The following is a 54,678-nucleotide window of genomic DNA, read 5'->3' as shown; positions in this document are numbered from 1 at the left end:
TTAGAGGACCCCCGCTTCGTTCTTCAGCTTGGCGACCAGGTCGGCCGCGGTTTCCACCTTGATCCCGCCGCCGCGCTTCGGCGGCTCGGTGACCTTGAGCACCTTCAGGCGCGGCGCGGCGTCGACGCCCAGAGCCGACAGCTCCTTCACGTCGAGCGGCTTCTTCTTCGCCTTCATGATGTTGGGCAGCGAGGCGTAGCGCGGCTCGTTGAGGCGCAGGTCGGCGGTGATCACCGCCGGCAGGTCGACCTCGATGGTCTGCAGGCCGCCGTCGACCTCGCGGGTCACCTTGGCCTTGGAGCCGGAGACCTCGACGGCCGAGGCGAAGGTCGCCTGGGGCCAGTCGAGCAGGGCCGAGAGCATCTGGCCGGTGGCGTTGTTGTCGCCGTCGATGGCCTGCTTGCCCATGACCACCAGGTCCGGGCTCTCCTCGCCGACCACCGCCTTCAGGGCCTTGGCCACGGCCAGCGGCTCGAGGTCCTGGTCGGTCTGGACGAGGATGGCGCGGTCCGCGCCCATGGCCAGCGCCGTGCGCAGGGTTTCCTGCGCCTGGGCCGGGCCGATGGAGACGGCGACCACCTCGGTGGCCACGCCCTTTTCCTTCAGGCGGACGGCCTCTTCGACCGCGATCTCGCAGAAGGGGTTCATCGACATCTTCACATTGGCGAGGTCGACGCCCGACTGGTCGGGCTTCACCCGGGCCTTCACGTTGTAATCGATCACCCGCTTGACCGGGACCAACACCTTCATGGGTTGCCTAGCGCCTCAAATTGCATTGCGGAAAAATGGATCGCAGGGGGCAATAACGGTTCCGGCGCGCATTGCAAGCCGCGCGCGTTCGCAGGCGCCGCAATTTGGTCGGACGGCGTGGCTAGCAGGCCACCCTCCCTATCCGCTAGAACGCGCCCATGAACCCGGTCATTCGCCGCCTCGGATTTATCTTCGTCGGCATCTTCTTCGTCATCAACCTCGGCCTGCTGATCTGGCATTTCGGCTGGGAGGTCCCGCGCCAGAAGTGCGAGGCGGGGCACAAGTGGTGGGATGCGGGCCAGCGGGTCTGCGCCACCCCGATCCTGACCTCCGACATCACCGGCCGCCTGATCGACAACCCTCAGGCCCGTGAAGAAGCGCTGCGCGCCATCGGCCGCCTGCCGCCCAAGGCCGCGCCGGCGCCGGCCGCCGCCGCCAAGCCTGCGACAAAGTAGCCTAAGCCGCTCGCGTCCTGAGCGCCTCTCCCCGACGCGCAGCCCGAGGGAGAGGTTCGCCCGATCAGGGATCTAGCGCGTGGCGCCGGACTGCCAGAAGACTTCGGTCGCGCCGCGGTCGTTGGCGAAGCGGGCCGCCACGAACAGCCAGTCGGACAGCCGGTTGAGGTAGCGCAGGGCCGGCGGGCTGACCGGCTCGCCCGCCTGCATCAGCCGCACGGCCGCCCGTTCGGCCCGCCGGCAGACGGTGCGCGCCAGGTGCAGGTGCGCCGCCGCCGGCGTTCCGGCCGGCAGGACGAAGGACTTCAGCTCCGGCAGGAGGCCGTTGAGCGCGTCGATCTCCTCCTCGAGACGCGTGGTCTGGGCCTCGCTCATCCGCAGCACGGAGCCTTCCGTCTCGCCCCGCCTGGGTGGCGTGGAGAGGTCGGCGCCGAGGTCGAAGAGTTCGTTCTGGATTCGCGCCAGCCGGGCGTCGAGGTCGGCCGCCCCGGCGGTGTGCAGCCGCACCAGCCCCAGGCAGGCGTTGGTCTCGTCGACCGCGCCATAGGCGTCCACCCGCAGGTCCGCCTTGGAGACCGTCTGGCCGGTGGCCAGCCGCGTCTCGCCCTGGTCGCCGGTGCGCGTGTAGATGCGGTTGAGGGTGACCAAGGCCGGCCTCAGGCCCGCGTCCGCCACCAGAAGGCGGCCACCAGGATCACCACGGCGATGAACTGCATCAGCACGCGCAGCCGCATCAGCTTGTTGGAGTAGGAGCGTCCGAAGTCGCCGCCGCGGAAGAGGGCGTAGATGCCGAACGCCAGGACGATCGTCACGGCGGCCAGGGCGGCGGGGATCAGGAAGCTGAAGATATCCATCCGACAAGCTTAAGACCCATTCCGGGCGGCCGCTACCGCCCGTGGGGATATCGGCGCTTGACGGACAGGTCGTTGATCATGTTCAACAACCGCCATTCGACGGGTTGTGCCGAACTTCGGCCCTACTCGCCTTCCATACGACCATAGACACCGCCTGAAGCGCGAGATCGCAGGGTGAACTCCCCTGCGAGGCCGCCGATGGCAGGCCCGCCCCGAATCGCGTAACGGGGTATTTGAACGTGTTCAACCAACTCCGCTCGGTCGCGCCGCAGCGGGTCAGAGGACGGCTCCCCCCGTCGAAGTCATGAAGCATATCTCTCCGAACCAAGTCGCCGGCGAGACGGCGGTGAAGATGCCGACCCGCCGGGCGCTCGCCAAGCAGCAGACCCGGGCCAAGGTGCTGTCGGCCGCGCGCCGCCTGTTTTCCGAGCACGGCTACGAAGGCGCCACCATCCGCGACATCGCCGCAGCCGCCGGCATGTCCACCGGCGCGGTGTTCGCCAACTTCAACGACAAGTCCGACCTGTTCCTCGAGATCATGGCCCAGGACCTGACCGCCCTGATCGAGGCGATGCGCGAGGCCGCCGCCAAGGGCCGCGGCGTCGAGGACATCCTGCTCAAGATGTTCGCGGCGGGCTACGCCTTCTACAAGAGCCAGCTGCCGCTCGCCCGCGCCGCCTTCAGCGTCTCCTGGGCGCCCCAGGACGGTCCGGTGCTGCGCAACGCCCCGCAGTCCCACGCCATGCACGAGCTGTTCACCGAGCAGCTGACCCTCGCGGTGGAGCGCGGCGAGCTCGGCCAGGAGGCTGAGATCAAGCTGCGCAGCCAGATGCTGTTCGACGCCTATCTGTCGAACTACCCGCAGGCGATCTTCGAGGGCTGGAGCCTGGACGCCCTGCAGGCCCGGGCCCGCGACCAGATCCGCATCCTGCTGGCGGGCGCGCGGCGCGGCTGAGCCACGGCATGAGCGGCGACCTCGACCTTCCCCCTCGGCGCCCCGCGCGCAATCCCCGCCGCCCCGCGGCGGCGGGGCCGCGCGCCTCGGGCGGCCGCCAGGGGCAGAAGGAAGCGACGCGCAAGCGCGTCATCGAGGCGGCGCGCGAGCTGTTCGACACCCAGGGCTACCAGGGCACGACGATCCGCGAGATCGCCCGCCACGCCGGGGTCTCGGTCGGCAGCGTCTTCACCACCTTCGCCTCCAAGGGCGAGGTGCTGAGCCAGGTGATGGAGGAGCGCCTCGACGGCCTCTACGCCGAGCTCGACCGCGTCGTGCCGCACCTGCGCGGTTCGACGGCGGACAAGCTGCGCACGCTCTACGCCATGCTCTTCGCCTTCGAGGAGCCGCGGACGAAGCTGTTCCTGTCGCACATCGCCGCCGCCTACGACTGGACCCTGCCGCCCGGCGCGCGGCCCTACGGCGCCAACCAGCGTCTGCGCGACCTGCTGCACGAGATCGTCTGCAAGGGCATGGCGTGCGGCGACGTCGATCCGCAGACCGACGTGCTCGCGGTCGTCGACCTGCTGGTCGGAACCTATGCCTGGACCTATCACCTGGTGGTCACCGAGGGCGCCGACGCCAGGCGCCTGACCGAGGTGATGGACCAGCGGATCGGCCTGATCGCCGACGGCTTCCGCCCCCGCTGACGCGAGCGGCTAGTTGCCGCCCTCCAGCAGGCGGCGCGCGATCACCTGGGCCTGGATCTCCCCGGCCCCTTCGAAGATGTTGAGGATCCGCGCGTCGGCGAGGATGCGGCTGACCGGCTGCTCCACGGCGAAGCCCGTGCCGCCGTGGATCTGCACGGCGTTGTCGGCCGCCGCCCAGGCGATCCGCGCGGCGACAAGCTTGGCCATGCCGGCCTCCAGGTCGCAGCGCCGGCCCTCGTCCTTGGCGCGGGCGGCGAACCAGGCGAGGCGCCTCGCGCCCAGGATCTCGGCGGCCATCATCGCCAGCTTGTTGGCGACACGCGGGAAGTCGGCGATCGGCCCGCCGAACTGGCGGCGCGCCAGGGCGTAGTCCAGCGCCACGTCGAGGGCGTTCTGCGCCACGCCGATGGCCCGGGCGGCGGTCTGGATGCGGGCGCTCTCGAAGGTCGCCATGAGCTGGACGAAGCCCTGGCCCGGCTGTCCGCCCAGCAGGTTCTCGTCCGCCACCTCGAAGCCGTCGAAGGCGAGCTCGTACTCGCGCATGCCGCGGTAGCCGATGACCGGGATCTCGCCGCCGCTCATGCCGGCCGCGGGGAAGGGATCGGCCTCGGTCCCCCGCGGCTTCTCGGCCAGGAACATCGACAGCCCGCGGTGGTCCCTGGACGCCGGGTCGGTGCGAACCAGGAGGGTCATGAGGTCGGCGCGGGCGGCGTGGGTGATCCAAGTCTTGGCGCCATAGACCTTCCAGTTCGCGCCGTCCTTGACCGCCCGGGTGCGCAGGGAGGCGAGGTCGGACCCGGCCTCCGGCTCGGTGAAGACCGCCGTCGGGATGATCTCGCCGGAGGTGATCTTCGGCAGGAAGCGCTGCTTCTGCTCCGCTGTGCCGTGCGCCAGGATCAGCTCGCCGGCGATCTCCGAGCGCGTGCCGAGCGAGCCCGTGCCGATCCAGCCGCGCGACAGGGCCTCTGAGACCACGCACATGGCCACCTTGCCGAGCCCGGAGCCGCCCCATTCCTCCGGCGCGGTCAGGCCGAAGACACCGAGCGCCCCCAGCTCCTCCAGGAGCGGCAGGGGAATGAGGTCGTTGGCGAGGTGCCAGGCTTGCGCGAACGGCGCGATCTTCTCGGCGGCGAAGTCGGTGAACTGGATGCGCACCGCCTCGAGCGTCTCGTCGAGGCCGCTGGCTTCGAGCGAGGGGCGGCCCCGCGCCTGGTCGAGCAGCTCGACGATGCGGTCCTTCACGGCCTGGCCGGCGCCGGGCCGAAGGGCGGCGATCATCGGCGTCAGGCGCTCGACGGCGACCTCCAGGTCCGCCGGCCGGAAGACCTCGCCCTGGTTCATGGCGACGCCGCCGGCGAGCTGGCCCAGGTACTCGAAGGCGAGCAGTTGGGCGGGCAGGGCCTCGGCCTCGCCGAGTTGGCCGGCGGCCGCGAGGTCGCGGGCCCAGACGGCGGTCTGACGCAGGGTCTCGGCATAGGCGGCGCACCAGGCCAGGCCGTGGGCGGCGTGCTGCTCGCGGTCGAGCGCGGCCCTGTCCAGCCGTCCGCCCGGCGCGACCCGCTCGGCCACCTTGGCGCGCAGCTCGCCGACGAGCGCCTCGGCGGCGTCGGCGGAACGGGCGAGGAGGGAAGGCAGGTCGGAGAGGATCAGGCTCATGGCGCCCTTATAGCGCCAGCCTTGCATTGCGCTGGGTAAGGGCGCTTGCATGACCGGCGTTTTTTGAAAAGGAGCGCCCGATGATCGTCGTCCACCACCTCAACGACTCCCGCTCCCAGCGCGTGCTGTGGCTCCTCGAGGAGCTGAGCGCGCCCTACGAGATCAAGCGCTACGACCGCGATGCGACCACCCGGCTCGCCCCGCCGGAGCTGAAGGCCGTCCACCCGCTCGGCAAGAGCCCGGTGATCACCGACGCCGGGCGGGCGGTCCACGAGTCCGGCGCGATCATCGACTACCTGATCCGCCGCCACGGCGGTGGGCGCCTGGCCCCGGCGCTCGGCTCGGACGCCTACGAGATCTACAACCAGTGGCTCCACTACGCGGAGGGCTCGGCCATGCTGCCGCTGATGCTCTTCATGTACGTCGGCCGGTTGGGCGAGGCGGGCGCGCCGCTGCACCCGCGCATCGAGAGCGAGATCGCCAACCACATGGGCTATGTCGATGCCGCCCTGGCGGGGCGCGACTGGCTGCTCGGCGAGTTCTCCGGCGCCGACGTGCAGATGAGCTTCGTGGGCGAGGTGCTGGGCGCCTTCGGCCGGCTCGACGCCTATCCCAACATCAAGGCCTGGGTGGACCGCTTCCAGGCGCGGCCCGCCTACAAGACCGCCCTCGAGAAGGGCGGCGCCTACTCCTTCGCGCGGGGCTAGGCCGGTCCCTGGGCGGGACTTGGCGCGGCGGCCTGGTCGCGGCGCAGGGCCGCCCGGCGCAGGCGCTTCAGCGAGCCGATGACGCGGGCCGTCGCCTGGGTCACCGCGCCCACCGGGGTCAGCGGCTCGTCGAGCTCGGAGTAGTGCACGCCGAGCGCGCCCTTGTGCCCCTCCTTGCCGTAGATGCTGTACTCGAACGCCAGGTCGCGGTGGGCGTCGACGCGCCGGTGCGGATGGCGCGCCAGCAGCGGATGGATGGCGAGGGTGTAGGCGATCGGCCCGGTGACCCGCAGCACGCCGAGCTGACCGACCCCGTGGAGCCCCGGGTTGTAGGTCCGCAGGTTGCGCAGCACGCGTTCGATCACCGCGCGCAGGAACGGATGGCCGGGGCTGGCGGCGATGTACCACTGCTGGAACTCCCCGCCCGGCACCCGCGCCAGCTCGGCGTGCAGGCCCCAGTCGCAGAAGGCCTCGCCCGGGCCGTTGCGCCACTGCGAGATCAGATAGCGGTCGTCGGGCCGGATCACCTCGCTCAGCGGCCGGGTCGGCAGGCTCTTGATGTCCAGATAGACCCCGCCCGAACGGTAGACGACGAGGTAGCGGAAGAGGTCGGCGCGGGCGGCGCGGTACTTGGGGTTGATCGCGTCGTAGTAGGCGAGGATTGCGGGACCGTAGCTGTCGGCGATGAAGTCGCGCGCCGTGACGTCGTCATAGAAGCGGTGCTCCCAGTCGGGATTGCCGCGCTGGATCGCGCCCATCGCCTCGCCCAGTTCGACGGGCAGGGCGCGCGTGTGGAAGGTCTGATGGATGATCTTCGGCAGCCCCTCGGCCGCCGCGAACAGCGGCGCCGCCACGCGCGGTTTGCGGGCGGCAGGGCGCGGGGCGCAGGCGTCGTCGCGGGTGAGGTGCACGTCCGGCAGCCTCCGGCGTTCGGGCTTTTGAGATTATCCCCGGCTGCGGGGCGCGTTTTGGCGCAACAAGTTCGGCCGCGTACCGAATGTTCCGACAATTCTCATAGGTGAAGCTCGCCGCCCGTCCGCGGCGCGGGCCTAGAACCGCTCTGGGAACGGATCGTCCAGCAGGCCGTCCAGGAAGTCGAACACCGCGGCCTTGGTCAGGCCGTGCGGGATGGCCGAGAAGTGGTCGCAGCCCACCACCGTCACGCCGTGGCCGTTGGGAAAGACGCGGGCCAGGTCCTCCGGATCGCCCGCGCCCGTATCGCGCTGGCCGGCCACCACCAGCACCGGCATCGGCAGCATGCGCATGGCGTCCTGATCGAGCGGCGGGTTCTGCGCCTGGACGAAGGCGGCCAGCGCCTTGCGGTCCTCGCCCTGCTCGTCGGCGAAGTGGCGGAACGAGCGCAGCATCGGTTCGGCGATGGTCTCCGGATCGTCGGCCAGCATGGCCTGCGCCATCGGCGAGGCGTCGCGCCGCTCGGACGGCTCCAGCAGCTTGCCGCCGATGCCCCCGAGGATGAGGTTCGAGAACCGGTTCGGGTGGTCGATCGCGGCCTGCAGGGCGGTGCGCGTGCCCATCGAATAGCCGAACAGGTCCACCCGCTCGAGGCCCAGGTGGTCCATCAGGGCGATGACGTCCGCGGCCAGCCTGGCCCGCTCGTAGGCGGCCGGCTCGTAGAGCTTCTCGCTCTCGCCGTGGCCGCGTTGGTCGAGGGCGATCACCCGCATACCGCGGCGCTCGAAGGCCGCGTACCAGCCGGTCCGCTTCCAGCCCTCGTTGCGGTTCGAGGTGAAGCCGTGCAGCAGCAGGATCGTGCGCTCGGGCCCGCCCTGGGGGGTGATGTCATCGTAGGCGAGGGTGACGCCGTCGGGGGTGGTGAAGCTGGCCATGACGGCGGAGCCTAGTGGGGCTGACGCGGGCTCCGCAAGGCCGTGTGGTGTCAGGGCGGCTCGCCGGTCCACTCCCAGTGCCACGGCTCGAACGGATAGTTGAGGAAGCCGTAGCGGTCGGCATGGGTGACGAGCCAACGGTAGGCGGGCGTCGCGACGATCGCCTTCCGGTTCGCCTCGTCGGTCGACACCGGGTCCGAACCGGCCGCCCGGCCGAGGAAGATGTCGGCGGCCAGGCCCGTGCGGTGGGCCGAGCAGCTCGCCTTGGAGACCGTGTTGCAGCCACCGTCGGCGCAGCGGGCGGCTTCCTCCTCGGGGCCGCGGTAGCCGGAGATCAGCTTGAAGTCGTCGGCGCCCGCCACGGCCCCGTCGGCCCGGGCGTCGGCGACCATTCGGCGATATGCGGCCAGGGCGCCGCGCCTGAGGCTCACGACCTTGCCGCCATAGCCCTCGGCCGCCGTGGCGGCCTCCAGCGCCTGGGGCGGCGGCGGGCCGGGGCACAGTCCCTTCGAGGTGAACTGGACGAAGGGCCGCTCCAGCGCCATGCGGTTCTTCATCCGCTCGAACTCCTCCGGCTTGAAGACGCCGTCCGGAGCCAGGGTCTGGCCTTGCTGCCAGCGGCCGTAGGCGGCGGCGAAGCCGGCGGTGTCGGGCGGGCACGTCGAGCCGATCAGCCGGCCGACCGCGGCGGCGTAGATGCGCCAGCCGCTCTCCGCCCGGCCGAACGGCGACCAGGCGAGGGTCGCCAGCGACCGGGCGTTGGCCTGGGCGGCGGCGCGCCAGGCGGGCGGGTCGCAGGCCTGCGGGGCGCTCGCGCTCGCCACGGACGGCGGCTGCGCGGGCGAGGCCGGGGGACGGGCCGCCGGGCGATGGGTCACGCGGACAACGACCACCAGGCCGATCGCCGCCACGGCGAGGAGGGCGAGGAGGAACCGCCCGACATCTGAAGGTTTCAGGCTCACGCCGCGTACGAACGCGCGGCCCACTGCGAAGGTCCCGATGTCCCCCTGCAAGGCGCTTCTGCTCTCCGCCACGGCCGCCGTCGCTCTGGGCGCCTGCTCCGACCCGGCGCCGCAGCAGACCGCCCAGGCGAGCCCGCCGCCGGCGCAGCCGGCCCCGGATCAGCCCGCGCCGGCCCAGCCCGCGCCGGTCCAGCCCGCGCCACTCCCGAGTTCGCCTGCCGAAGCCCCCCCGACGCCGCTGCAGGTCGCCAACCCGGCGCCCCTCGCCGTGCCGGCGGCGCCCGAAGGCGGCGCGTCCGACGCGCCCGCGGCCAAGGCGATCAACGCGGCGACACCCGCGGCGACGAGCCAAAAGTCGCGCCGCGACGCCCTGGTACGCGCCGAGGTGCTGCTCGCCCGCGCCCACTTCTCGCCCGGCGTCATCGACGGCCAGGACGGCGGCAACCTCAAGGCCGCCGTCGCCGCCTTCCAGCTGGCGCACGGCATGCCTGCCACCGGCCAGCTCGACGCGGCGACCTGGAAGGCGCTCGCCCGGGGCGACACCGCCCCGGCGGTCGTCGCTTACACCATCACCGCCCAGGATGTCGCCGGCCCGTTCCTTGCCCGCATCCCCACCGAATATCCGCAGATGGCCAAGCTCGACCATCTGGGGTTCACCAGCCCGCTGGAGGCGCTGGCCGAGAAGTTCCACATGGACGAGGCGCTGCTCAAGGCGCTGAACCCCCGCGTCGACCTCGGGAAGGCCGGGACCTCGATCCTCGTGGCCGCGCCCGGCCCCGAGACCCTGCCGGCCATGGTCAGCGCCATCGAGGTCGACAAGAGCCAGCGCCAGGTGCGCGCCTACGGGCCGGACGGGGCGATCCTGGCCGTCTATCCGGCGACGGTGGGGTCGACCGAGCGCCCTGCGCCCACCGGCCGCTTCGAGGTCACCGGCCGGGCGCCCAACCCGACCTACACCTACGATCCGAAGCGCCTGACCTTCGGCGACCGCAAGATGGGCAAGCTGACCATCAAGCCGGGACCCAACAATCCGGTCGGCGCGGAGTGGATCGACCTCTCGATCCCGACCTACGGCATCCACGGCGCGCCGGAGCCGCGGCTGGTCGGGAAGGTGGCGAGCCACGGCTGCGTGCGTCTGACCAACTGGGACGTCCGCCAGCTCGCGTCCGCGGTGAAGAAGGGCGTGCCGGTGCTGTTCGTCGGGACCGAGCGGCCCACGCACCCGAAGCCGAAGCTCAGCTCCGCCAGCGCAGGGTCCCCGCCTCGACGGGGTTGACGAAGGCCCGCTTCTCGCGCCGGGCGGCCGCCCATTCGCGCTTGAGCTGGTGGTACCACTTGGCCTGCTTGTCGGCGTCGTCGATCCAGATCAGCGGCGGGTCGTACTTCAGCCCCTCGTTCTGCAGGTTCACCATGTCCCCGTCCTGGCGCAGGAACGCGCGGGCGCCGGCGGCGATGAACGGCTTCAGGACCAGGAAGGCCGGGTGGTCGGACCAGACGATCTGGGTGATCCGCGTCTTCTTCTCGCTGATCGGCGTCAGGCAGGTCAGCGACAGCACCTGGCGCTTGCCGACCGTCACATGCTCCCAGCGCAGGCCGGGCAGGCGGAAGGTGATCTCGGTCAGCGGCTCCCCGCCGAGGATGGCGTAGGCGCGGCTGTTCTTGGACGGCTCGTGGCGGACCATGGAGAAGCCGGCCTCGCGCGGCTCGAACCGCTTGGCCTTCTCGTGCTGGCTCTTGGCCGAACGCCACCACCACTGCTGGTGCACATAGGGCCCGTGGGCCGGGTCCATCAGCCCGACGACCGCGTGGTCGATGTGGGCGTCGAAGTCCATGCGGTCGACGAGCTTGGGCCCGCCGCCGACCACGCCCGGGAACACCGGCGGCGGCTGGTCGGGCTCGGCGTCCTTGCGCGCGTCCGAGGCGATCCAGACGAAGATCAGCCCCTGGCTCTCCTGCACCGGATAGCGGCGAACGCGGATGCGCGAGACGTCCAGCGGCTGGTCAGCGACCAGGGAGGGGATCGCCGCGCAGGCCCCGTCGGCGGCGAAGCGCCAGCCGTGATACGGGCACTCCACCGTCTCGGCCCCCGAGGCTTCCTTGACGAAGCGGCCGGCCGACAGGGGCGCGGCCCGGTGCGGGCAGATGTCCTTCAGGCCGAACAGCTGGCCGGCCTTCGAGCGGCCGAGCAGCACGGGCTCGCCGAGGATCTCGTAGCGGGTGAGCTGGCCGGGCTTCAGGTCCGAGGAGAGGGCGGCGAAGTACCAGATGTCCGTCAGGAAGCCCTCGCCGAAGCGGGTCTCCGTCTTCTCGGAGGTCTTCTGGGGTTTGCTGTCGCCCTCGGCCATGTCCTGGCTTTAACCGCGTCAGGCGGCGGGCGGAAGTACGCGCTATTGCGTAGCCGCCCCTAAGGCAGGCGCACGAACACCGCTGCATGGGGCGACAGGCCCAGCGAGCCGCCGCGCAGCTCGGCGTCCCCGGCTCGGGTGGCGATCAGCTCGCCGCCCTCCAGCTCCGGCAGGGTCGGGAAGGCCGGATTGTCCGAGAAGTTGAAGATGCAGGCGATGCGCTCGGCCCCGTCCTCGCGCACGAATGCCAGCACCGGATCGGGGGCCTCGAGGAAGGCGAGCTCGCCACGGCTCAGCGCGCTCGAGCCCTTGCGCAGGGCGATCATCTGGCGGGCGAAGGCGAGGGGGGAGTCCGGATCGGCCTCCTGGGCTGCGACCGACAGGCCCTGGTGCTCGCGGGCCATGGGCAGCCAGGACTCGCCGGCGGTGAAGCCCAGGTTCGGCTCGGCGGAGTCCCACGGCATGGGCGTGCGGCAGCCGTCACGCCCACCCGAATAGGGCCAGTAGAGGTCGCCCACCGGATCGCGCAGCTGGTCCCGCGTCAGGGCCGCCTGCGGCAGGCCGAGCTCCTCGCCCTGGTAGATGATCGTCGTGCCCTTCAGCGCCAGCAGCAGCGCGAAGAGCTGTTTGGCGAGTTCCGGCGTCGCCTCCGAGCCGCCGAACCGGCTGACGGTGCGGACCACGTCGTGATTGGCGAACGAGATCGTCGGCCAGTGGGCCGGATAGCGGCCGAGCGTCTCGTAGTGCGCCTTGACGAAGGCCGGCGTCAGCTTGCGCTGCAGCAGCAGCACGAAGGTGTAGCCCGAGTGCAGGCCGACGTCGGGGGCCAGGTAGCCCCCGCAGCGGTCCTCCTCCTCGGAGAACTCGCCGAACACGAAGCGGTCCCCGTGCTGCTCGACCCGCCGGCGGATGACCTCGAGCACCTGCTCGTTCTCCGGCAGGTTGGAGTCGTGGAAGTGGCGCTGCAGGTTGCCGGCGTGGCTCCAGTCGTGGCGGGTGCGCTCGGCCACCGGAACCGGCGGGTTGTCGGTCAGCGTCTCGTCGTGGAGGTAGGTGCCGGCGACGTCGAGCCGGAAGCCGTCGATCCCCTTCTCCAGCCAGTAGTCCAGGACCGAGAGCGCCGCCTCGGCGGCCTGCGGGTTTCGCCAGTTCAGCTTCGGCTGCTGGCGCAGGAACTTGTGGTGGTAGTGCTGGCGCCGCGCCGGCTGGTAGGCCCAGGCCGGACCGCCGAACACCGACAGCCAGTTGTTGGGCGCCGTGCCGTCCTCCTTGGGATCGGCCCAGACGTACCAGTCGGCCTTCTCGCCGTCCTTGCCGCCGGTCAGGCTCTCGACGAACCAGGCGTGCTCGTCCGAGGTGTGCGACAGCACCTCGTCGATGAGCACCTTCAGCCCCTTGGCGTGGGCGGCGTTGAGGAAGGAGTTGAATGCGTCCATGCCGCCGTAGTCGCGGTGCACGCCTTCGAAGTCGGCGACGTCATAGCCCCAGTCGCGGTCGGGCGAGGGGTGGATCGGCGACAGCCAGACCGCGTCCACCCCCAGGCTCTTGATGTAGTCGAGCTTGGCCTCGACGCCGGGAAGATCGCCGTAGCCGTCCCCGTCGGTGTCGAGGAACGAGCGGATATAGACGTGGTAGAGGACGGCGCCTTTCCACCAGGGCGCCGCCATCGTCGGATCAGGCCTCGCCGATGTGGTGGATGATCTTCGAGACGATGCCGTACTCGACGGCCTGCTCGGCGCTCATCCAGAAGTTCCGTTGGGTGTCCTTCTCGATCTTCTCGTAGGTCTGGCCGGTCTCGCGCGCGATGATGCGGTTCACCCGCTCGCGCATCTTGATGATCTCCTCGGCCTCGATCTCGATGTCCGAGGCCTGGCCGCGCACCCCGCCGGTGGGCTGGTGCAGCAGGAAGCGGGTGTTCGGCAGGCAGAGGCGGTTTTCCTTGTCCGCCCCCAGGAAGATGTGCGCGCCGGAGCTCGCCACCCACCCCGTGCCGATCACCTTCACCGGGGCGCCGCAGAACTTGATCATGTCGTGGACGGTGTCGCCGCTCTCCACGTGACCGCCCGGGGAGTTGATGATGATCCGGATCGGCGCGTCGCTTTCGGAAGCCAGCGCGGTGATCTGGGCCGTGACCCGCTCGGCCAGGCGCATGTCGATCTCGCCGAAGATCAGCACGGTGCGCGACTTGAAGAGCGCGTTCTGGACGGGCCCCGCCGTCATCGGCATGTCGGGCAGGCGGCCCTTCTCGTCCTCGTCCGGCTCTTGATCGTCCAGCCAGACTTTCCATTGCGTCATGAGGAGCTCCTTGGGCCTTCCGTGGGGAGGCGCGCCCGTTCACCGCAGCGCACGCCTCGCCAAGTTTGTTCCTTTTGCAGTTATTGGCCTTGGCGTGTTCCCGCAAGGCCCGTCAGCGCCTGCGCCTGCCGCAAGCCGCCCGAGGCCGCTGATCGTGCAGAGCGGCTTGACCTAACGGAGCCCCCCGTCGCAAATGACCGCCAACTCAAACAATCGTTTTAAGGGATAGGCGCCATGAGCGAGGTGATGGAACGGACCCAGGTCGGCAAGCTGTTCGATCTGGCGGGCAAGGTGGCGATCATCACCGGCTCCTCGCGCGGCATCGGCAAGGCGATCGCCGAGCAGATGGCGGCCCACGGCGCCAAGGTGGTGATCTCCTCGCGCAAGGCCGGTCCCTGCGAGGAAGTGGCCGCCGAGATCAACGCCCGCAGCCCGGGCCACGCCATCGCCGTGCCGGCGAACATCTCCTCAAAAGACGACCTGACCCGCCTGGTGGAGGAGACCCGCAAGGCGTTCGGCAAGATCGACATCGTGGTCTGCAACGCCGCCTCGAATCCGTTCTACGGCAGCCAGCTCGACATCTCCGACGACGCCTTCCGCAAGATCCTCGAGAACAACATCATCGCCAACAACTGGCTGGTGCAGCTCACCGCGCCGGAGATGAAGGAGCGCAAGGACGGGGCGGTGATCATCGTCTCGTCGATCGGCGGCCTGCGCGGCTCGACCGTGATCGGCGCCTACTGCATCTCCAAGGCCGCCGACATGCAGCTGGCCCGCAACCTCGCCCAGGAGCTGGGCCCCCACAACATCCGGGTGAACTGCATCGCGCCCGGCCTGGTGAAGACCGACTTCGCCCGCGCCCTGTGGGACACGCCCGAGGGCGAGAAGCGCGCCTCCTCGGGCACCCCGCTGCGCCGCCTGGGCGATCCGGACGACATCGCCGGCGCGGCGGTGTTCCTGGCCTCCAAGGCCGGCTCCTGGATGACCGGTCAGACCGTGGTCATCGACGGCGGCTCCACCTGCTGATCAGGACCTGCTGATCAGACGCTGATCGGGGCGCGGGCGAGGTCCCGCGCCTTGGCCAGCCGCTCGATTCCCGCGTCCAGGGTCTCGTCGCGCTTGGAGAAGCAGAGCCGCAGGATCGAGGTCACCGGCTCCTCCTCGTAGAGCGCCGACACCGGGATCGAGGCGACGCCGGCGGTCTTCACCGCGTGCAGGGCGAAGTCGCGGTCGGCCATGTCGACGCCGGAGGCCTTGAGGTCGACGTTCAGGAAGTAGGTGCCCTGGGTCGGCAGGACCGAAAAGCCTTCGCGCCTCAGCCCCTCGCCCAGCCGGTCGCGCGAGCGCTCCAGCGCCCGCGGCATGTCGCGGAACCAGGCCTCCGAATTCGCCAACCCCCAGGCCACCGCCGCCTGCAGGTTCGGCGGGGTGGTGAAGGTCAGGAACTGGTGGGCGCGGGCCAGGGCGTGGCTCAGCTTCGGCGCCGCCATCAGGAACCCGACCTTCCAGCCGGTCAGGCCGAACATCTTGCCGGCCGAGCCGACCTTCACCGTCCGCTCGCGCATGCCGGGAAAGGCCATCAGCGGCCGGTGCCGCGCCTGGCCGAACACCACCTGCTCCCAGACCTCGTCGCAGATCGCCACCACGTCGTGGGCGACGCAGAACTCGGCCAGCAGGGCGAGGTCCTCCTCCGGCAGGACGACGCCGGCGGGATTGATCGGATTGTTCAGCACCACGTAGCGGGTGCGCGGCGTGAAGGCCGCTTCCAGCATCGCCCGGGTGAAGCGCCAGTGCGGCGGCTCCAGCCGCACGAGCCTGGGCGCGCCCCCGGCCCGGCGGATCAGCGGCAGGTAGGCGTCGTAGACCGGCTGGAAGACGATCACCTCGTCGCCCGGCTCGATCAAGGCGAAGAAGGCCGAGGCCAGGGCTTCGGTGGCGCCGGAGGTGACGGTCACCTCGCTCCCCCAGTCGAGCTCCAGGCCCTGGGTGCGGGCATAGTGGCCGGCGACCGCCTGGCGAAGCTCGGGCAGGCCGACCATCGGCGGGTACTGGTTGTAGCCGTTGAGCACGGCGTCGGCCGCCTTCTGCCGGATCGCCTCGGGGCCCGGATCGTCGGGAAAGCCCTGGCCGAGGTTCACCGCGCCCAGTTCACGGGCAAGGCCGCTCATCTCCTCGAAGATGGTGGTCGGAAGGTTCGCGAAAATCGGATTGGCCATGGGCGTGATCTGGGCGCGCTGAAATCGGATGCTTAAATCTGCTCCCTGAAGACCATTCTTTCGGGGGCTGCGTCCATGGAGATCGTCGCGTTCCGGCCCGAACACGCCGAGGCGTTCAGAACCCTCAACGAGGCGTGGATCGCCAAGCACTTCGCCATCGAGCCGAAGGACCGCGAGGTGCTGGAGGATCCGGAAGGCAGGATCATCGCCAGGGGCGGGAAGATCTTCATGGCGCTGGAGGGCGGCCGCCCGGTCGGCTGCGTGGCCCTGATCCGCATGGACGACGGCGGCTACGAGGTCGCCAAGATGACCGTGAGCGAAGAGATGCGCGGAACCGGCCTCGGTCGCGCGCTCATGCAGGCCTGCATCGACGAGGGCGTCAGGCTCGGCGCTCGCCGACTCTATCTGGAGACCAATTCCGCCCTGGGGCCCGCGCTCGGCCTCTACCGCGCCATGGGGTTCACGCACCTGCCGCCGGCGCCCACGCCCTACGCCCGCGCGGACGTCTTCATGGAACGACCCTACTGAGGGGCCGCCCCCTGCGTCACCTTGCGGCGCGGGTCCTCAATATGCATCTTGAATACATCTTTGTAGCCGGGGAACGCGAGGACGCTCCGTGCAGGACCAACTGCGATTGATGGAGACCGGCCTGGAACGCGCCGCCGAGTCGATCGGCGACATCACCGGCCCGGTGATGGCCCGCTTCTACGCCGCCCATCCGGCGGCCCGCGCCGCCTTCGAGCACCATGGCGTCGGCGACCCCGCCGCGCTGGAGGCCCAGATGGTCGAGAACGCCCTGATGGCCGCCATGACCTGGCTCGAGCGCCCGGCCGAGGTCAGGATCCTGTTCGGCGGCTCGGTGCCGCACCACCAGGACACCCTGGCCGTGCCGCCCGGCTGGTACCGTGGCCTGATGGAGGCGACCATCGACGTCATCGCCGGCTCGATCCCGCCGCAGAACAGGGCCGAGCTCGAGCTGTGGGACGCCATCCGCCGCAGCCTCGTCCAGGAGATCGAGGCCGCCTGACGGAGCGGCCGCCTACTCTTCCTTCATCCGCTTCTTGCGGAAGGACGGGTTCAGCACCTTCTTGCGCAGGCGGATCGACTTCGGCGTCACCTCCACCAGCTCGTCCTCCTCGATGTAGGCGATGGCCTGCTCGAGGGTCGGGCGGCGCGGCGGGGTGAGGCGCACGGCCTCGTCCTTGCCCGAGGCGCGGACGTTGGTCAGCTGCTTGGCCTTCATCGGATTGACGTCGAGGTCGTCGGCCCGCGAGTTCTCGCCGATGATCATGCCCTGGTAGGTCTTCTCGCCGGCGCCGACGAACATCACGCCGCGCTCCTCGAGGTTCCACAGGGCGTAGGCCGCCGTCTCGCCGTCGGAGTTGGAGACCAGCACGCCCTTGCGGCCGGCGTCGATGGCGCCCTTGTAGGGCTCGTAGTGGCTGAACACCCGGTTCAGCACGCCCGAGCCGCGGGTGTCGGTCAGGAACTCGCCCTGGTAGCCGATCAGCGAGCGCGACGGCGACATCAGGGTGATGCGGGTCTTGCCGGCGCCCGACGGGCCCATGTCCTTCAGCTCGGCCTTCCGGGCCGACAGCTTCTCGATGACGATGCCGGTGAACTCGTCGTCCACGTCGATCATCACGTCCTCGATCGGCTCGAGGCGTTCGCCGGTCTCCGGATCGATCTGGAAGACCACGCGCGGGCGGCTGATGGAGAGCTCGAAGCCCTCCCGGCGCATGCTCTCGATCAGCACGCCGAGCTGCAGTTCGCCGCGGCCGGCGACCTCGTAGGCGTCCTTTTCCGAGGTCTCGGTGACCCGGATGGCGACGTTGGACTCCGCTTCCTTGAGCAGGCGCGCGGCGATCACGCGGCTCTGCACCTTGTCGCCTTCGCGACCGGCCAGCGGGCTGTCGTTGACCGAGACGGTCATGGAGATGGTCGGCGGGTCGATCGGCTGGGCCGGCAGGGCCTCGGTGACCTCCATGGCGCACAGCGTGTCGGCCACGGTGGCCTTGGAGAGGCCCGCGATGGCGACGATGTCGCCGGCCTCGGCCTCGTCGATCGGCTGCCGCTTCAGGCCGCGGAAGGCCAGCACCTTTGTGATCCGGCCGCGCTCGATCTCCTTGCCGTCGCGCGACAGAGCGTGGATGGCCAGACCCGGCACCGCCTTGCCGCTCTCGATCCGGCCGGTCAGCAGGCGGCCGAGGAACGGATCGCTCTCGATCAGCACCGACAGCATCTGGAAGGGCTCGTCCTTGCGCTGCTCGGCCTTCGGGGCCGGCACGTGCTGGACGATCAGGTCGAACAGCGGGGCGAGGTTATCGTTCGGCTTGGCCAGGTCCATCGTCGCCCAGCCGTTCTTGCCCGAGGCGTAGATGTGCGGGAAGTCGAGCTGCTCGTCGGTGGCGCCCATGGCGGCGAACAGGTCGAAGGCCTCGTTCAGCACCCGGTCCGGATCGGCGTGCGGCCGGTCGACCTTGTTGAGGCAGAGGATCGGCCGCAGGCCCATCTTCAGCGCCTTGCCGAGCACGAACTTGGTCTGCGGCATGACGCCTTCCTCGGCGTCGACCAGCAGGACGCAGCCGTCCACCATGCCGAGGATCCGCTCCACCTCGCCGCCGAAGTCGGCGTGGCCGGGCGTGTCGATGATGTTGATCCGCGTCTCGCCCGCGGCGCCGTGCCACAGCACGCTGGTGCACTTGGCGAGGATGGTGATGCCGCGCTCGCGCTCCTGGTCGTTGGAGTCCATGGCGCGTTCGACCGTCGCCTCGTTGGCGCGGAACACGCCCGACTGGGCGAGGAGCTGGTCGACGAGGGTCGTCTTGCCGTGGTCGACGTGGGCGATGATGGCGATGTTTCGGAGGGACATAGGTCTTTTAAGGGGAATTGCGTCTCGGCGCAGGGAAGGGCGTGGCGGATGCGCCGGCGAAGGCGCGCTTTTAGGCGACGCGCAGCCGAAGGGCCAGCGTCAGTTGCGCCGCAGGCCTATTCGCGGGTGCAAAAATGGCCGAGCTCATGGTGCATCGCAACATATCGGGGTGGATTTCCCCCGCGGCAAGGTGGCGTGACGATGTGACATTTCGGTGTCCGCCTTACGTCGCGGCATGAATTTTGCGCCAAACGCCGCTTGCGTTTTTGTGCGCTGCACAGTATATCCAACCTCGTGAGGCGTCGCTGACGTCTCTGCCCTTCCTGGGCGTTTCCTCCCTAATGAACTGCCGCGGCTCCGGCCGCGGCTTTTTTTTGGCCTGAAGGCCCGGCTCAGGGCCGCTTCGGGAGGGTCAGGCCGCCGCCAGGCTCGACCAGTCTGCGCGGGCGAGGGTGGCGATCAGCCGCTCGAGGTCGGCCTTCAGGGTCTCGAAGCCGGCGGTGGGCGTCAGCCGCGCCTCGTCGAGATAGAGCGCCCGGTTGATCTCGATCTGCAGGGCGTGGGTGCGCCGGGCTGGCCGGCCGTAGTGCTCGGTGGTGTAGCCGCCGGCGTAGGGCGCGTTGCGCGCCACCCGGTAGCCCAGGCCCTCGAGCTCGCGCTCCACCCGGGTCGGCAGGACCCCGGCGCAGGCGGCGCCGAAGCGGTCGCCGAGCACCATGTCGCAGGCCCGGTCGCGGCCGCCGGTCCGCGCCGCGGCGGCGGGCATGGAGTGCCAGTCGATCAGGATGGCGAAGCCGTGCGCCGCATGCGCCTCGGCGAGCAGCTGGGCGAGGGTGGCGTGATAGGGCCGGTGGGCCGTCTCGATGCGGCCGCGCGCCTCGGCGAAGGTCAGCTTGCGGGCGTAGATCTCCTGCCCTTCGGAGACCACGCGGGCGATGGCGCCGAGCCCGGCCGCGACGCGCGCGGTGCGGGCCCTCGCGAACTCCGGCAGCTCGTCGGCGAACATCGCCGGGTCGAGCTCGAAGGCCTCGCGGTTGAGATCGATGTAGGCGCGGGCGTAGCGGGCGGCGATGGTCGCCGCGCCGAGTTCGGGCGCGCGGGCGATCAGGTCGTCGACGAAGGCGTCCTCCGAGCGGCGGATGCTCTGCGCGTCGAGCGCCGCGGCCGCCATCATGTCGTCGGGATAGAGCCGGCCGGAGTGCGGCGAGGCGAACACCAGGGGCGTGGGCGGCGCCTGGCCCGCGGGCGCGGCGCGGCGCACCTCGAAGGCGTCGGCGGTTTCGACGTCCCCCGCAGGTCGTTGAGAGGCGACGATCGGCTCCCAGGCGTTCATGCCGTCCATAGAACGCTCAGCGTCGTTTGGGGTCAAAGGGTTCATCGCGCCTTTACGCTTGGCGCTGTAGAGTGCCCCTTCGGCTTAACCCTAACGACCGCGACATGCCCCGAATCCTCCTCGCCGAAGACGACGACTCCCTGCGCGGCTTTCTGGCCCGCGCCCTGGAGCGCGCCGGCTATGACGTGGTGGCCTGTCCGGACGGCGACGACGCGGCCCTGCGCCTCGACGAGGCCTGGGACCTGCTGCTCACCGACATCGTCATGCCCGGCCTCGACGGCATCGAGCTGGCCCGCCAGGCGGCGGCCCGCCATCCGGGGCTGCGGATCATGTTCATTACCGGCTTCGCCGCGGTGGCGCTCGCGGCCGGCGAGAGCGCGCCGGCGGGCGCCAAGGTGCTGTCCAAGCCGATCCATCTCCGCGAGATCGTTTCGGAGGTCGAGCGGATGATCGCCGCTTAAGATCTCTGCTCGCTTGCGCGCGCCAAAGCGCGCCGTTATACCCCCGCCTTCCCGCTCCCGGGCGCGCCGCCAAGGCGTGGTTCGGGAGACCTCGGATTGGACGCGTAGCTCAGCGGGAGAGCACTACGTTGACATCGTAGGGGTCGCTGGTTCGATCCCAGCCGCGTCCACCATCCCTCCTCACTTCCTGGCCGTCGCCCGCCTCGGGCTGGCCGCAACCCTGGCGGGTCGCCGCGGTTCGCGCCGCTGAACTTCCGCAGCATCGTGAAGATAATAGCGGGTCGCATTCGCAACCGGGCGTCGCAAGGCGCAGCTTTGCGCGGTGGAATGACGGCCTGAGACCGCCCGTTACATTTCAAAACTGTTGCAAGGCGGACGCACCGTAAACCTTTCAGGGGCCGCTGCTCCTGAAGCCTCTTCCGTCGCCCAAGGTCGGGCGCGCATTACCAGAGGTGCAAAGGTGCCACGGCCAAAAGAGACCGTGAGCTCCACTACGGGAGGTAATTTTGAAGCTAGCCTATTTCCAAGGCGGCTCCGCGCTCGCGGTGGCTGTCGCTCTTTCTTTCGGCGGGCAAGCCGCCGCCCAGGCCACCAACGCTCCGGCCGCCTCGGCCCCGCACTCCATCGACGAACTGGTCGTCACCGCGCAGAAGCGCGAGCAGAGCCTGCAGGACGTGCCGATCGTGGTCACGTCGGTCAACGCGCAGCAGCTGCAGGACGCCGGCGTCCGTGACATCAAGGACCTGACCGTCGTCACGCCGGGCCTGACCGTCACCACCACCTCCTCCTCCGCCATCACCACCGCCCGCATCCGCGGCATCGGCACGGTCGGCGACAACGTCGGCCTGGAAAGCTCGGTCGGCGTGGTCATCGACGAGGTCTACCGCCCGCGTAACGGCGTCGCCTTCTCCGACCTCGGCGAACTGGACCGCGTGGAAGTGCTGAAGGGCCCGCAGGGCACCCTGTTCGGCAAGAACACCACCGCCGGCGTGATCAACGTGATCACCAAGCGTCCGGAGTTCACCTTCGGCGCCAACAGCGAGGCGACCTTCGGCAACCTCAACACCTTCGGCTTCTCGACCTCGGTCACCGGGCCGCTGATCGAAGACAAGCTCGCCGGCCGCCTGTTCGTCGCCGGCCGTCACCGCGACGGCTACTACGAGCGCGTCGGCCGCGACACCAACGACCAGAACTACTACACCGGCCGCGGCCAGCTGCTGTGGCGGCCGAGCGCCGACGTCGATGTGAACTTCGCCGCCGACTACACCAAGCGGCACGAAGCCTGCTGCGGCGCGGTCCAGCTGATCAACGGCCCGACGGCTCCGCTCGTCCTGGCGCTCGCGCCCGGGGGCATCGCCAATCCGCCGGACATCCATAACCTTCGCGACTACGGCAACCGCAACGACGTGAAGGACATCGAGGACAAGGGCGCTCAGGCGATCGTCAACTGGGACACCCACGCCCTCGGCAACGCCAAGCTGACCTCGGTCACCGCCTACCGCGACTGGCTGCAGAAGGGCGGCGGCGACGTCGACTGGACCGGCGCCGACATCCTCTACTCGCCGAAGCTCGGCTCCGGCGACGTCGGCTTCACCGAGTTCAAGACCTTCACCCAGGAGTTCCGCCTGGCTGGCTCGACCGACAAGCTGAACTGGCTGGTCGGCGCCTTCTACTCCGACGAGAAGCTGAAGCTGCATGTCCGCACCGTGACGTACGGCAACCAGTTCGAGTCGTACCTGTCCGGCCTGCTGGCGGCGGCCGGCGGCCTGCCCACGTTCGAGGGTCACCCGAACAACGGCACCGCCTATGCGCCGGGCGCGGGCCAGAATGACACCTATGACCAGCACGAGCGGGGCTTCGCCCTCTTCACCAACGAGAACTACAAGATCACCGACGCGCTCGAGCTGACGGTGGGCCTGCGGTACACGTGGGAGAAGAAGGACCTCGCGACCTTCTGGAACAACACCGACAACGCCATCGGCTGCGCCACCGCCATCGCCCGCTTCGGCGCGATCGGCCGCACCCTGGGCGGCGCCTATCCGGCGCTGTGCGCCACCTCGTCGAACCCGCTGTTCGGCCAGATCGCGCACAACAACCAGCACAAGAAGGAGAACGAGCTCACCGGCACGGCCAAGCTCTCGTACCGGTTCTCGCCTGAAGTGCTGGCCTATGCGTCCTACGCCCACGGCTACAAGGCGGGCGGCTTCAACCTCGACCGTATCGCCCCGGGCGCTCAGTCGGTGGCCGGCCAGGCGGCGACGCCGGTGCTCGACACCAGCTTCGCCCAGGAGCTGGTCGACAGCTACGAGGTGGGCGTGAAGAACACCCTCCTCGACCGCACCCTGCTGCTGAACGCGACGGTGTTCTATCAGGAATACAAGGACTTCCAGCTCAACGCCTTCAACGGCCTGGTCTTCACCGTGGCCTCTGTGCCGAAGGTGATCTCCAAGGGTGTGGACGCCGACTTCCTGTGGTTCACGCCGGTGGAAGGCCTGTCGCTGAACGGCGGCGCCACCTACGCCGAGACCTACTATCCGACCAGCACGCCGGCCGTCCTCGGCGCCCGCCTGCCGGGCTCGCGCCTGTCGCTGGCTCCGCTCTGGTCGATCTCGGGCGCGGGCACCTACGAGCATCCGATCGGCGAAAACCTGGTCGGCCGCTTCGCCCTGAACGCCAAGTACGTGTCGTCCTACAACACCGGTTCGGACCTGAACCCGGTGAAGACCCAGAAGGGCTTCACCCTGGTCAACGCCCGCATCGGCATCGGCCCGCAGGACAAGAAGTGGCAGGCCGAGCTGTGGGCGCAGAACCTGTTCGACAAGCGCTACAAGCAGGTGGCCTTCGACTCGGTCTTCCAGACCGGTTCGTATGACGCCTTCATGGGCCTGCCGCGGACCTACGGCGTGACCGTGCGCTACACCTACTGATCCACTGAAGTCAGCGCCCTTCGGGGTCGCTGGGGCGCCGCCGGTCCGCCGGCGGCGCCTTTTTCATGCCCGCGCCGGGGCGGGACACGAAATCGCGTCTGCGATGCCTATTCGCCACACCTCGCGGCGCTCGAAACTCCGGTATCGCACGCGACCCTCATGTTGCGGGTTTATTTCAAAACAGCGGTATCCGAACCGAACGGCCGCTACGGTCAAGCTTGCAGACCGGCGATATGGAACGTCGTTATGTTTCGGGCATGCAACCATCTTGGCGTGGCCGGCGGCGCGCGCTGATCATCCCTCCACCAGCCGAAGATCCGCACAGACGGGCGAGGGGCTGGAGGAGGAAAAACCATATGACGAAGGGTGCATATTTCTGCGGCGGCTCGATCCTGGCCGTCGCCCTGGCGCTGGTGGGGGGCGAGGCGGCCTACGCCCAGGCCGGCCCATCCAGCGCAAACGAGGTACGGGAGGTGGTGGTCACCGGCTCCTTCATCCGCGGCACGCCGGAGGACGCGGCCCTGCCTGTGAAGGTGATCGGCGCTGAGGAGCTCGAGAAGCAGGGCTCCCCCTCGACCGTCGACCTGATCAAGTCCCTGTCCGTCTCGAGCGGCGTGCTCGGCGACACCAACCAGTTCGACACCCGCGCCCAGGGCTCGGAGGGGTCCGGCTCGATCAACCTGCGGGGTCTGGGCGCCCAGCGCACCCTGGTCCTGATGAACGGGCGGCGCATGGCGGCCAACCCGTTCGGTCAGGCCGCCGCCGGCATCGTCGACACCAACACCCTGCCGGTCGCCGCCTTCGGCCGCATCGAGGTGCTGAAGGAAGGCGCGGCGGCCACCTACGGCTCGGACGCCATCGGCGGGGTTGTCAACTTCATCACCCGCCGGAACCTCAACGGCTTCGAGGTCTCCGGCAGCTACAAGTACGTCGACGGCTCGAACGGGGACTGGGACGGGGCGCTCAACTGGGGCCACGTCTTCGAGAACGGCAACATCCTGCTCAGCCTCGGCTACCAGCACCGCTCGGAGCTGAAGGTCACCGACCGCAGCTGGGCGGACCAGCCCTACCTCAACGATCCGGAGGGCGGCTGGTCGGCGGGCAACGCGGTGACCACCTTCCTGCCGCTGATCCGCACGCCAACCGGCGGCTACACCGCCGCCGCCGGCTTCCAGCTGGACCAGGGCTGCGCGCCGCTCGGCGGCGTGCCGCAGGCGGGCGCGCTGCCGGCCTGCAACTTCCACTACACCGAGTACGACAACCTCGTTGAGGAGGAGAACCGCTTCCAGGTCTACGGCGAGGCCAACGCCGACCTCAACGCTCAGAACCACCTCCACGTCGAGGCCCTCTACGCCAAGACGGACGTGCCGAACTGGAAGACTTCGCCGTCCTACCTCGCCCTGCAGACGCCGACGGCGACCACCAATCCGACGGTGGGCTCGCTCTCCGCCGCCTTCCTCTCGGGCTTCTTCGTCCCGTCGGACAACCCGGGCTTCATCGCCTACCAGGCCGCCCATCCGACCCAGATCCCGGCCAGCGCGATCGGCGTCCATATCCCGGGCGTGCGCTATCGCCCCCTGGCCGAGGGCGGCAACCCGATCTTCGACGACCAGGGCTCCTCGGAGGGCCTTCGCCAGTACGAGGCGTTCCGCGTCTCGGCGGGGGTCAACGGCGACCTGCCCTGGCACGGCGTCGGCTACGACGTGGCCGTGACCTACGGCCAGGAGCAGGGGCGGCGGACCGGCTATGACACCGTCGTCTCGCGCCTGCAGCTCGCCTTGCGTGGCTACGGCAGCCTGGCCTCGGGGGCCCAGGGCGGTTGTACGGCCGCCGAGACGGGCGGGTTCACCACCAACGCCGGCAATTCCGCCCTCGGCTGCTACTACTTCAACCCGTTCTCCACCTCGACCGCGTCCAGCGCCGTCACCGGCCAGACCAACCCCGGCTTCGTGGCCTCCACGGCCAACAACCCGGACCTGATCCGCTGGCTGTTCCCGCAGGTCTCGACCCGCCAGACGGTGCGCCTGCTGGTCACCGACGCCGTGCTCAACGGCAAGACCGGCTTCCACCTGCCGGGCGGCGAGGTGGCCTGGGCGGCGGGCATGCAGTACCGGCGCGAGTCCTTCGACTCCAAGTACGACAACCTCAGCAACATCAACGCCAATCCGTGCATCGACACCCCGGTCACCGGCTCGACCACCTGCACGGTGCGCAACGGACCGCTGGTGTTCCTGGGGACCGGTGAGGAGCAGGAGCTGCACAACGACGTCTGGGCCGGCTTCGGCGAGCTCAGCCTGCCGGTCACCGACAAGATCGAGGCGCAGTTCGCGATCCGCCACGAGGAGTACGGCCGCGGCGTCGGCTCGACCACCAATCCGAAGCTGTCGGCCAAGTGGCAGCTGACCGATTGGCTGGCCCTGCGCGCCACGGTGGGCACCACCTTCCGCGGCCCGCCGCTGACCTCGCTGACCAACTCCAGCGTCACCGGCCTGTCGTTCATCGCCGGCTCGTTCCGGGCGATCGACTTCTTCGGCAACCCGGCCCTGCGACCGGAGAAGGCCAAGCAGTACAGCGTCGGCGCACTCTTCAAGCTGGGCGGCCTGCGCGCGGCGGTCGACTACTGGCGCTTCGACTTCGACAACCCGATCGTCGCCGAGCCCTCGGGGGCGATCGTCTCGGCCATGTTCCCCGGCAACGCCAACGTGAACTGCGGCCAGTCCGCCTACGCCGCCCTGCAGGCCCGCTTCAGCTTCCAGGGCGCCTGCTCGCTGGCCACCATCGCCCGCGTGCGGACCCTGGTGGTGAACGGCCCCTCGGTGACCACCTCCGGCATCGACCTGATCGCCGACTACGACGTCGGCGAGGTGCTCGGCGGGACGGTCGCGGTCGGCGGCTCGGCCACCTACACGATCGACTACAAGATCGATCCGTTCACGGTGGAGGGTGTGGTCGTTCAGCCCGGCTTCGACGCCGTCGGCTTCCTGAACTACCAGCTCTCGGCGACCTCCCTGCCGCAGATCAAGGGCCAGGCCTATGCGGAATACACCCGCGGGCCGCACAACCTGCGGATCACTGAGACCTACATCGACTCCTACAAGGACCAGCGGACCTCGATCCTGGCGCCGAACCCGGTCAACGGGGCCGTGCTCACCAAGGGCCAGAAGATCGACGCCACCTGGCTGACGAACCTCACCTACCGGCTGCAACTGCCCTGGGATTCGACCTTCACCCTGTCGGTCGACAACCTGTTCGACCAGGAGCCGTCGTTCGCCCGGCTCGACCTCAACTACGATCCCTTCACCGGCAATCCGCTCGGCCGGACCTGGAAGGTGGCCTTCAAGAAGAAGTTCTGAGCGACTCGTTGGGCGGCGGCGCCGACGGATTCCTCGGCGCCGCCGCTTCGATTTCTTCCGACGTGAACCACTGCGCGCCGCCGGGCTCCGGGCCCGGCGGCGTTCTACATTGGGGCCAAGCTCTACTGTGGCGGAAAGGTGGCCGCCGCCGGCGGCGGGGAGTCGGAATGCGCCCTTGCAATTTCGGCGCCTAGTCAGTTCTGACTACAGAAAAATCAATAAAATCCGTGATTTGTGTCATTTTCGCAAAAAAGTCTGGCGTGCATGGCGGAGCTGTCGGATGATCTTTCCGCACGCAAGCAACGGCCCCGGTTACGAGGGCTGAGCTACGTCGGGAGGATATTTGAAATGAACAAACGCAGTTATTTCTGCGGCGGCTCCCTGCTGGCAGTCGCTCTTGGATCCATTGCCTTCAACGCCTCGGCCCAGACCACGCCGGCCGGCCAGCCGGCGGCGGTCAGCGAAGTGGTCGTCACCGGCTCCTACATCGCCGGAACCCCCGAAAACGCCGCCCTGCCGGTGGACGTCATCAACACCAAGGAGCTCGAGCAGCGCGGCTCGCCCTCCATGGTCCAGTTCATCAAGACGATCCCCGCCTCGGGCGCGGTGGTCGGCGAGAACAACCGCTTCGGCGGGGGCAACGGCACGGCCACCGTCAACCTGCGCAACCTCAACGCCTCGATCGGCTCGGTCACCGGCACCCGCACGCTCGTCCTGTTCAACGGCCGCCGGGTCGAGGTGAGCTCGCGTTCGGGCTACGCCGTCGACATCAACAGCTTTCCGACAGCGGCCATCGGCCGGGTCGAGGTGCTGAAGGACGGTGCGGCCGCGACCTACGGCTCCGACGCCATCGCCGGGGTGGTGAACTTCATCACCCGCAAGAACCTCGACGGTTTCGAGGTCAGCGGCCAGTACCAGGGCATCCAGGGCTCGGACGGCGACTGGGAAGCCAACGGCGCGTGGGGCAAGGTGGGCGACTGGGGCAACGTCCTCTTCACCCTCGGCTATCGCCGCCGCTCGGAGCTGCCCGTGCAAGAGCGCAGCTGGGCGCTGCGGACCGGCCCGGCCGGCTATCTGCAGAACCCGCTCGGCGGCTGGGCCGCCACCGGCAACCCCGGCGCCTACCTCTATTCGACGACCGCGCCGGCCGGCTCGCCCAACACCGGCTTCACCACCGCGCCCTTCACCAACAGCGTCGAGGACATCGGCTGCGCGGCCAACGGCGGCGCGCCCTTCACCCTGGGCTCGGGCGTGGTCTCGCCGACCACCGCCTGTAACTTCCAGTACACGACCTTCGACAACCTGGTGGAGAACGAGAACCACTACTCGGTCTATGGCGAGCTGAACTTCAAGCTCACCGACGACGTGACCTTCCACGGCGAAGCCATGTGGAACCGCAACCAGACGCCGCAGCAGAGCTGGGCGATGACCGGGCCCAACCAGTACCCGGCGCCGATCCTGGCCTCGGGCGGCTCGACCGGCGGCGGCGTCTCGCCGATCCCGGCCGCCGGCACCTCCGAGCAATCGCGGTTCTACATCCCGGCCACCAACCCGGGCCTGCTCGCCTTCGCCCAGCAGGCGGCGGCGGCGACCTGCGGCGGCTCGACCCTGCCCTATGGCGTCGACGCGGCCTCCTGCGCCACCGGCCTCGCGGCCGCGCAGCGGGCGGCGGGTTTCGCGACGCTCTACGGCCTCGTGGCCTCGCCGACCAGCTGGCGGCCCGTCGGCTTCGCCGGCAACCCCTACACCTCGGATCGCCACAGCCACTACAGCTACAACACCGACACCTGGCGGATCGAAGGCGGCTTCCAGGGTAAGCTGCCGCTGGGGATCAGCTACGACGTCTCGGCGACCTATCAGGAGATCGACTACAAATATAACCTGCAGGACGTCTCGGTGAACCGGCTGCAGCTGGGCCTTCGCGGCTACGGCAGCCGGGCCGGGGCCTCGGACCAGTGCACGGCGGCGGAGACCAACAACTTCACCACCGGGGCCGGCAACGCCGCGATCGGCTGCTACTATTTCAACCCCTTCGCCAGCGCGATCCAGCAGAGCACCTCGAACGTCCCGGCGAACCCGTTCTACGTCGCCAGCTCCACCATCCCCGGCTACAACGAGGCCGCCGCCGCCCGGGCCGAGGTGGTCAACTGGATGGAGGAGGAGCAGTACAACAGCTTCACCACCCGGATGTTCGTGGCCGACGCGGTGTTCAGCGGCCAGACGCCCCTGAAGCTGTGGGCCGAGGACCCGATCTCCTGGGCCGCCGGCGCCCAGTTCCGCTACGACCGCTTCATCCAGGATCCGGACGCGCTCTACTCGGCCGCGGCCACGCCCTGCGTGGACTCGCCGCCGTTCGGCGACGCCTCGCCGGCCTGCCCCACCACCGGCAACGGTCCGTTCCTGTTCAACGCCAACCTTCGGCCGTTCGACCTCGACCGGCAGATCGCGGCGGTGTTCACCGAGTGGCGCGTGCCGGTGCTCGACACCCTCGAGGTGACGCTCGCCGCCCGCTACGAGAAGTACAAGGACCTTGGCGACACCTTCAATCCGAAGATCGCCGCCCGCTGGCAGGCGACCGACTGGCTGGCCTTCCGCGGCTCGGCCAGCACCACCTACCGCGCGCCCCTGCCCACCTGGGCCTCGGGCAGCTACTTCCAGCGCAACCTGACCAACGCCACCGGCACCTACCGGGCGACCGACCTGCATGGCAATGCGGACCTGCAGCCGGAGACGGCCGACACCTACAGCGTCGGCGTGATCTTCGACATGGGCCGGGTCAACGCGACGCTCGACTACTGGAAGTTCAAGTTCAAGGACCAGATCACCACCGAATCCACCACCGACATCCTCAACCTGATGTTCCCGGTGGTCGGCGGGGTCCGCTCGACGGCCCGCTGCGCCAACCCGGCCTACGACGCGGTGCGCGCGCGGTTCACCTTCACCGGCACCAACAGCGTCGCCGACTGCCAGGGCGGGGCGGCCAACGTCCTCTCCTTCGTGCAGAACTACATCAACGGCGGCAGCATCGACACCGACGGCATCGACTTCCAGATCAACGCCACGATCGCCGAGGACCTGTTCGGCGGCCGGCTGCAGGCCGGCGCCGACGGCTCCTACCTGCTGCACTACACCGAGGCGCCCTACACCATCGAAGGCTTCGCGGTGGGCGAGACGGTGGAGCGGGCCGGCTCCTACCGGCCGTCGCTGTTCATCGGCTACAACCGCATCCGGGCCAATGGCTTCGTCAACTGGTCGCGTGGGCCGCACAACCTGCGTTGGCAGACCCGCTGGGTCTCCTCGACGGTGATCGCCAACACCGAGACGACGGCCCTGGCCATCGCCCGGGCGGTGGGCGGCTCGACCAAGGTGCCGGAGTACTGGCAGCACGACCTGACCTACACGGTGCAGCTGCCCTGGGACACGACGGCGACGATCGCCGTGCAGAACGTGTTCGACAAGGACCCGCCGTTCGCCTTCGCCACCCAGTACAACTACGACCCCTTCAGCGGGAACCCGCTGGGCCGGGTCTGGGTGGTCGGCCTCAAGAAGCGCTTCTAGGCAAGACCCCGGCGCACGATTGCGTCACTTCGGAGGGCGTCCTCGCGGCGCCCTCTCTTCTTTTGTCGGCTCGGTCTCTTGCGTCCTCAGGGCTGGGCGCGCTTGGGCAGGGCCGTCACCTCGTCCGGGGTCAGCTTGCGGATGCTGCGCACCGGACACCGCTGACGGCCGATGGCGGTGCGGGTCACCACGTCGGCGTCCATTCCGTCGCAGATCCAGGACGAGGTCCGCGAGACGAGCGCCAGGCGCTGGTTCCAGTCGATGTCCGGGCAGTGGCCGAACATGTCGAACTGATAGACGTCCTTCACCCCGACCCGGACATAGAGGGTCTTGTCGTCGGCGGCGGCGAAGTTGGTCACGTTGGACGCCAGGAAGCACTGGCGCCTGTCGGTCGGCGGCTTGGCCGCGCCCTTGCCGGAAGGCGCCTCGCCGGCCGCTGCGCCGCTGATCAGCAGGGTGGCGGCGGCCAAGGTGAGCGTCATCCCAGTGAGCGTCATCCCAGTGAGCGTCATCCTCATGATGGTGGTCCTCGACCTCAGGATGTCCCCTGGCGCTCTTTTACACCCCTTCGGCGGCGCCCCTAAGCGCGTTCCCGCCGGGCGGCGCGCCGGGCGAAGCGTTCGGGGGCGACCAGCTCGGCCAGGTCGCGGGGGAGCGGCGAGGGCGCGCCGAGCGCCTCGGCCGCCACGTGCTCGGCCAGCAGCGGGGCCAGCGAGAAGCCGCGCGACCCGAAGCCGGTGAGCAGGAAGACGCCGTCGGCCGGACCGCGCCCGGCCACGGGCAGGCGGTCCGGCGTCGTGGCGCGGATCGAGGCGCGGCCGTCCAGCCTATGGCCGGCCAGGCGCGTGGCGAGGCCGGGCAGAGCGGCGGCCAGGGTCTCAAGATTGCGCGCATGGTCGGCCTCGCGCACCTCCGTCCCCTCGTCCTCGCGGTCGTGGGTGGCGCCGAACAGCACGCCGCCCGGCGTCGGCAGCACGTAGCCGCCCCAGGCCGCCGCGGCCGGGGCCTCGACGCCTTCGGCCCAGCTCGCCTGGCCACGCACGGCGGCGAGCGGCAGGCCGGGCGCGAGCCGCGCCGTCGCCAGCCCCGCCGCCAGGATCACCGCGTCGGCCCGCGCCAGCTCCGCGCCCGAGGCGTCGAGCAGCGCCCAGCCTTCGCCCGCGGGGCGCAGGGCGGCGACCTCGCCGCCGATCGTCGGCCCGGTCCAGGCCTGAAGGATCCGCGCCGGGGCGACCGCCAGGGCGGTCTCCTGCGCCAGGGCCGCCGGCGCGGCCTCGCCCAGCCGTTCGGCGGCGCCGGCCCCGTCCAGCAAGGCCAGGGCGCCAGGTTCGAACAGGTCCGAGGCCGCGATCTTGGCGAAGCGGGCTTCGTCGCGCGGGCTTTGGACGAGCTGCAGGACGCCACGGGCGACCACCGCCCCGGGCGCGGCCTCGAACAGCTCCACGGCGCGCCCGAAGGCGCGGGCGAAGAGCTCGGCCGGCGCGCCGAGGCCGGCGTCCAGTCTCGGCGTCACCAGGCCCGCCGGGTTGCCCGAGCCGCCCGCCCCCGGCCCCACGGCCTCGACCACCACCGCCTCGGCGCCCAGGGCCCGGACGGCCCGCGCGGCGGCCGCCCCGGCGATCCCAGCCCCGACGATGGCGACGCGGCGGACCGGTGAGGCCGGCGCCGGCTCGCCCGGCAGCCGCGCTTCCAGCCGCTCGCGCTTGCGCCCGAAGCCGGGCCGCTTGTCCACCGCGAAGCCGGCGCCGGCCAGGCCGCGGCGGACCGCCCCGGCCACCGTGAAGGTGGCGGCCCGCGCCCCCGGCGCCGAGCGCGCCGCCACCAGCCGGAGGATCTCCTCGCTCCACATCGCCGGGTTGAGCGCCGGCGAGAAGCCGTCGAGGAACCAGGCGTCGGCGGCGCCGTCCCAGCGGGCGAGCGCCTGGCCGACGTCCATCACCGCCAGGTCGAGGATGGCGCCGAGCTCGGGCAGCTCCACCCGGTGGAAGCCGCGCGCCCGCCCGGCCCAGTTGGCCACCAGCGGGCCGGCCGCCTCGGCGATCTCGGGCCAGCGGCCGAGCGCCCGCGCCGCCTCCTCGGCGGCGATCGGATGGGCCTCGATGGAGAAGATGTGCAGCTGGCCGCCCGCCGGCCGGGCGCGCCGCCACAGGTCGAGCAGGGCGGCGATGTTCAGGCCTGTGCCGAAGCCCAGCTCGCCGACCACGAAGCGCCGGCGGCCGGCCCAGGCGCCCGGCAGGCCGCAGCCCTCCAGGAACACCGCCCGTGTCTCGGCGAGGCCATCCTCGGTGGAGAAATAGACATCGCCATAGAGCCTCGAGCGCGGCTGGCCGTCCTCGCTCCAGTCGAGCGGGCTGGTCGTCCGGGTCGGGTCGGTCTCTTGGCTCATGGTCGAAAAGCAGAAGGGCCGCCTCGCGGGCGGCCCTTCACCTACTCCCGACGGGCGTCCGCGCCTACTTCTTCGCGGCTTCCGTCTTGGTCTCGGTGGTCGTCGTGGTCGTGGTGGTGTTGGTGGTCCCCGCGGCGGCGGGCTCGGCGCCGGCCTTGGAGGCGTCCTCGGCCGCGGCGGCCGCGGCGGCGGCGGCGCTCTGGGCCGCGTCGGCGGAGGCGGCGGCCTTGCCGGCCTCGGCGCTGGCGGCGTTGGCCGAGGCCTCGGTCTTGTCGGTCTTGCTGCAGGCGGCGACCGACAGGGCGGCCACGGCCGCGCCGGCCACGATCAGCGTGCGATGGAAGGTCATGGGCGTTGCGCTCCCCAGGTGTGACGTCGTCCGCGCCCCAGCGCGGTGGTGCGACTATGATCCCGAAACTGTTCCGGCGTCAGCCCGCTCACGCCTCGTTGGGCATGTTCGACAGGGCTTCTTCCAGCTCCAGGAAGGTGGGCTGCGCATCGCTCGGCACGCTGCCGCGGCCGATCTCCACCGAGATCTGGGCGGCGTTGCCGTGCAGGTGGGCGACCAGCACCGACTGGATGATCTTGTAGAAGGAGCCCTCCTCGTCGATGACCTCCTTCATGCGCGTGGCCATCGGCGCCACCAGGCCATAGGCCATGAACACGCCGAGGAAGGTGCCGACGAGGGCGCCGCCGATCATCTCGCCGAGGATCTCCGGCGGCTCGGTGATCGCGCCCATGGTCTTGATGACGCCCAGCACGGCGGCGACGATGCCCAGGGCGGGCAGGGCGTCGGCCATGCTCTGCAGGGCGTGGCTCGGGGCCTGCGCCTCGTGGTGGTGCTTCTCGAGCTGCTTCTCCATCGCATCCTCGACCTGGTGGGGATCCTCCAGGTTCATGGTCATCATCCGCAGGGTGTCGCAGATGAAGTCGATGGCGAAGTGGTCCTTCATGATGTTCGGGAACCGCGAGAAGATGGTGCTCTCGGTCGGGTTCTCGATGTGACTTTCCAGGGCGATCACGCCCTTGGACTTCATGGTCTTGGTCAGCAGGAAGAGCAGGGCCAGCAGGTCCTTGTAGTCCTGCGGCTTCCACTTCGGGCCCTTGAAGACCTTGCCCATGCCGCCGCCGGTCGCCTTGATGACGGTCATCGAGTTGCCGATCAGGAAGCTCGCGACCGCCGCGCCCAGGATGGCCATCAGCTCGTGCGGCGCGGCGTGCAGGATCACGCCGATGTTGCCACCGGAGATGATGAAGCTGCCGAACACCAGGGCGAACAGCAGCACGATGCCGATAATCTGGAACATGGACTCCCCCGAAAGGTGAGCCGAAGGATCGGTGTTAATGCTTAATGGCCGGTGAGCGGCCCTGACCGCCGTTGCGCGCACGCCGGGAGCGCCTTAAGCCCCAGGGCATGCCCAACGCCGCCGTCGCCTCCAGCGGATATCCGCAAGCGGGCCTGCCCAAGCGCGCCCTCGCCATCATCTTCGGCGTCTCGATCGCCACGGCCCTCGGCAATACGGGGCTGATCTCGGTCCTGCCGGCCATCGGCCGCTCGATCGGCATCCCCGATTATCTGGTCGTGGCGGTGTTCTCGCTCTCGGCGGTGCTCTGGGCGGTGATGTCGCCGTTCTGGGCCAAGGCCTCGGACAAGTACGGTCGCAAGCCGCTGATGATGCTCGGCCTCGCGGGCTTCATGGTCTCCATGGCCCTCTGCGGCGTGGTGGTCAGCGCCGGCCTTCGCCACATGGCGGCGCCGCTGGTGATCCTCGGCTTCTTCCTCCTGGCGCGGGCGCTGTTCGGCCTGTTCGGCTCGGCCTCCAACCCGGCCACCCAGGCCTATGTCGCCGACCACACCGGGCCCGAGGATCGGACGAGCTCCATGGCGGGCCTCGCCGGCGCGTTCGGCCTCGGTACGGTCATCGGCCCGTTCCTGGCCCCGCTGTTCATCTTCCCGGTCCTGGGCCTGGCCGGTCCGCTGTTCACCTTCTCCCTGATCGCCGCGGCCATGCTGTTCGTGGTCTGGCGCAAGCTGCCGGAAAGCCCGGTCAAGCCGCTCGCCGAGGCGCAGGAGCTGGCCCTGGATAGCGAGAAGGGCCCGCCGCTCTGGCGCGACCCGCGGGTCATCCCCTTCCTGGTGTTCGGCTTCGTGGTGGCGAGCTGCCAGACGGGCCAGCAGCAGACCCTCGGCTTCCTGATCATCGACAAGCTGGGCCTGTCGCCTATCGCCGCCCAGCGGCCGATCGCCATCGCCATGGCCTTCGGCGCCGTCGCGGGCCTCCTGGCCCAGTGGGGCATCATCCGGATGTTCGAGATGACGCCTCGCCAGCTCCTGCGCTGGGGCGCCGGCGCGGCGGCCGTGGGCAACCTCATGGTCGCCCTCTCCACCGACTACTGGACGGTGGTGGCCGGCTATGCGGTGGCCAGCCTCGGCTTCGGCTTCGCCCGGCCGGGCTTCACGGCGGGCTCCTCCCTGGCGGTGGACGCCAAGGACCAGGCGCGCGTCGCCGGCGGCATCGCGGCGGTCAACGGCATCAACGCCGTCCTCGCCCCGGCCTTCGTGCGGCTCTACGAGTTCAACCACGCCGCGCCGTTCGCCCTGAACCTGGTGCTGCTGGCGGGCCTTCTGATCTACGCCTTCGTCAACGGGCCCCTGCGCCGCAGCGACCCCGGGCCGGTCAACGGGACGGCGTCGACGATTGCGGGTCTTGAGAAGTCGGACGAGGCGGGCTGAGGGGCGGGCTGAGGGGCGAGCCGAGCCCCGGATCGGCCGGCTGCGAGGGCGCCATCAGCGACAGGGCCGACTGCGTCGCCTGGGCCTGGGCGCCGAGCTGCTGGACGAGCGCGGGCGTCAGGTAGCCGTCGGCCACCAGGCCTTCCTTCTTCTGCCAGGCGCGCAGGGCCGCGCGGGTCTTCAGGCCCACCAGCCCGTCCGGCGCGCCGGCGTCGTAGCCCAGCACCGCCAGGGCGCGCTGGGCGGTCATCCGCTCCGACAGCGACAGCGGCGTCTCCTGTGGCCAGGGCTTCACCAGCGGCCCCATGCCGGAGAACCGGTCAGCCAGCAGCCCGACGGCCAGGGCGTAGGCGAGGCTGTTGTTGTACTTGCGGATCGCGAAGTGGTTCGGGAACAGCAGGAAGGCCGGCCCGTTCGCGCCCGTCGGCGCCACGAGCTGGGCCTGGGCGTTCTGGTCGGCCTCGGTCCAGGGCAGGCCGTCGGCGCGCACCACGCCCTGCGTCGCCCACTGCGCGGGCGTCAGTTTGGGGCCTTCCGACAGGCTCCAGTCGAAGCCAGGCGGCACGATCACCTCGCGCGCCCAGCTCTGGCCGCGCACCCAGCCGCCCTTGGCCAGCAGGTTGGCCGCGGACGCCAGGGAATCGGCCGGCGAGTTCCAGATGTCCGGCTTGCCGTCGCCGTCGGCGTCCACGGCGGTCGACAGATAGCTCGATGGGATGAACTGGGTCTGGCCCATGGCCCCGGCCCACGAGCCCTTCAGCTGGGCTCGCGTCGCCTCGCCCGATTGGATGATCTTCAGCGCCGCGATCAGCTCGGTCTCGGCGAAGGTCCGGCGACGGCCCTGGGCGGCGAGCGTCGCCATGGAGCGGACCACGTCATAGTCGCCCTGAATCGCGCCGAAGCCCGATTCCATGGCCCACACCGCGATCAGGATTTCCCGCGGCACGCCATAGGTCTGCTCGATGGCGTCGAACTGGGCGATCTGGCTGCGCTTGGCGGCGCCCATCGCCGCCCGGCCGTCGGTGACCGTGCCCTTGATGTATTCGCTGAACGGCTTGGAGAACTCCGGCTGGCGGGCGTCGGCGCCGCCGACCCGCGGGTCGGGCCGCAGGCCGGCGAACTCGCGCTGCAGCACGTCGGGCGAGATGCCCGCCGCCACGGCGCGCGGGAAGAAATCCGCCGCCCAGGCGTCGAACACCATGTCGCCCGAGGCGGCCGGCGGGGTCACCGGGCTCACCGGCGCGGGCGGTGGCGGTTGGCTCGGCTGCGGCGCCGGGGTCGGCGGCGGAGCCACGGGACGGGCCGGCTGGCTGGCGCAGGCCGCGAGCAGGGCGACCACCAGGGTCGGCGAAAGGAGGCGACGAAGCATCACACCGAATCTAGTGAGCGCGGATTCGGGCCTCAATGCGGAAACCGGCGATTGTGGCTCCGCCTCAAAGCGGACCTCTCCGTTGACTCCGAAAGCGCCGACCCGTATATGCGCGCGCTCTGTTGGAGCCCGGCCATTCCTTGGAAGAGCCTGGCCCGTTAGCCTGAACCAGACGAAGCACGGACATGAAAGTCAGAAGCTCGCTCAAGTCGCTCAAGACGCGTCACCGCGACTGCAAGCTCGTGCGCCGCAAGGGCCGGGTGTACATCATCAACAAGACCGACCCGCGCTTTAAGGCGAAGCAGGGCTAAGCAGCCTCGCGAGGGTTCCGGAGATGCCCAAGGCGGTGCTCTGGGACTTCGGCAACGTCATCGTGCGCTGGGATCCGCGCACGCTCTATGCCAAGATTTTTCCCGACGCCTCCGAGCGTGACCGCTTCCTCGCCGAAGTGTGCACCATGGCCTGGCACGTGGAGACCGACCGCGGCGTCACCTTCGCGGACAATTGCGCGCGCCTCGCCGCCCAGCACCCTCACCACGCCGACGCCATCTGGGCCTGGCGTCACCGCTGGGAGGAGATGTTCTCCGGGACCATCCCCGAGACCGAGGCGGCCATCGAGGCCCTGCACGCGGCGGGCGTGCCGCAGTTCGGCCTCTCCAACATCAGCACTGAGACCCTCGACTCCACCCTGGCTATGAGCCCGGCCTTCGGCCGTCTGCAGGGCGTGGTGGCTTCCGGCCGCGAGGGGCTGATCAAGCCGCAGCCGGAGATCTTCCACCTGGCCTGCGAACGCTTCGGCTACGCGCCGCAGGATTTCCTGTTCGTCGACGACGGCGCCCACAACATCGCGGCGGCCAGCGCGCTCGGCTTCGATGTCCACCACTTCACCGACCCGGCGTCCCTGCGGCCGGCTCTCGAAGCCCGCAAGCTGCTCTAGCCGAAGCCGAGGGCGATCGCCCCGCCGGCGATCATCGCCGCGCCGGCCAGGCGCCGTGCGGTCACCCGCTCCTTCAGGACGGCCACCCCGATCACCGCCGCGAACAGGATCGAGGTCTCGCGCAGGGCGGAGACCTTGCCCATCGGCCCAAGGCTCATCGCCCAGATCACCACGCCGTAGGCGGTCACCGAGACCAGGGCGCCGCCCGCCGCGGTGGCGAGCCCGCGGTCCAGGCGGATGGCCGGCGGGGCGCGGCGGATCAGGGTGTAGACGATCGGCATGGGCGCCCCTTCGACCACCGCCTGCCAGGCGGCATAGCCGATGGCGTTGCCCGACCGGCGCACGCCGAGGCCGTCGACCACCATGTAGGCGGCGATGAAGGCGCCGGTGGCCAGGGCCGCCAGGGTCGAGCCGAGGTCCGGCCGTCCATGGCCGAAGGCGATGGCGACGATGCCGGTGGAGACGAGCAACACCCCCAACAGGCTCAGCGGCGCCAGGTGCTCGCCGGCGACCACCGCCGCGCCCAGGGTGACGAGCAGGGGCGCCGAGCCGCGGGCGATCGGATAGACGTGGGCGAGCTGGCCTGTGCGGTACGATCGCACCAGCACCAGGGCGTAGCCGATCTGCAGGCTCGCCGAGGAGAGGAGAAAGGGCCAGCTCGGTCCCGCCGGCAATCCGAAGGCGAGGCCGACGGGCAGGGCGAAGACGGCGCAGAAGGCGCACATCACGGCCATCGACCACAGCCGGTCCGGCGTGCTGCGCAGCATGGCGTTCCAGGAGGCGTGCAGCACCGCCGAGGCGAGCACGAGCCCGATCACCAGAGGCGGCATGAAGGGCCCTCCCCGAAGAGCCGGAGAGGTTGAGATAGGGCCGTTCGGCCGATCAGGTAACCCCGCCCTTCACCAGGTCGAAGAACTCCTGCCGGGTGCGGGGATCGTCCCGCACCTCGCCCAGGAGATGGCTGGTGGTCAGCCGGGAGCCCGGCGTGTTCACCCCGTGCATGGTCATGCAGCTATGCTCGGAGACGATCACCACCCCGACGCCCTTCGGCTTCAGGATGTCCTGGATCGCCTCGGCGATCTCGGCGGTCAGCTTCTCCTGGATCTGCAGGCGCCGCGCGAAGCCGTGCACCACCCGCGCCAGCTTCGAGATGCCGACCACCCGGTTGGACGGCAGGTAGGCGACGTAGGCCTTGCCGAGGAACGGCAGCATGTGATGCTCGCAAAAGCTCACCACCCGGATGTCGCTCAGCAGCACCAGTTCGTCGTAGCCGCCCACCTCGTCGAAGGTGCGCTCGAGGTAGGCGCGCGGATCGGTTTCGTAGCCGGCGAACAGCTCGCGATAGGCGCGCACCACCCGGCCCGGCGTGTCGCGCAGCCCCTCGCGGTCCGGATCGTCGCCGGCCCATTCGATGAGGGTGCGCACGGCGGCCTCGGCCTCGGCTTCGCTGGGCCGGCGCTTGGCGTCAGACATGGCTTCGGATCCCTCCGCGTCGATGGGTCTCAACGATTGTCCACCGGCGAAGGTTCAGACGGGCGGTGACAGCCGAGCGCCCCCCGACTAGAACGGGCCGAGCAAAAGTGGCATCCACTTTTGCGCCCGCGGCCCGTTCCGATTTTCGGGTCTCGAGCACGATTCAACGAGCAGGCGGTCGCCTGCTCGCATCGTGGTCGAGGGGTCGCGCGCTTCCGCAACTCCCCCGACTCGTAAGAGGCTCCGCGCCATGGCCGACGACAGCTCGAACATCGACGTTCTCAACTCCACCGCCCAGGCGCAGCTGAAGAGCATCATCGAGCGGATCGAGAACCTCGAAGCCGAGAAGGCCGAGGTGGCCGAGCAGATCAAGGAAGTCTTCGCCGAGGCCAAGGGCAACGGCTACGACGTCAAGACGCTCCGCAAGGTCGTCCGCCTGCGCAAGCAGGACCGCGCCAAGCGACAGGAGGAAGAGGCCCTGCTCGACCTCTATCTCTCCGCGCTCGGAGAGGTTTGAACCGCAAGCCGCCGGATCGGAAGGCGCAGGCCCAGCGGGCCGCGCTGGGCGCCCTCAAGCGCGCGCGGCGCATGGCCGAGAAGGCCGGCGTCCAGCTCTCCGAATGGGAGGGCGAGTTCCTCGACAGTGTCTCGGGCCGGGTGAAGACCTATGGCCGCGCCTTCGGCGATCCCGAGAAGGGCGCGCCGGGCGAGGCGCTGTCGGCCATGCAGGCCGTGAAGCTCAAGGAAATCGCCGCCAAGGCCAAGGGCGAGAAGAAGGAGCTGAAGCGCCGGCCGTTCCGCCGCAAGCGCGAGGGCTAATCGGCGCGCCTCGCCTTCTCGAGCTCCACGACGCCGAGCAGCTCCAGCGCCATGCCGACGCCGATCAGGAAGCCGAACAGGCCATCGTTCCGAAGCGCCGCCGGTCCCTCGTGGTGCAGGATCATGGCCGCCGTGATCAGCAGCAGGCCTATGGCCACCATCCAGCGCGCCCTGCGGTGCTTCATCGCCGTCTCCACTTCGGCAGCAAGGCGATCATGAGCCTGACTGCACGTCAAGCGTGTGTATCCCTCAAGGGCTCACCACCACCATGAACACCGCCTTGCGGGCGGCGGCCACCATCTGATCGTGGCTGGCCCCGGGGCTCACCGGCGCATAGTTCGACAGGTCCGGCAGCTCCTCGAGCATAGCGCGCACGTAGGAGGCCTTGAGCGCGTAGTTGATCATCTCCGGGGCGGGACCCTTATCGTCCTTGCCGAAGCCGATCAGCTTCCACTCGACGACGCCCACTACGGTGCCGTCCCAGGTGATGACCGGCCCGCCGGAATTGCCCTGCTGGATGGGGACCGAGATCTGGATCTCGCGCGGGTCGTCCTGGTAGCCGGCGGTGCTGCTGACCTGGCCGGCGGTCATCTTGATCTTCTGGCCGAGCGCGTCCGGGGCCGGATAGCCGAGCACGAAGACGCTGCGCCCCAGGCCCGGGGTGTGCGGCGCGAGCGGCAGGATGGTGAGCTTGCCGGGCCGCGCCGGCTTGTACTTGAGGATCGCCAGGTCGTTGGTGGCGTCCTCGGCGACGAGCTGCGCATCGCCCACCTTCTCGCCGTTGTCGTAGACCTCGATGGCGCTGCCGCCGTGGACCACGTGGCTGGCGGTGACCAGATAGCCCTTGTCGACGCCCCAGGCGGTGCCCACGGAGAGGCTGTCGCCGCGGCCTTCGTCGGCCGCCTCCGACGCCCGCGCCGAATTGCAGATGAGCTTGAGGTTGTTGGCGATGAAGCTGCCTGGCGTCGCCGGCTCCAGCTTCACCTTTTCCAGGGCGATCCGCTTGGCCGCCACGCGCACCTTGCGGGACAGGTAGAAGTCGCCGCCCAGGGCGCCCGAAGCGCCGGTGGAGCAGTCGATCGCCTCGGCCGCGATCACATAGCGCACGGGCAGGCCGCCCATCCAGACGGGCTCGGCGTAGTCGGTCCGCGTCAGGGCCAGCACGAGCCGGTCGTCGATCTTCATCACCTTGTCGAGGCGCAGATTGATGTGGAACGTCCGGTCTTTCGAGATCCCGAGGTCCGTCCAGGTCCCTTCGTCGGCGGCGTCCATGAACGCCTTGTCGCTCGGCGGGGAGGAGATGGCGCACACCGTCGACCAGATGCCCTCGGCGACCGAACCCGGCACGATCTCCTGCCAGGCGGACGACGAACCCGCCCCGCTGCCGGCATCGCCGCCGCGGGCGTCATGATGCACGAAGCTCCCCGTCGCGTAGCGGCGGCGGACGCAGTCGTCGAAACGCTCGGCGACCGTCTGGACGAAGGTCTTTCCCGTGCGCTCGTCGCGCATCGGCCGCTGCAGGGTCTCGCGCACCCAGGAGCGGGCGATGTCGCCGTTGCGGGTCACGGTGTCGAGGTCGACGTCGTAGCGGTCGCCGATGTTGCTCTTGGTGGCCGGCGCCCAGTCGGCCGCCGTGGCGTGCGGCGCCGTCAGGCCTGCCAGCATGCAGCCCGCCAGCATCTGGGCCGCCAGCACCCATCCCGTCTTGCGCATCCGATCCCCCGCCCCGACTGCAGACCGGCGACGGACGTCCGCCGCAACCCAGAGATTAAGGTCGCGCCAGCCTAACGGCCAAGTGGTTAAGCCGCTTCTTCCTCGCCGCCCTTCACCAGGCCTTCGAGCCCGTTCTCGCGGACCTTGCGATAGAGGGTGGAGCGGCCGATGCCGAGGCGGCGGGCCACCTCGCTCATGTGGCCGGCGTAGACCTCGATGGCGTGCTGAATGAGGTCGCGCTCGATCTCCTCCAGGGTCCGCAGGTGACCGCGCTCGTCGAGGATGCGCACCGGCGCCTCCATGGCGACGGGCATGGCAGCCATCATCTCCCCGGCGCTGGGCGGGGGCGCGGCGGGGCGCGCCGCGGGCTGGGCCAGGGCTTCCGGCGGCGGGGCGGCGATGCCGCTGATCGCCGGGAAGTCGTAGGGCTGCAGGTAGGGCGCGTCGGCCAGCACGATGGCGCGATAGACCGCGTTCTCGAGCTGACGGACGTTGCCGGGCCAGTCGTAGGCCGCCAGGCACACCATGGTCTCCGGCGCGGCGCCGACGACGCTCTTGCCTTCCTCGACGTTGAAGCGGCGGACGAAGTGGTCGACCAGGGCCGGGATGTCCTCCTTGCGCTCGCGCAGCGACGGCGCCTCCACGGGGAAGACGTTCAGGCGATAGAACAGGTCCTCGCGGAAGCGGCCCTCGGCTACGGCCTGCGACAGGTCGCGGTTGGTCGCCGAGACGATCCGCACGTCGACCTTGACCGAGCGCTTGGCGCCGATCGGGTCGATCTCGCTCTCCTGCAGGGCGCGCAGCAGCTTGACCTGGATGTCCAGCGGCAGTTCGCCGACCTCGTCGAGGAACAGGGTGCCGCCGTTGGCTTCCTGGAACTTGCCGAGGTGCTTCTCGTGGGCGCCGGTGAAGCTGCCCTTCTCGTGGCCGAACAGGATCGACTCCACGAGGTTCTCGGGGATGGCGCCGCAGTTCACCGCCACGAACGGCTTGCCGGCCCGGTCGGAGGAGCCGTGCACGGCGCGGGCGATGACTTCCTTGCCGACGCCGCTTTCGCCGGTGATCAGGATCGGGATCGAGGACTTGGCGGCCCGCTCGCCCATCCGCTTGACCATCAGCATGGCCGGCGAGGTTCCGATCAGGTCGTCGAAGGTGGTCCGGCCGCTGGCGTGCTTCTTCAGCCGGTCCACCTCGCCGCGCAGGTCGCCCATCGACAGGGCGTTGCGGATCGAGACGATGATCCGCTCCGGCGCGGCGGGCTTGACGAAGAAGTCCATGGCCCCGGCCTGCATGGCCTGGACGACGGTGTCGATGCCGCCGGTGGCGGTGACGACGATGACCGGCGTCGAGCAGCCGCGGGCGCGCAGCTCCTTCAGGGTGTCCATGCCCGAGGTGCCCGGCATCACCAGGTCGAGCAGGATCACGTCGGCCGCGCCGCCGGCGGCGAAGCGCTTGATCGCCTCGTCGCCGCTTTCGGCGTGCGCCACCGCGAAGCCCTCGCGCTCGAGGACAGCTTGGATCAGACGCCGTTGCGTCGGGTCGTCATCGACGACCAGGACCGTCTTGGACATAGCGAAAACACCCACATCGAACCGGGCCCCGCCTCGAACGGACGGGCCTCTTTGTGGCTCGATTTGATACAGCCCAGGGGTAAAGGCGGGGTTTCGGAAGCCTGAGTCAGGGGTTAACGCGGCGCGGGTTGTTCGGCCGGTTTCGCGGCTGGCGGGTAGGCGTGGGCGAGCGCCGGGTTCTCCGGCTGGCCGAAGACGGCGCAGCCCATCATCCGCGCCGTGCCCTTCAGGAACCCGCGCCGCTCCCAGCCGGCGAGGGCGGCGTCGACCATCTGCTTCTCCTTGCGGCCGGCCCCGGTGACGAACCGCACCACCCCGCCGTAGGGCAGCACCGATCGCACCCCGGCCATGACGAGATCGTTGTCCTTCCTCGCCTGGGGCGCATCGAGGTCCGGGCCGAGGGTGGCGTCGAGGGCGGCGATCTGGTCGAGCAGGGCCGGGCAGCTGACATCCGCCGGCAGGGCGTACGGGTTGGCCCGCGCCTCCTTCAGCAGCGGCGGCACGTCCGGCGCGATCAGGCCAAGGCCCCGCTGCTCGCCCGGGTGGACAGGGCCGGCCCAGGCGGCGGCCGGCGCCGCCGCGGCGGCGAGGAGAAGCGTCAGGGCCAGGCTTCGCATCGGGAGTCTCCGTGGGCCGATCAGGCGAGAACGCGGACCTCGGGCGGTCCTTCGCGGAAGCGGCCGACCACCGCGGCCTTGTCGAACCCCCGCGCGCGGGCGAGCGTCAGCACCTGCTCGGCGTGGGCCGGATCGACGGCGATCAGCAGGCCGCCGCTGGTCTGCGGGTCGGTGAGCAGGTCGCGCCGCCAGTCCGCCAGGTCCGCCGGCAGGCGGACCGCCGCGCCGTAGCTCGCCCAGTTCCGGCCCGAGGCGCCGGTGCGCACCCCGTCCCTGGCCAGCGCCTCGACGGTCGGCAGGATCACCGGCGCCGACGCCTCGATCTCGGCCGTCAGGCCCGCGCCGCGGCACATCTCCAGCGTATGGCCGAGCAGGCCGAAGCCGGTCACGTCGGTCACCGCGTGCACGCCGTGGGTCTCGCCGAGCTCGGCCCCGAGGACGTTGAGCTGGGTCGTGGAGTCGATCAGCGCCGCATAGCCCTCCGGCGCGATCTTCTCCTGCTTGAAGGCCGCCGAGAGGACGCCGACGCCCAGGCCCTTGGTGAGGATCAGCACGTCGCCGGCCCTGGCCGTGCGGTTGGTCAGCAGCCGGTCCGGATGGACGAGGCCGAGCGCCACCAGGCCATAGATCGGCTCGACGCTGTCGATCGAGTGGCCGCCCGCCACCGGCACGCCGGCCGCGGCGCAGACGCTCGCCCCGCCGGCGAGGATCTGGCCGATGGTCTCGGTGGAGAGCTTGCCGATCGGCATGCCGACGATCGCCAGGGCGAGGATCGGCCTCGCCCCCATGGCGTAGACGTCCGAGAGGGCGTTGGTCGCGGCGATGCGGCCGAAGTCGAAGGGATCGTCGACCACCGGCATGAAGAAGTCGGTGGTCGCCACCAGCACCTGGCTCTCGTTCAGCCGCCAGGCCGCGGCGTCGTCCGAGGTCTCCGTGCCGACCATCAGGTCGGGGAAGGCGGCCGCCGCCGGCATGCCCTTCAGGATGTCCTGCAGCACGGCCGGGGCGATCTTGCAGCCGCAGCCGCCGCCGTGGGCCAGGGAGGTCAGGCGGACGGCGTCGGGCGATGCGGGGCTTTGGTCGAGCGGGCTCATAATTCCAGTATAAGGACCGCGAGTGCGGGAGGCGACGGCGCGTGACGATCGAGGTGGTTGAGACGGCGGATCCGGGGACGCTTTCGCGGTTCGACATGATCATCGACGTGCGCAGCCCGGGCGAGTTCGCCGAGGACCACGCCCCGGGCGCGGTGAACCTGCCGGTGCTCTCCAACGAGGAGCGCGCCGAGGTCGGCACGATCTACGTCCAGGAGAGCCGCTTCAAGGCCCGCCGGATCGGCGCGGCCTACATCGCGCGCAACGTGGCGAGCTATCTGGAGACTGTCCTGGCCGACCGGGACGGCGCCTTCCGCCCGCTCGTCTACTGCTGGCGGGGCGGCCAGCGGTCCAACGCCATGGCGGTGATCCTCGATTCCGTGGGCTGGCGCACCGGCCTGCTCAAAGGCGGCTACAAGACCTACCGCCGGCGCGTCTCGGCCGAGCTCTACGACCGCGCCCTGCCGCACCGCCTCGTGCTGCTCGACGGGGCTACCGGCTGCGGCAAGACAGAGCTCCTCGGCCTCGTCGCCCGGCGCGGCGTCCAGGTGCTGGACCTCGAGGGCCTGGCGGCCCACCGCGGCTCGCTGTTCGGCGGCCTGCCGGGCGTGCCCCAGCCCAGCCAGAAGATGTTCGAGAGCCGGCTCCTCGGCGCGCTCGAGGGCCTCGATCCCGCCCGCCCCGTGCTGGTCGAGGCGGAATCCTCGAAGATCGGCGAGCGGGTCCTGCCGCCGGCGCTCTGGAAGTTGATGGAGGCGGCGCCGCGCATCGAGGTCTCGGCGCCGGCCGAGGCCCGCGCCCGCTACCTGTTGTCGGCCTACCGCGAGATCACCCAGGACCGCGCCGCCCTCGACGACCTCCTGGCCCGCGTGCCCGACCGGCCGGGCCGCAAGCGCCTCGCCGAATGGCGCGGCCTCGCCGAGGCTGGCGACTTCGAAGCCCTGGCCGCGGCCCTCATCGAGCTGCATTACGACCCCGCCTACCGGCGCTCCAGCCGCAGGGACGAGCACCCGCGCCTGGCCGACATCGACATGGCGGGCGTCGCCCCGGCCGACCTCTCCGCGACCGCCGATCGCATCGCCGCGCTCGTGGTTGACGCTGCGGACCGCTTGCCCGGCGCGCCTGTCCGAGCGTAACTGCCGCCCAAGGTCCATCATAGGATCGGGGAGGCGTCGACATGCGCGTGATCAAGCTTGGATTGGCTCTGGCCCTCGCGGTGGGCCTGGTGGCCTGCCAGAAGGCGGCCAAGGGGCCCGGGAACGTGGACGGAGCGCGGATCGCCGCGGCCGACACCAACGGCGAATGGGTCAGCTACGGCAAGGGCTACTCCGAGCAGCGCTATTCGCCGCTCGACAAGATCAACGCCTCCAACGTGGGACAGCTGGGCCTGGCCTGGTACGCCCAGTTCGACACCGACCGCGGCCAGGAGGCGACGCCCCTGATGGTCGACGGGGTGCTCTACACCACCACCGCCTGGTCCAAGGTCTACGCCTTCGACGCCGCCAGCGGCAAACTGCTCTGGTCCTACGATCCCAAGGTCGACGGCCGGAAGGGCTTCGACGCCTGCTGCGACGTGGTCAACCGCGGCGTCGCCGTCTGGAAGGGCAAGGTCTATGTCGGCGCCCTCGACGGCCGCCTGATCGCGCTGGACGCCAAGGACGGGCACGTCGTCTGGTCGGTGCAGACCACCGACCCGGCCAAGCCCTTCACCATCACCCAGGCGCCGCGCGTCGTGAAGGACAAGGTGCTGATCGGCAACTCGGGCGCCGAGTACGGCGTGCGCGGCTACATCACCGCCTATGACGCGGCCACCGGCAAGAAGGCCTGGCGCTTCTACACCATCCCCAGCCCCGACGGGAAACCGGACGGCGAGCCCTCGGACAAGGTGCTGAAGGACAAGGCCGCGGTCACCTGGCCGGAAGGCAAGTGGAAGCTGGTCGGCGGCGGCGGCACCGTCTGGGACGCCATCGCCTACGACCCGGCCCTCGACATGATCTACTTCGGCGTCGACAACGGCACCCCCTGGAACCAGGAGGAGCGCTCCGGCGGCAAGGGCGACAACCTGTTCGTCTCCTCGATCGTCGCCGTGAAGGCCGACACCGGCGAGTACGTCTGGCACTACCAGGTGAACCCGGGCGAGAGCTGGGACTACTCGGCCGTCCAGCAGATCACCCTCGCCGACCTCAACATCGGCGGCCAGCCGCGCAAGGTGCTGATGCAGGCGCCGAAGAACGGCTTCTTCTACGTGATCGACCGCACCAACGGTCAGCTGATCTCGGCCAAGCCCTATGTGCCGGTCACCTGGGCCAAGGAGATCGACATCAAGACCGGCCGTCCGGTTGAGAACCCGGCGGCCCGCTACAAGGACGGCCCCGAGCTGCAGATGCCGGCCCCGCTGGGCGCCCACAACTGGCACCCGATGGCCTACAGCCCGAAGACGAACCTCGTTTACATCCCGGCCCAGTCGATGCCCTTCGCCTACGCGGCGGATCCGAACTTCGTCTACAAGCCGGGCGGCTGGAACCTCGGCGTCAACCTGCTGGCCAACGCCGGCAACATGACGCCCGAGCAGGCCAAGCAGTTCGCCGCCAACCTCAAGGGCGCCCTGATCGCCTGGGATCCGGTGAACCAGAAGCCGGCCTGGAGCGTGCAGCATCCCTACTTCTGGAACGCCGGCATCCTGGCGACGCCCGGCCTGGTCTTCCAGGGCGCGGCCGAGGGCCAGTTCTACGCCTACGACGCGGCCAACGGGAAACAGCTCTGGTCCTATCCGACGGGCAACGGCGTGATCGCCGCGCCGATGACCTACGAGCTGAACGGCGAGCAGTACGTGGCCCTGATGGTCGGCGCCGGCGGCGGCGGCCAGGTCTCGGCCCCCTCGCTGCTGCCGACGCGTCCGCGCCTGCCGGGCCGCCTGCTGGTCTTCAAGCTCGGCGCCAAGGCCCAGGCTCCGGAGTTCAAGATCGCCCAGCTGCCGCCGCTCGACCTGACCGGCGTCACCACCACGGGCGACAAGTCCCACGGCTACGTCGTCTTCAACAACAACTGCCAGGTCTGCCACGGCGCCAACGCCACCGGCTCCTGGCTGCCGGACCTGAAGCGCTCGCCGATGATCACCACGGCCGACAACTTCAACTCGGTGGTGATCCAGGGCGTGCGGGCCCACAACGGCATGGTCAGCTTCTCGCGGTTCCTGAAGCCGCAGGACGTGGAGGACGTGCGCGCCTTCCTGATCAGCCAGGCCAAGGGCGAGCCCCTGCCGATCCCGGCCGCCGGCGCCAAGACCGCCGCCGGCGCGAAGTAGGCCTCTCGCCTCTCCCCAAGCTTGGCTTGGGGAGAGGCGCAGCCCTAAAGCACCGCCGCGAACTGCTCGGCGATCCAGTCGGCCTGATCCGCCGTCAGGATCAGCGGCGGGGCGATGCGGATGGTGTGCTCGTGGGTCTCCTTGGCCAGCAGCCCCCGCGCCTGCAGCGCCTCGCACACCCGGCGCGCGCCGCCGGCGTCCGCGTGCAGCTCGACCGCGATCATCAGCCCGCGGCCGCGGACCTCCTTGACCGAGGGCGCGGCGATGGCGTGAAGGCTCGCCTGCAGCCGCGCGCCGATCCTCGCCGCGTTCTCGACCATGCCCTCCTCGACCAGCACCTTCAGCGCGGCCCGGGCGACCGCGCAGGCCAGCGGGTTGCCGCCGAAGGTCGAGCCGTGCTCGCCCGGATGCAGGACGCTCATCACCTCCGAGTTCGAGAGCACGGCCGAGACCGGATAGAAGCCGCCCGAGAGCGCCTTGCCGATCAGGGTCAGGTCGGCCTCGATCCCCTCGTGCTCCTCGGCCAGCAGCTTGCCGGTGCGCCCGAGTCCCGTCTGGATCTCGTCGAGGATCAGGATGACGTCGTGCTTCGTGCAGAGCTCGCGGGCGCGCTGCAGATACCCGGCCGGCGGGATGATGACCCCGGCCTCGCCCTGGATCGGCTCGACCAGGAAGGCGACGGTGTTCGGCCCGATCGCCGCCTCGAGCGCCGCCGCGTCGCCATAGGGCACGACCTTGAAGCCGGCCGGGTAGGGGCCGAACCCGCCGTTCGAGGTCGGGTCGGTGGAGAAGCCGACGATGGCGATGGTGCGGCCGTGGAAATTGTCGGCGGCGACGATGATCTCGGCCTGGCCGTCCGGCACGCCCTTGACCTCGTAGCCCCACTTGCGAGCCACCTTCAGCGCGGTCTCCACGGCCTCGGCGCCGGAGTTCATCGGCAGGACCTTGTGGCTGTTGGTGAGGGCGCAGAGCTCCTCGTAGAACGGTGCCAGCTGGTCGTTGCGGAAGGCCCGCGAGGTCAGGGTCAGGCGCTGCGCCTGCTGGGTCATGGCGGCCAGGATCTTCGGGTGGCAGTGGCCCTGGTTGACCGCCGAATAGGCCGACAGGCAGTCGAGGTAGCGGCGGCCCTCCACGTCCCAGACGTGGACCCCTTCGCCGCGGGTCAGGACCACGTCCAGCGGCTTGTAGTTCTTGGCGCCGTACTCGGCCTCCAGGGCGATGTAGCTGGCGGTGAGCGAGCGCTCGAGGGCGATGTCGTTCATGGCGAATTCCTTCTGGAGGATCACTCCGCGGCGAGGATGGCCCGTTCGGGACGGCTCTTCCGGTCGAGGCGCAGGGTCATGCAGTAGGCGGCGCCGCCGGACAGGATGAAGGGCGAGAGGTCGACCTCGGTCAGGCTGTAGCCGGCGCCGGCCAGCTTGGCCTTCAGGCTGTCCGGCGCGCGGGCCATGACGATGCGCTGGCCGAGGTTGACGGCGTTGACGCAGAAGGCCTGCGCCTCCTCGTCCGAGGCCTCGATGCGCAGGTGCTCCGGCACGCGAGCGCGGATGGTCGCCAGGGCGTCGGCGGTGAAGGCCGCCGGGTAGTAGAGCACCTTGCCGCCGGCCAGCGGGCAGAAGCAGGTGTCGAGGTGGTAGTAGCGGTCCGAGGCGAGCTCGAGGCCGACCACCTCCTGACCGAAGACCTTGTGGATCACCGACAGCGAGGCCCGGCTGGAGCGCGGGCCATGGCCGGCCCAGAAGAAGCTGCGGTCGGCGTCCCAGATCGCGTCGCCCGCGCCCTCCTGGAAGACGCCCTCGGGCAGGTCGACGATCTCGTCGATCAGGCCGCGGGTCTTCAGGCGGCAGAACACCTCGCGGAAGATCGCCTCCTCGCCCTGGCGCTCGGGGTAGCGGAAGCGTGCCGGCAGGGCGCGGCCGTCCAGCACGATGGCGGCGTTGGCCGGGAAGACGAGGTCCGGCAGGCCCTGGACCGCGCCGATGGTCTCCACCTGCGCGCCAAGTCCCTGCAGCGCCTGCTTCAGCTCGCCCGAGGCGGTCTTGGCGGCGGTCAGGCAGGCGCTCGGATCGGCCTTCCAGGCGTCCGGCTTCATCCAGGGATTGATCTGGTAGCAGACGTCGAAACATCCCGGATCGGTCATCAGATAGAGCGGCCGCTCGGTCATGCCTGGCTCCCCATGGAAACGAACTGGGCCATAGGGTCTCGCGCGGCGGCGCTAGCGAAAAGCCGGCAAGCTGCTAGATTTCGTCAGCATAACTGGCGTTTCGTCAGGCAGGATTGGCGATCCGATGGACGACCTCGACCACAAGCTCCTGGGCCTCCTGCGCGCCGACGCGCGCGAGTCGGCCGCCGCCCTGGCCAAGGCCCTCAAGGTCTCGCGCGGTACGGTGCAGAACCGCATCGCCCGGCTTCAGGCTGAGGGTGTCATCCAAGGCTTCACCGTGCGCACCGGCCGGGGGCTCGAACCCAACCGCGTGCGGGCGATCATGACCATCGCCATCGAGGGCGAGCGCTCGCGATCCGTCGTCCGCGCTCTGCGCGGCCTGCCCGAAGTGGCGGCGATCCACACCACCAACGGTCGCTGGGACCTGGTGGCCGAGCTCGACACCGCCACCCTCGCCGAGTTCAGCCGTACGCTCGATCAGATCCGCACGATCGACGGCATCGCCTCGACCGAGACCTCGATCCTCCTGGCGACCGAGAAGATCTGACGCCTAACGCGTGCGGGCGCGGGCCTTCTTGGCCGGAGGGGCTTGGGGCGGCTCGGCCTGGTTGGCCGGCTCCATGCCGGGCGCCGACACCTGGAAGATGCGCGCCCAGTCGGCGGGGGAGGCGGCGGGGGCCTGGAGATGACGGCTGGCGGCCAGCAGCACGTGCAGCTGGTCGAGGCTGTGCTCGGTCATCGGCGCGCCGAGGATCTCGCCGGCCAGCTCGTGGATGCGCCGCAGCCGCTCCTGCGGCTCCAGCGGCGTGTCGGGGCTGACCGCCAGCACGATGCGGTGGCTCATCGCGGCGGCGGCCTCGCCGCGGCGGCCCGCCACCTCGGCCAGCACTTCGCGGGCGCGCAGGTCGCCGGGGTTCAGCGCCAGGAGGTCCTGGGCGTAGCGGGCGGCGGCGTCCTCGCGGCCGAGCACCAGGTTGCAGGACAGGGCCGCGCCGAGCAGTTCCGGCTGGCCGGGGACCAGGGCGACGAGGGCGGCGACGTAGAGCTCGGCCGTGGCCACGTCGTTGGCGCGCAGCCGCTCGTTGAACATCTCGGCGGCGGCGGCGGTGATCGCCTGGAACCCGGCGGCGGCCTGCGCCGTCGGCCCGCCGAGCTGCTGAAGCTCGCCGAGCCGGGCGAGGGCGTCGAGCATCCGGCCCGAGGCGGCCAGCGACTGGGCCAGCGCCAGCAGCGCTTCCGGATCGGGACCCAGGCTCACCAGGTGCTCGAGGACGGTGATCGCCTCGGCGTGGAGCCCGCCCGCCTGCATCCGCCCGGCCAGGGCGCGCAGTGGCTGGGTGGCGGCGCCGCTCTCCTCCAGAACCGCCAGGGTGTCGTAGGAATCGAAGCTCAGGCTGTAGCCATGGCTGCGCAGCAGTTGCTCGGCGGCCGCCCGGTCCGGCGGCTGCAGGTGCTGGTGCTCGTAGTGCACGACGGCCGGCCGGAAGCGCGCGAAGTCGAACAGCTGCAGGATCCGGTAGTCGTAGCCCTCGGTGTCGACCTGCAGGATGTCCACCCGCTCGACGCCGAGTTCGGCCAGGAGGCTCGTCATGGTCCGGCTCTGCACCGGCACCGGCTCGACCAGGGTGCGCAGGATGGCGGTCGTCTCGGCGTTCGGGCTGGAGCGCCCCAGCACGCCGGTCTCGGCCAGCAGGTCCTCCATCAGGAACGACGAGATGCCCCCGAAGTGCGGCGGCAGCATGCCGCTCTCCACCGCCTCGGGCTTGAAGCGCCAGATCACCCGCTCGCCGTCCTCCTCGGAGATGGCGCAGTTGATCGGCGTCACCCGGTCGGAGCCCGCGTAGAGCGCCTGCAGCTTGGCGAAATAGCCGGGCACCGGCTCGACGATGACGCCCGAAAGGTTGCTGGCCACCACATGCGGCCGCAGCGGATCGAAGCTGACCCCGTCGTAACCGCCGACCTGGACGAAGAAGGGATTGGGGTTGCGGGCCAGCAGCGCCTTGATGGCGGCTGCGAACCTGTCGTCGGCCCCGAGCGTCTCTCTCGACATCTCGCGTCTCCCGTCTGGTCGCCGCCGCTGGTCGCCGCGACGTCGTCCGCGCGAGCCCCAAACCCGTGGCTTTCACCCTGCCTAAGGCGCGATTCGTATAGTTAACCTTAAGCTCTGCCGTAGGCCGCCGCGGCGCCTTACGCCTTGCCATTTTTCAAACGACCGTTAGTCACGTCGTCGATTTCAAGCGCTGACGATATTTCCAGGATTGGTTCGGATGGCTGACGAAGCCCGTATTGAGACCGAGGCGCCCCGGGAGGCCTACGACGACCGGCCCACCCATCTCGAGCCCGGCGAGCTGCCGCCCGAGGTCCAGGCGCCGCTCGCTATCTACAAGGGCGCCGAGCCGCCGACGCCGAAGTGGTTCAAGGACGCCGTCGCCATCGAGCCGGAGCGCGGCTTCGTGGAGAGCCTCGGCTCGAAGCTCGAGGTCCTGAGCTGGGGCGAGGTCGGCAAGCCCGGCCTGCTGCTGGTGCACGGCAACTCGGCCCACGCCGACTGGTGGAGCTTCATCGCCCCCTACTTCGCCGACGACTATCGCGTCACCTCCATGTCCCTGGCCGGCATGGGCGCTTCCGACTGGCGCGAGAAGTACGCCTTCGGCGACTTCGCGGACGACGCCGAGGCCGTGGCCCAGGCCACCGGGCTCTACGCCGGCGGCCGCAAGCCGATCTACATCGGCCACTCGTTCGGCGGCGGCCAGGTGTTCTACGCAGCCTCGCGCTTCCCCGAGCGGATGCACGCCGCGATCCTGGTCGACACCGGCTTCGGCGGCCCGCCGCCCGAGGAGCTCGAGCGCCGCAAGCGCCAGGCCGAGATGGTCCGCAACATCCCGACGGTCGACCGGCCGAGCCGGGTCTATCCGACCCTGGAGGCGGCGCTCGCCCGCTTCCGCCTGATGCCGCCGCAGCCGGCCGGCAATCCGTTCATCGCCGACTTCATCGCCCGCCGCTCGCTGAAGCGCGCCCCGCTTCCCGACGGCTCGGGCGAGGGCTGGACCTGGCGGTTCGATCCGGAGATGTGGAACAAGCTCACCCGCTCGGGGATGGAGTTCTCCAACGGCGGCGCAGGCAAGGTGAAGGTCGAGGTTCCGCTGGCCCACATCTATGGCGCCAACAGCCGGATCATCGAGCACCGCAAGGCGGGCGCGCCCTCGCCCCTGCCGGACGACGTGCTGGAAATCGAGATCCCGGATTCCCACCACCACGTGATGATCGACCAGCCGCTGGCGCTGGTCGCGGCGCTGCGCGCGCTATTGGCCGCATGGCCTCACTGAGCGGTGTTCTTGAGCAGGGGCGTGGTCTCGTGTAGGCACGCCCCACCGAATTTCTTCTGCGCACGAAACCAGAGAGAGCGTTCATGGCCGGAGCGGCTTCCGACTACCACCGCGGCGATATGGACATCGCCGAGCAGGTCTCCACCTTCGAGCTGTTCAACGCCCTGACCAAGTGGGGCTCGCTGTTCGTCGGCGCCCTGCTGCTGTTCCTCACCCTGTGGTTCTGCACGCCCGCGGGCTTCCTCGGCGCGGCGATCGCCACCGCGGTCGTGGTGGGCCTCGGCGTCTTCCTTCTGCGCGACAAGCCGGAGGCCGCGGCCGCCCACTAAAGGCTCCGCGAGCGCCCGCCGTCGAAGGTCGGCGGGCGACTTCAAACGTTTGTTCGAAATCGGCTCGGCGTTATCTGGACAGAGGGTGACGGAGCCCCCTATGGTCCGGCTCGACGTCAGCCTGACGGGGGGATTCGAGGGCATGGCTTCTATCGCCGTCACCAAGGAGCGCCGCGCAGGCGAGACCCGCGTCGCCGCGGTCCCCGAGACGGTGAAGAAGCTCATCGCAGCCGGCTTCTCCGTGACCGTCGAGGCCGACGCCGGCCTTGCCGCTTCCTATCTCGACGACGACTACAAGGCGGCCGGCGCGACCATCGCCAAGACCGCCAAGGACGCGGTCGGCGCGGCCGACATCCTGTTCAAGGTGCGCGCCCCCGAGGCTGACGAGATCGCCGCCCTGAAGTCGGGCGCCATCGTTGTCGCCCTGCTCAATCCACACCAGGACAAGGCCAGCCTCGACGCCCTCGCCAAGAAGGGTGCGACCGCCTTCGCCATGGAGTTCGTGCCGCGGATCACCCGCGCCCAGGTGATGGACGCCCTGTCCAGCCAGGCCAACCTCGCGGGCTACCGCGCGGTGATCGAGGCCGCCGAGGCCTACGGCAAGGCCATG

General features: G+C 70.1%; 51 protein-coding genes and 1 tRNA gene (1 of these 52 only partly in view). 24 read left to right on the top strand and 28 right to left on the bottom strand.

The genetic code is table 11. The features are described from left to right. The gene (locus DJ017_RS01085; RefSeq protein ID WP_111526970.1) at positions 1 to 750 is read right to left on the bottom strand and encodes an electron transfer flavoprotein subunit beta/FixA family protein; all 750 of its coding nucleotides are present in this window, start codon (positions 748 to 750) and stop codon (positions 1 to 3) included. A gap of 158 nt (positions 751 to 908) precedes the next feature. Here DJ017_RS01085 and DJ017_RS01080 point away from each other — a divergent pair, with 158 nt between their 5' ends. Next, a complete protein-coding gene (locus DJ017_RS01080) occupies positions 909 to 1,205 on the top strand; it encodes a hypothetical protein (RefSeq protein WP_111526969.1) in 297 nt (98 codons plus the stop codon). Between the two features lie 72 nt (positions 1,206 to 1,277). Here DJ017_RS01080 and DJ017_RS01075 read toward each other — a convergent pair whose 3' ends face one another. Together DJ017_RS01075 and DJ017_RS01070 are read right to left on the bottom strand one after the other, a co-directional pair. Further along, positions 1,278 to 1,853 carry a cob(I)yrinic acid a,c-diamide adenosyltransferase gene (locus tag DJ017_RS01075; protein ID WP_111529915.1) on the bottom strand — a complete coding sequence of 192 codons (576 nt, stop codon included), beginning with the start codon at positions 1,851 to 1,853 and terminating at the stop codon, positions 1,278 to 1,280. Positions 1,854 to 1,861: 8 nt separating this feature from the next. Continuing rightward, positions 1,862 to 2,059: a twin transmembrane helix small protein gene (locus DJ017_RS01070; RefSeq protein ID WP_111526968.1), complete on the bottom strand. Its 198-nt coding sequence runs from the start codon at positions 2,057 to 2,059 to the stop codon at positions 1,862 to 1,864. A gap of 304 nt (positions 2,060 to 2,363) precedes the next feature. Between DJ017_RS01070 and DJ017_RS01065 the strand changes: the two genes are divergently transcribed. Next, on the top strand, positions 2,364 to 3,014 hold the full coding sequence (locus DJ017_RS01065; protein ID WP_111526967.1) for a TetR/AcrR family transcriptional regulator: 651 nt from the start codon (positions 2,364 to 2,366) through the stop codon (positions 3,012 to 3,014). An 8-nt stretch (positions 3,015 to 3,022) separates the two neighbouring features. Continuing rightward, positions 3,023 to 3,703 carry a TetR/AcrR family transcriptional regulator gene (locus DJ017_RS01060; RefSeq protein WP_111526966.1) on the top strand — a complete coding sequence of 227 codons (681 nt, stop codon included), beginning with the start codon at positions 3,023 to 3,025 and terminating at the stop codon, positions 3,701 to 3,703. Between the two features lie 9 nt (positions 3,704 to 3,712). Here the strand turns inward: DJ017_RS01060 and DJ017_RS01055 are convergent, their stop codons facing one another. Then, positions 3,713 to 5,359 carry an acyl-CoA dehydrogenase family protein gene (locus DJ017_RS01055; protein ID WP_111529914.1) on the bottom strand — a complete coding sequence of 549 codons (1,647 nt, stop codon included), beginning with the start codon at positions 5,357 to 5,359 and terminating at the stop codon, positions 3,713 to 3,715. A gap of 80 nt (positions 5,360 to 5,439) precedes the next feature. Here DJ017_RS01055 and DJ017_RS01050 point away from each other — a divergent pair, with 80 nt between their 5' ends. Then, positions 5,440 to 6,066, top strand: a complete 627-nt coding sequence (locus tag DJ017_RS01050) for a glutathione S-transferase family protein (protein WP_111526965.1) — start codon at positions 5,440 to 5,442, stop codon at positions 6,064 to 6,066. On the opposite strand, the gene DJ017_RS01045 is transcribed toward DJ017_RS01050, so the two are convergent. From DJ017_RS01045 to DJ017_RS01035, 3 genes are all read right to left on the bottom strand, one after another. Beyond that, positions 6,063 to 6,977, bottom strand: coding sequence for a glycosyltransferase family 32 protein (locus tag DJ017_RS01045; protein ID WP_111526964.1), 915 nt, complete (start codon positions 6,975 to 6,977; stop codon positions 6,063 to 6,065). The genes DJ017_RS01050 and DJ017_RS01045 overlap by 4 nt on opposite strands. A gap of 138 nt (positions 6,978 to 7,115) precedes the next feature. Then, complete coding sequence (locus DJ017_RS01040) at positions 7,116 to 7,913, bottom strand: alpha/beta fold hydrolase (RefSeq protein WP_111526963.1); 798 nt, start codon at positions 7,911 to 7,913, stop codon at positions 7,116 to 7,118. 50 nt (positions 7,914 to 7,963) lie between these two features. Then, positions 7,964 to 8,875 (bottom strand): D-alanyl-D-alanine carboxypeptidase family protein, encoded by a 912-nt coding sequence (locus tag DJ017_RS01035; protein WP_133255357.1) that lies wholly within the window; start codon positions 8,873 to 8,875, stop codon positions 7,964 to 7,966. Positions 8,876 to 8,912: 37 nt separating this feature from the next. On the opposite strand from DJ017_RS01035, the gene DJ017_RS01030 reads away from it, so the two are divergent. Next, a complete protein-coding gene (locus tag DJ017_RS01030; RefSeq protein ID WP_111526961.1) occupies positions 8,913 to 10,151 on the top strand; it encodes a L,D-transpeptidase family protein in 1,239 nt (412 codons plus the stop codon). Here DJ017_RS01030 and DJ017_RS01025 read toward each other — a convergent pair. The 3 genes from DJ017_RS01025 to DJ017_RS01015 are packed head-to-tail and all read right to left on the bottom strand — an operon-like array spanning position 10,111 to position 13,515. Next, complete coding sequence (locus DJ017_RS01025; protein WP_111526960.1) at positions 10,111 to 11,220, bottom strand: aromatic ring-hydroxylating oxygenase subunit alpha; 1,110 nt, start codon at positions 11,218 to 11,220, stop codon at positions 10,111 to 10,113. The two genes, DJ017_RS01030 and DJ017_RS01025, sit on opposite strands and share 41 nt — an antisense overlap. Positions 11,221 to 11,279: 59 nt before the next feature. Further along, on the bottom strand, positions 11,280 to 12,887 hold the full coding sequence (locus DJ017_RS01020; RefSeq protein WP_111526959.1) for an alpha-glucosidase family protein: 1,608 nt from the start codon (positions 12,885 to 12,887) through the stop codon (positions 11,280 to 11,282). Positions 12,888 to 12,894: 7 nt separating this feature from the next. Further along, entirely contained in the window at positions 12,895 to 13,515 is a 621-nt protein-coding gene (locus DJ017_RS01015) for an ATP-dependent Clp protease proteolytic subunit (RefSeq protein ID WP_111526958.1), read from the bottom strand. Positions 13,516 to 13,761: 246 nt separating this feature from the next. Between DJ017_RS01015 and DJ017_RS01010 the strand changes: the two genes are divergently transcribed. Continuing rightward, positions 13,762 to 14,541 carry an SDR family oxidoreductase gene (locus DJ017_RS01010; RefSeq protein WP_111529913.1) on the top strand — a complete coding sequence of 260 codons (780 nt, stop codon included), beginning with the start codon at positions 13,762 to 13,764 and terminating at the stop codon, positions 14,539 to 14,541. Positions 14,542 to 14,555: 14 nt separating this feature from the next. On the opposite strand, the gene DJ017_RS01005 is transcribed toward DJ017_RS01010, so the two are convergent. Beyond that, complete coding sequence (locus DJ017_RS01005; protein ID WP_111526957.1) at positions 14,556 to 15,731, bottom strand: aminotransferase; 1,176 nt, start codon at positions 15,729 to 15,731, stop codon at positions 14,556 to 14,558. Between the two features lie 75 nt (positions 15,732 to 15,806). Between DJ017_RS01005 and DJ017_RS01000 the strand changes: the two genes are divergently transcribed. Both DJ017_RS01000 and DJ017_RS00995 read left to right on the top strand, forming a co-directional pair. Beyond that, positions 15,807 to 16,259, top strand: a complete 453-nt coding sequence (locus DJ017_RS01000; RefSeq protein ID WP_111526956.1) for a GNAT family N-acetyltransferase — start codon at positions 15,807 to 15,809, stop codon at positions 16,257 to 16,259. 88 nt (positions 16,260 to 16,347) lie between these two features. Further along, positions 16,348 to 16,758: a hypothetical protein gene (locus tag DJ017_RS00995; protein WP_165830490.1), complete on the top strand. Its 411-nt coding sequence runs from the start codon at positions 16,348 to 16,350 to the stop codon at positions 16,756 to 16,758. Between the two features lie 12 nt (positions 16,759 to 16,770). Here DJ017_RS00995 and typA read toward each other — a convergent pair whose 3' ends face one another. Both typA and DJ017_RS00985 read right to left on the bottom strand, forming a co-directional pair. Further along, entirely contained in the window at positions 16,771 to 18,603 is a 1,833-nt protein-coding gene (typA, locus tag DJ017_RS00990; protein WP_111526954.1) for a translational GTPase TypA, read from the bottom strand. A gap of 412 nt (positions 18,604 to 19,015) precedes the next feature. After that, positions 19,016 to 19,936 (bottom strand): N-formylglutamate amidohydrolase, encoded by a 921-nt coding sequence (locus DJ017_RS00985; RefSeq protein WP_111529912.1) that lies wholly within the window; start codon positions 19,934 to 19,936, stop codon positions 19,016 to 19,018. Positions 19,937 to 20,040: 104 nt separating this feature from the next. On the opposite strand from DJ017_RS00985, the gene DJ017_RS00980 reads away from it, so the two are divergent. The 5 genes from DJ017_RS00980 (at position 20,041) to DJ017_RS00960 (ending at position 30,235) form a co-directional block, all read left to right on the top strand. Beyond that, positions 20,041 to 20,397: a response regulator gene (locus tag DJ017_RS00980; protein ID WP_111526953.1), complete on the top strand. Its 357-nt coding sequence runs from the start codon at positions 20,041 to 20,043 to the stop codon at positions 20,395 to 20,397. Positions 20,398 to 20,495: 98 nt separating this feature from the next. Next, positions 20,496 to 20,570: transfer RNA gene (locus DJ017_RS00975), tRNA-Val, on the top strand. A 333-nt stretch (positions 20,571 to 20,903) separates the two neighbouring features. After that, entirely contained in the window at positions 20,904 to 23,324 is a 2,421-nt protein-coding gene (locus DJ017_RS00970; protein ID WP_111526952.1) for a TonB-dependent receptor, read from the top strand. Between the two features lie 356 nt (positions 23,325 to 23,680). Beyond that, positions 23,681 to 26,677, top strand: coding sequence for a TonB-dependent receptor domain-containing protein (locus DJ017_RS00965; RefSeq protein WP_111526951.1), 2,997 nt, complete (start codon positions 23,681 to 23,683; stop codon positions 26,675 to 26,677). 348 nt (positions 26,678 to 27,025) lie between these two features. Further along, complete coding sequence (locus tag DJ017_RS00960; RefSeq protein ID WP_165830489.1) at positions 27,026 to 30,235, top strand: TonB-dependent receptor domain-containing protein; 3,210 nt, start codon at positions 27,026 to 27,028, stop codon at positions 30,233 to 30,235. An 86-nt stretch (positions 30,236 to 30,321) separates the two neighbouring features. Here the strand turns inward: DJ017_RS00960 and DJ017_RS00955 are convergent, their stop codons facing one another. From DJ017_RS00955 to motA, 4 genes are all read right to left on the bottom strand, one after another. Then, positions 30,322 to 30,753 carry a DUF6491 family protein gene (locus DJ017_RS00955; RefSeq protein ID WP_226999973.1) on the bottom strand — a complete coding sequence of 144 codons (432 nt, stop codon included), beginning with the start codon at positions 30,751 to 30,753 and terminating at the stop codon, positions 30,322 to 30,324. Between the two features lie 62 nt (positions 30,754 to 30,815). Then, a complete protein-coding gene (gene mnmD / locus DJ017_RS00950; protein WP_111526948.1) occupies positions 30,816 to 32,621 on the bottom strand; it encodes a tRNA (5-methylaminomethyl-2-thiouridine)(34)-methyltransferase MnmD in 1,806 nt (601 codons plus the stop codon). A 64-nt stretch (positions 32,622 to 32,685) separates the two neighbouring features. Next, positions 32,686 to 32,970, bottom strand: a complete 285-nt coding sequence (locus tag DJ017_RS00945; protein ID WP_111526947.1) for a hypothetical protein — start codon at positions 32,968 to 32,970, stop codon at positions 32,686 to 32,688. An 88-nt stretch (positions 32,971 to 33,058) separates the two neighbouring features. Further along, positions 33,059 to 33,928 carry a flagellar motor stator protein MotA gene (gene motA / locus DJ017_RS00940; RefSeq protein WP_111526946.1) on the bottom strand — a complete coding sequence of 290 codons (870 nt, stop codon included), beginning with the start codon at positions 33,926 to 33,928 and terminating at the stop codon, positions 33,059 to 33,061. Positions 33,929 to 34,035: 107 nt separating this feature from the next. Between motA and DJ017_RS00935 the strand changes: the two genes are divergently transcribed. Further along, complete coding sequence (locus tag DJ017_RS00935) at positions 34,036 to 35,355, top strand: MFS transporter (RefSeq protein ID WP_111526945.1); 1,320 nt, start codon at positions 34,036 to 34,038, stop codon at positions 35,353 to 35,355. On the opposite strand, the gene DJ017_RS00930 is transcribed toward DJ017_RS00935, so the two are convergent. Then, entirely contained in the window at positions 35,300 to 36,724 is a 1,425-nt protein-coding gene (locus DJ017_RS00930) for a lytic murein transglycosylase (protein ID WP_111526944.1), read from the bottom strand. The two genes, DJ017_RS00935 and DJ017_RS00930, sit on opposite strands and share 56 nt — an antisense overlap. A gap of 185 nt (positions 36,725 to 36,909) precedes the next feature. Between DJ017_RS00930 and ykgO the strand changes: the two genes are divergently transcribed. Both ykgO and DJ017_RS00920 read left to right on the top strand, forming a co-directional pair. Then, the gene (gene ykgO, locus DJ017_RS00925) at positions 36,910 to 37,035 is read left to right on the top strand and encodes a type B 50S ribosomal protein L36 (protein WP_111513452.1); all 126 of its coding nucleotides are present in this window, start codon (positions 36,910 to 36,912) and stop codon (positions 37,033 to 37,035) included. Between the two features lie 23 nt (positions 37,036 to 37,058). Further along, positions 37,059 to 37,661: an HAD family hydrolase gene (locus tag DJ017_RS00920; RefSeq protein ID WP_111526943.1), complete on the top strand. Its 603-nt coding sequence runs from the start codon at positions 37,059 to 37,061 to the stop codon at positions 37,659 to 37,661. Here the strand turns inward: DJ017_RS00920 and DJ017_RS00915 are convergent. Further along, complete coding sequence (locus DJ017_RS00915) at positions 37,658 to 38,491, bottom strand: EamA family transporter (RefSeq protein WP_111526942.1); 834 nt, start codon at positions 38,489 to 38,491, stop codon at positions 37,658 to 37,660. The two genes, DJ017_RS00920 and DJ017_RS00915, sit on opposite strands and share 4 nt — an antisense overlap. Positions 38,492 to 38,543: 52 nt before the next feature. Next, positions 38,544 to 39,134, bottom strand: coding sequence for a GTP cyclohydrolase I FolE (folE, locus tag DJ017_RS00910; protein ID WP_111526941.1), 591 nt, complete (start codon positions 39,132 to 39,134; stop codon positions 38,544 to 38,546). Positions 39,135 to 39,384: 250 nt separating this feature from the next. On the opposite strand from folE, the gene DJ017_RS00905 reads away from it, so the two are divergent. Together DJ017_RS00905 and DJ017_RS00900 are read left to right on the top strand one after the other, a co-directional pair. Beyond that, complete coding sequence (locus DJ017_RS00905) at positions 39,385 to 39,651, top strand: DUF2312 domain-containing protein (protein ID WP_111526940.1); 267 nt, start codon at positions 39,385 to 39,387, stop codon at positions 39,649 to 39,651. Then, positions 39,648 to 39,953, top strand: coding sequence for a hypothetical protein (locus DJ017_RS00900; RefSeq protein WP_111526939.1), 306 nt, complete (start codon positions 39,648 to 39,650; stop codon positions 39,951 to 39,953). The genes DJ017_RS00905 and DJ017_RS00900 overlap by 4 nt, the downstream gene beginning before the upstream one ends. Here DJ017_RS00900 and DJ017_RS00895 read toward each other — a convergent pair. The 5 genes from DJ017_RS00895 to selD form a co-directional block, all read right to left on the bottom strand. Next, complete coding sequence (locus DJ017_RS00895; protein WP_111526938.1) at positions 39,950 to 40,138, bottom strand: hypothetical protein; 189 nt, start codon at positions 40,136 to 40,138, stop codon at positions 39,950 to 39,952. The genes DJ017_RS00900 and DJ017_RS00895 overlap by 4 nt on opposite strands. Positions 40,139 to 40,202: 64 nt before the next feature. Continuing rightward, positions 40,203 to 41,666 (bottom strand): S1 family peptidase, encoded by a 1,464-nt coding sequence (locus DJ017_RS00890; RefSeq protein ID WP_111526937.1) that lies wholly within the window; start codon positions 41,664 to 41,666, stop codon positions 40,203 to 40,205. An 86-nt stretch (positions 41,667 to 41,752) separates the two neighbouring features. Next, complete coding sequence (locus tag DJ017_RS00885) at positions 41,753 to 43,237, bottom strand: sigma-54-dependent transcriptional regulator (RefSeq protein ID WP_111526936.1); 1,485 nt, start codon at positions 43,235 to 43,237, stop codon at positions 41,753 to 41,755. Between the two features lie 113 nt (positions 43,238 to 43,350). Further along, on the bottom strand, positions 43,351 to 43,854 hold the full coding sequence (locus tag DJ017_RS00880) for a hypothetical protein (protein ID WP_111526935.1): 504 nt from the start codon (positions 43,852 to 43,854) through the stop codon (positions 43,351 to 43,353). A 20-nt stretch (positions 43,855 to 43,874) separates the two neighbouring features. Next, positions 43,875 to 44,948: a selenide, water dikinase SelD gene (gene selD / locus DJ017_RS00875; RefSeq protein ID WP_111526934.1), complete on the bottom strand. Its 1,074-nt coding sequence runs from the start codon at positions 44,946 to 44,948 to the stop codon at positions 43,875 to 43,877. Positions 44,949 to 44,989: 41 nt separating this feature from the next. Between selD and mnmH the strand changes: the two genes are divergently transcribed. Then, the gene (gene mnmH, locus DJ017_RS00870) at positions 44,990 to 46,081 is read left to right on the top strand and encodes a tRNA 2-selenouridine(34) synthase MnmH (protein WP_226999972.1); all 1,092 of its coding nucleotides are present in this window, start codon (positions 44,990 to 44,992) and stop codon (positions 46,079 to 46,081) included. A 41-nt stretch (positions 46,082 to 46,122) separates the two neighbouring features. Beyond that, the gene (locus DJ017_RS00865) at positions 46,123 to 48,249 is read left to right on the top strand and encodes a PQQ-dependent dehydrogenase, methanol/ethanol family (RefSeq protein ID WP_111526933.1); all 2,127 of its coding nucleotides are present in this window, start codon (positions 46,123 to 46,125) and stop codon (positions 48,247 to 48,249) included. A 44-nt stretch (positions 48,250 to 48,293) separates the two neighbouring features. On the opposite strand, the gene rocD is transcribed toward DJ017_RS00865, so the two are convergent. Both rocD and DJ017_RS00855 read right to left on the bottom strand, forming a co-directional pair. After that, entirely contained in the window at positions 48,294 to 49,511 is a 1,218-nt protein-coding gene (rocD, locus tag DJ017_RS00860) for an ornithine--oxo-acid transaminase (protein WP_111529910.1), read from the bottom strand. A 20-nt stretch (positions 49,512 to 49,531) separates the two neighbouring features. Beyond that, the gene (locus DJ017_RS00855; protein WP_111526932.1) at positions 49,532 to 50,413 is read right to left on the bottom strand and encodes a dimethylarginine dimethylaminohydrolase family protein; all 882 of its coding nucleotides are present in this window, start codon (positions 50,411 to 50,413) and stop codon (positions 49,532 to 49,534) included. Between the two features lie 124 nt (positions 50,414 to 50,537). Between DJ017_RS00855 and DJ017_RS00850 the strand changes: the two genes are divergently transcribed. After that, on the top strand, positions 50,538 to 50,960 hold the full coding sequence (locus DJ017_RS00850; protein WP_111526931.1) for an Lrp/AsnC family transcriptional regulator: 423 nt from the start codon (positions 50,538 to 50,540) through the stop codon (positions 50,958 to 50,960). Between the two features lie 3 nt (positions 50,961 to 50,963). On the opposite strand, the gene DJ017_RS00845 is transcribed toward DJ017_RS00850, so the two are convergent. Next, entirely contained in the window at positions 50,964 to 52,463 is a 1,500-nt protein-coding gene (locus DJ017_RS00845; RefSeq protein ID WP_111526930.1) for an FkbM family methyltransferase, read from the bottom strand. Between the two features lie 217 nt (positions 52,464 to 52,680). On the opposite strand from DJ017_RS00845, the gene DJ017_RS00840 reads away from it, so the two are divergent. From DJ017_RS00840 to DJ017_RS00830, 3 genes are all read left to right on the top strand, one after another. Further along, a complete protein-coding gene (locus DJ017_RS00840; RefSeq protein ID WP_111526929.1) occupies positions 52,681 to 53,739 on the top strand; it encodes an alpha/beta hydrolase in 1,059 nt (352 codons plus the stop codon). Positions 53,740 to 53,822: 83 nt separating this feature from the next. Continuing rightward, complete coding sequence (locus DJ017_RS00835; RefSeq protein WP_111526928.1) at positions 53,823 to 54,068, top strand: aa3-type cytochrome c oxidase subunit IV; 246 nt, start codon at positions 53,823 to 53,825, stop codon at positions 54,066 to 54,068. Positions 54,069 to 54,210: 142 nt separating this feature from the next. Beyond that, positions 54,211 to 54,678, top strand: partial view of a Re/Si-specific NAD(P)(+) transhydrogenase subunit alpha gene (locus DJ017_RS00830; protein WP_111529909.1) — the 5' portion only. 666 nt of this gene lie beyond the right edge of the window; the window shows 468 of its 1,134 coding nt (coding positions 1-468); the start codon lies at positions 54,211 to 54,213; the stop codon falls past the right edge of the window.

The sequence above is a fragment of the Phenylobacterium soli genome (genome assembly GCF_003254475.1).
Classification (GTDB): Bacteria; Pseudomonadota; Alphaproteobacteria; order Caulobacterales; family Caulobacteraceae; genus Phenylobacterium; species Phenylobacterium soli.
This window is presented reverse-complemented; position numbering and strand designations above follow the sequence as displayed.

Excerpts from the sequence above, each read along its gene's own strand:
- DJ017_RS00905 (WP_111526940.1), top strand. The coding sequence starts at position 39,385 with ATGGCCGACGACAGCTCGAACATCGACGTTCTCAACTCCACCGCCCAG.
- DJ017_RS01015 (WP_111526958.1), bottom strand. The coding sequence starts at position 13,515 with ATGACGCAATGGAAAGTCTGGCTGGACGATCAAGAGCCGGACGAGGAC.
- DJ017_RS00850 (WP_111526931.1), top strand. The coding sequence starts at position 50,538 with ATGGACGACCTCGACCACAAGCTCCTGGGCCTCCTGCGCGCCGACGCG.
- typA (WP_111526954.1), bottom strand. The coding sequence starts at position 18,603 with ATGTCCCTCCGAAACATCGCCATCATCGCCCACGTCGACCACGGCAAG.
- DJ017_RS00965 (WP_111526951.1), top strand. The coding sequence starts at position 23,681 with ATGACGAAGGGTGCATATTTCTGCGGCGGCTCGATCCTGGCCGTCGCC.
- DJ017_RS00840 (WP_111526929.1), top strand. The coding sequence starts at position 52,681 with ATGGCTGACGAAGCCCGTATTGAGACCGAGGCGCCCCGGGAGGCCTAC.
- DJ017_RS01000 (WP_111526956.1), top strand. The coding sequence starts at position 15,807 with ATGGAGATCGTCGCGTTCCGGCCCGAACACGCCGAGGCGTTCAGAACC.
- DJ017_RS00885 (WP_111526936.1), bottom strand. The coding sequence starts at position 43,237 with ATGTCCAAGACGGTCCTGGTCGTCGATGACGACCCGACGCAACGGCGT.
- DJ017_RS00845 (WP_111526930.1), bottom strand. The coding sequence starts at position 52,463 with ATGTCGAGAGAGACGCTCGGGGCCGACGACAGGTTCGCAGCCGCCATC.
- DJ017_RS00835 (WP_111526928.1), top strand. The coding sequence starts at position 53,823 with ATGGCCGGAGCGGCTTCCGACTACCACCGCGGCGATATGGACATCGCC.
- DJ017_RS01005 (WP_111526957.1), bottom strand. The coding sequence starts at position 15,731 with ATGGCCAATCCGATTTTCGCGAACCTTCCGACCACCATCTTCGAGGAG.
- DJ017_RS01065 (WP_111526967.1), top strand. The coding sequence starts at position 2,364 with ATGAAGCATATCTCTCCGAACCAAGTCGCCGGCGAGACGGCGGTGAAG.
- mnmD (WP_111526948.1), bottom strand. The coding sequence starts at position 32,621 with ATGAGCCAAGAGACCGACCCGACCCGGACGACCAGCCCGCTCGACTGG.
- rocD (WP_111529910.1), bottom strand. The coding sequence starts at position 49,511 with ATGAACGACATCGCCCTCGAGCGCTCGCTCACCGCCAGCTACATCGCC.
- DJ017_RS00920 (WP_111526943.1), top strand. The coding sequence starts at position 37,059 with ATGCCCAAGGCGGTGCTCTGGGACTTCGGCAACGTCATCGTGCGCTGG.
- DJ017_RS00985 (WP_111529912.1), bottom strand. The coding sequence starts at position 19,936 with ATGAACGCCTGGGAGCCGATCGTCGCCTCTCAACGACCTGCGGGGGAC.
- ykgO (WP_111513452.1), top strand. The coding sequence starts at position 36,910 with ATGAAAGTCAGAAGCTCGCTCAAGTCGCTCAAGACGCGTCACCGCGAC.
- DJ017_RS01085 (WP_111526970.1), bottom strand. The coding sequence starts at position 750 with ATGAAGGTGTTGGTCCCGGTCAAGCGGGTGATCGATTACAACGTGAAG.
- DJ017_RS00945 (WP_111526947.1), bottom strand. The coding sequence starts at position 32,970 with ATGACCTTCCATCGCACGCTGATCGTGGCCGGCGCGGCCGTGGCCGCC.
- DJ017_RS00935 (WP_111526945.1), top strand. The coding sequence starts at position 34,036 with ATGCCCAACGCCGCCGTCGCCTCCAGCGGATATCCGCAAGCGGGCCTG.
- DJ017_RS00980 (WP_111526953.1), top strand. The coding sequence starts at position 20,041 with ATGCCCCGAATCCTCCTCGCCGAAGACGACGACTCCCTGCGCGGCTTT.
- DJ017_RS01080 (WP_111526969.1), top strand. The coding sequence starts at position 909 with ATGAACCCGGTCATTCGCCGCCTCGGATTTATCTTCGTCGGCATCTTC.
- DJ017_RS01025 (WP_111526960.1), bottom strand. The coding sequence starts at position 11,220 with ATGGCCGAGGGCGACAGCAAACCCCAGAAGACCTCCGAGAAGACGGAG.
- DJ017_RS01055 (WP_111529914.1), bottom strand. The coding sequence starts at position 5,359 with ATGAGCCTGATCCTCTCCGACCTGCCTTCCCTCCTCGCCCGTTCCGCC.
- DJ017_RS00915 (WP_111526942.1), bottom strand. The coding sequence starts at position 38,491 with ATGCCGCCTCTGGTGATCGGGCTCGTGCTCGCCTCGGCGGTGCTGCAC.
- DJ017_RS01040 (WP_111526963.1), bottom strand. The coding sequence starts at position 7,913 with ATGGCCAGCTTCACCACCCCCGACGGCGTCACCCTCGCCTACGATGAC.
- DJ017_RS01020 (WP_111526959.1), bottom strand. The coding sequence starts at position 12,887 with ATGGCGGCGCCCTGGTGGAAAGGCGCCGTCCTCTACCACGTCTATATC.
- DJ017_RS00930 (WP_111526944.1), bottom strand. The coding sequence starts at position 36,724 with ATGCTTCGTCGCCTCCTTTCGCCGACCCTGGTGGTCGCCCTGCTCGCG.
- DJ017_RS00890 (WP_111526937.1), bottom strand. The coding sequence starts at position 41,666 with ATGCGCAAGACGGGATGGGTGCTGGCGGCCCAGATGCTGGCGGGCTGC.
- DJ017_RS01050 (WP_111526965.1), top strand. The coding sequence starts at position 5,440 with ATGATCGTCGTCCACCACCTCAACGACTCCCGCTCCCAGCGCGTGCTG.
- DJ017_RS01010 (WP_111529913.1), top strand. The coding sequence starts at position 13,762 with ATGGAACGGACCCAGGTCGGCAAGCTGTTCGATCTGGCGGGCAAGGTG.
- DJ017_RS01030 (WP_111526961.1), top strand. The coding sequence starts at position 8,913 with ATGTCCCCCTGCAAGGCGCTTCTGCTCTCCGCCACGGCCGCCGTCGCT.
- selD (WP_111526934.1), bottom strand. The coding sequence starts at position 44,948 with ATGAGCCCGCTCGACCAAAGCCCCGCATCGCCCGACGCCGTCCGCCTG.
- DJ017_RS00865 (WP_111526933.1), top strand. The coding sequence starts at position 46,123 with ATGCGCGTGATCAAGCTTGGATTGGCTCTGGCCCTCGCGGTGGGCCTG.
- DJ017_RS00895 (WP_111526938.1), bottom strand. The coding sequence starts at position 40,138 with ATGAAGCACCGCAGGGCGCGCTGGATGGTGGCCATAGGCCTGCTGCTG.
- DJ017_RS00955 (WP_226999973.1), bottom strand. The coding sequence starts at position 30,753 with ATGAGGATGACGCTCACTGGGATGACGCTCACTGGGATGACGCTCACC.
- DJ017_RS00960 (WP_165830489.1), top strand. The coding sequence starts at position 27,026 with ATGAACAAACGCAGTTATTTCTGCGGCGGCTCCCTGCTGGCAGTCGCT.
- motA (WP_111526946.1), bottom strand. The coding sequence starts at position 33,928 with ATGTTCCAGATTATCGGCATCGTGCTGCTGTTCGCCCTGGTGTTCGGC.
- DJ017_RS00880 (WP_111526935.1), bottom strand. The coding sequence starts at position 43,854 with ATGCGAAGCCTGGCCCTGACGCTTCTCCTCGCCGCCGCGGCGGCGCCG.
- DJ017_RS01060 (WP_111526966.1), top strand. The coding sequence starts at position 3,023 with ATGAGCGGCGACCTCGACCTTCCCCCTCGGCGCCCCGCGCGCAATCCC.
- DJ017_RS00855 (WP_111526932.1), bottom strand. The coding sequence starts at position 50,413 with ATGACCGAGCGGCCGCTCTATCTGATGACCGATCCGGGATGTTTCGAC.
- folE (WP_111526941.1), bottom strand. The coding sequence starts at position 39,134 with ATGTCTGACGCCAAGCGCCGGCCCAGCGAAGCCGAGGCCGAGGCCGCC.
- DJ017_RS01070 (WP_111526968.1), bottom strand. The coding sequence starts at position 2,059 with ATGGATATCTTCAGCTTCCTGATCCCCGCCGCCCTGGCCGCCGTGACG.